The organism is Streptococcus sp. Marseille-Q0941, from assembly GCF_943736975.1.
In the GTDB taxonomy this organism is placed as follows: domain Bacteria; phylum Bacillota; class Bacilli; order Lactobacillales; family Streptococcaceae; genus Streptococcus.
This window is the reverse complement of record NZ_CALSFO010000009.1, coordinates 1-57180: the sequence shown is the minus strand read 5'-3', so window position 1 is coordinate 57180 and position 57180 is coordinate 1. Positions and strand designations below refer to the sequence as shown.

Here is a 57180-nt window from a genome sequence, read left to right as displayed (position 1 = left end):
CACCACCAAAAGCTTCGTAAGGAATTACTTGGTTAACACCTGCCAAGAATGGGCCAGGAACATTTGCTTTTTCAAGATAGCTAGCTGGAACATCTGTGCTGTCTTTAATGTTATCAGTTACTGCTTTCTTAACTTGGTCAGTAGAAACTGTGCCATTCAAGTTCACGTCAATCATGCGTGTCGCTACAACATTTGTCAAATCTGGTTTGCCATCTTTAGCACCGTAGACTTTAACGGTTGCTTGGTAGGTTTGTGTGCCGTTAGCACGAAGTTGGTCGAGAAGAGCTTGACCTTCTTTGCCTCTTGTGTTGCCGTTCAAATCTACTTCGTAGAAATATTGACCTTTTGCCAAACCTTCAAGTGGAAGAATTGCTGCATTTCCTGCTGTTCCGTTGTCTGACCATGGAGCCTTGTCGGCTGCTTTGAGCAAGAGACGAGTTAACATACCGTCACCACCAAAAGCTTCGTAAGGAATTACTTGGTTAACACCTGCCAAGAATGGGCCAGGAACATTTGCTTTTTCAAGATAGCTAGCTGGAACATCTGTGCTGTCTTTAATGTTATCAGTTACTGCTTTTTTGACTTGGTCAGTACTAGTTGCCATTTCTTCCTTAGCAGCTGGACTTTCTCCCTTAGGTACCGGAGTCATTTCAGGAGTTTCTGCTCCTGCTTTAGGCATTTCAGCTACTTCAGTTTTGGTAGTTTCTTCCATTTTCTTAGCAGTTTCAGGCTCAGTAGTTTTTGTTTCTACAGGCATTTCTTCTTTAGTAGGCGCTTCTGTAGTTACTACTTCTTTCTTAGAGTCCATAGGAAGCTCCGTAGCTTTTTCTGGCATCTCACTAGTTTCCTTGACTTCTTTAGGCATGTCTTTCTCATTTTGGACAACTGGTATTGCAGTAGGTTTCACTTGATCTGCACGAACTGAAGCTGGTTGACCAGCTAGGACAAAGAAGCCACTAGCCACAACAACTGAGGCTACACCGACACTGAGACGGCGAATAGACCAGCGAGTATATCTCTGATTTGGATTGAATTTCATAGGATTCTCCTTTGATATGTTTTTGATGATTTAAGTATAATCTCCTAAAATTAAAAAGGATTAAGAAAAAGTTAAAATTTTTCTTAAATCCTTCTTATAAATTACTTATATCGAACATATTCCTCTACAAAAAAAGAAAAAAGAGAAGCTAGTTCTCTTTTTAGTCACTTAATTCAGCCAAGGTATCCAAATATTGGTTATTGATCACCGCCATGATGTAGGTATCGGCTTTTAAAAGGTCATTTGGTCTAAATTGAACATCCAAGGGAGCATTTTCGTAGTCACGAAAGCCAAGGATATTGAGATTGTATCGTCCTCGAAGGTCTAGTTGACTTAGGCTCTTGTCTGCCCACGACCGTGGAATTTTCATCTCGACAATCGAGACATTCTTGTCCAACTGGAAGACATCTACGCTGTTATTAAATAGAATAGTCTGCGCTAACGAGCGACCCATCTCATACTCTGGTGAAATGACTGAGTCTGCGCCTATTTTTTCAAGAACTTTTTTTGCTGTATGACTTTTAACCTTGGCAATAACTGTCGGCACTCCCAGACTTTTGCAATGCATGACTGCAAGCACACTCGATTCTAAATTTTCCCCAGTTGCCACCACAACTGTATCACAGGTATCAATTCCTGCTGAGAGCAAGAGCTCTTCATCGGTAATATCTCCAACAACTCCACGTACCAAGACTGGTTCGAACTGATTGATTCGTTCCTCATGGTCGTCAATGGCGATAATATTTATATCATGCTGAGCGAGAGCGGTAAGTACACTACTCCCAAAAATACCCAAACCTAAAATTCCAATTGTCCGATCTGACATAGTTTATCCTTTCTTATCCTATCGTAATATCTGCTTTCATATAGTGGATCATATCTTTCTTATCTGGTTGGTACTCAGCCAAACTAACTAATAGCGTCAGTGGCCCAATTCGTCCGATAAACATCAGTAGCATGACAATGCTAAGAGCTAATTTGCCCAGCTCTGGTGTCAGATTGGCAGTCACTCCAACCGTGGCAAGCGCTGAAATCGTCTCGAACATGATGTAGATAAAGCGCGGATTCCCCTCGGCTGTTATTCCTATTAAGATCAAGCCCGATAAAAATGTTATCAAAAAGATGATGAAAACACTGAAAGATTTTTGGACTGTTCGAGGTTCGATCGTTCTTCGATCCACATTCGCATGAGGCAACCCTAAAAGCTCACTGCGTGCAAAGACCAATAAGACAAAGAAGGTTGTGATTTTAAGTCCCCCTGCAGTTCCGCCAGGAGCCCCACCAAGAAACATTTGTAAAATATAGATCAGTAGTGTAACAGGTCTAGCTTGAGTATAATCAATAGAAGCAAAGCCTGCCGTTCTCATGCTAACTGTTTGGAAAAAGCTGACGAGCAATTTATCAGGGATGCTGAGATTGCCAATCGTTCCAGGATTGTTCCACTCTATCAAGAGAGTTGAAATTGTTCCAGTAAATAAAATCCCAGCTGTCAAGAAAAGAACCAACTTGGTATGGAAGCGAAGGCGACGTTTTTTCTTGCTCAACCGTGTAGCCAGGTCAAACCAAACCATAAATCCTAGACCACCTGTGATGATCAAAGCAGCAATGACTAGATTGATCAAAGGGTCCGTTTGAAAAGCTACTAAGCTTGTACTTCCAAAATTATCAAAACCAGCATTACAAAAAGCTGAGACAGCTACGAAGATAGAGGTAAAGATTCCTCGACCCCAACCAAATTCAGGAATAAAACGAAAACTTAAGAGGAAAGCTCCTAGTCCTTCAATGAGAAAAGTCGTCAAGAAAATGGAGCGTATGAAAACCTTTAAAGACTGAGTCTCTCCATAACTAAAACTCTCTAGAATTGTTTCACGGCTACGAAGACTTAGCTTTTGCTTACTTTGAATATAAAAGACCCCGATAAAGGTCATGAGACCCAAACCACCAATCTGGATCAAACACATACAGATTAACTGACCCCAGATGTTATATGTTGCAGCTACTGGTTGAGTAAAAAGCCCTGTCACACAGACCATGGATACCGCTGTAAATAGATGGTCAAAATAGGTCGCTTGGGAGCTTGTTGCTTGCACAAATGGCAGACTCAAAAGGAGAGAGCCTACGAAAATAACCAATGCAAAACTTAAAAAAATGCGACGGGCAGATGATAAACGCCCCAAGGTCGTATTTATTTTTTTCGAAAATGATTTGAATAACATAGCTACATTGTACCATAAAACCGTTAAAGCAATCACATATGACTAACAATTTCAAGACAGAGTTCTAAGGCCTTGTCAAAAGCTTCTGCGCCCCAATCGCGGCTATCATAATTTTCTAAATCCGCCAAAGAGTCCGCTGTAAATAGAAGTTGTCCCCAAACGACTCCTCGAAGCTGGGCAACTGCTGCAAGAGCGGAACACTCCATCTCTACAACTGCACAACCTTCTTCCTTACGATAGGCAACTTTTTCAGCTGTTTCTCGATAAAAGCCATCTGTCGACCAAGTCATAACCTCTTCATAAGGAATGCCTAGTTGTTCCAAGACTTGTTCGATAGCAGAAATAGCTTCTACATGAACATCCATATAACGAGAAGGTGGCGCATAATGGTAGCTGGCTCCTTCATCACGCAGCGCTCGAACTGGAACCAGAAAGGCATTTTCTTCTATATCCGTTAATACTCCACAAGTACCTGTGGAAATGATTTTCTCCGCACCATAGCTAATCAACCAATCCATAAACTGGGCTGCTGGGGCAGAACCGACAGGAGCTTGGGCTAGGCACACTTCCTCACCCTTATAGCTCATGACATATACTGGATAGGTCTTGGTGGCAGAAACGAATTCGCCGGCGCACTTGGCTCCTACTTCCCTCGCATAGAGGTCAATCTCTTCTTCCAAAAATGCATAAACGCACTTCTTTGGTAACTGTAAATCCAAGCCTTCGTGATTTGACATAATCACTGCTTGAGGATTATCATCAAACTCTAAAATGGGAATGGCGTGTTTTTGAATCATAGACTATCTCCTCTAAATTTGTACTATTATAACAAAAGCAAAACCAAAGTCAAGGCGGGAGCCTAAGTCAAATGAGAAAAATTTGTTTTAAATAGGAAACAACCATTAAATGTTTTTTCCTAATCATAAAATTGCTATGGCTTAGGAATTAGTTTATAATAGATTGAATTAAAAAAGTGGAGGTTCTTATGAAATTCTATTCATATGACTATGTTCTAAGCCAGATCAGTCAACAGAATTGGGCCATGATTATTGTGTCGGCGTTCTTAGTGATTGTGACTGGAATTTTTGCATTTAAGGCTTTTAAAGATAAGAGAGGAAGTAAGTTCCGTGAATTATCGATTATTTCTATTTTGACTTTAATTGCTTTTGTATTGATTAGCATTACGAATTTCCAAACCAGTCAATCTAGCGATAATCAATTTCGTAGTTCCTTACACTTTATCGAGATTGTATCAAAAGAGTTAGGTGTTGATAAAAAAGATGTTTATGTCAATACTTCAGCTATAACTGATGGAGCTATTATTAAGGTTGGCGACAATTTTTATCGTGCGATTAGCGGAACTGACCAAGATAGCTATTTATTAGAGAAAATGGAACTGTATAAATCAGATGTTGAACTCGTGGAGGTTGAAAAATAATGGACTTTTTTATCACGATTGCAATTAAGTTGGCTTTAGGCCTTGTTTCTTTAGTGTTTGTTATTAATGTGACTGGTAAAGGAAATCTAGCTCCTAGTTCTGCAACAGACCAAGTGCAAAACTTTGTGCTTGGGGGTATTATCGGTGGGGTCATCTACAATAGTTCGATTACCATCATCCAATACATTGTTATCCTCATTATTTGGACTATTCTCATTTTACTCCTCAAATGGCTGAACACCAATGTTTCCTTCATCAAACATCTGATTGACGGAAAACCTACGATTATCATTAAAAACGGAAAATTAGACCCAGAAGTTTGTCGCTCAAAAGGTCTTGCAGCTGCAGATGTAGCTCTTAAATTGCGAGCCCAAGGAATTTTCCAATTGAAGGAAGTCAAGAGAGCTGTGATTGAGCAAAACGGACAGCTTATTGTCGTAAGAATGGGTGACGAGAATCCTAAGTATCCAGTCATTACAGACGGCGTTGTCCAAGTTGAAATCCTAGAAACCATTGGCAAAACCGAAGAGTGGTTAATGGAGGAGTTAAAACAAGAAGGTTTCGAAGAAGTCTCTAATATCTTTATCGCTGAATATGATAAGGGCCAATTGAATGTTGTAACTTATTAAAAAAACAAACTGATGCTTTTCGTATCAGTTTTTTGCTTTTCAACAATAAAGAGTATATACTTAAATTAATATCTGATTTAGTTTAGATAATACAATAAAACAACGGAGGTAACCCCTATGTCAATCGAAGAAAAATTCAACCAAGCTAAAGGTTCTGTTAAAGAAGGTTTTGGTAAACTAACTGGCGATACAAAAACTCAAGCAGAAGGTGCTGCAGAAAAAGTAGCTTCAAAAGCTAAAGAAGTTGCCGAAGATGCTAAAGAAGCTGTCGAAGGTGCAGTATCTGGCGTCAAAAACATCTTTAAAAAAGACGGAGAATAATTTCCTATACAATAAGCACTCTTATTCCACAAGCTTAGAAAAGCATTGGAATAAGGGTGCTTTTTTGTGCGATTTTATGCAATACTTTTACCCAGAAAAAGAGGGGATGCCCCTCTTTTTCATTTCAAGTAAAATATTCTATTCGTTTACTTCGACTTGTGCCTCTACAACAAGATTTGTTTCTTCGTCTTCTTGAGACCGATCAATGTATACTTCTTCATTGACTGCTTGTGGTTCAAGGTTACGGTAGCGAGCCATACCAGTACCTGCTGGGATGATCTTACCGATGATAACATTTTCCTTGAGTCCAAGGAGATGGTCTTTCTTACCACGGATGGCCGCATCTGTAAGGACACGAGTTGTTTCCTGGAAGGAAGCTGCTGACAAGAAACTGTTTGTTTCAAGTGAGGCTTTGGTGATTCCCATAAGAACTGGGCGACCTGTCGCTGGAACTCCACCTGCGATAAGAACATCTTTGTTAGCATCTGTAAAGTCGTTGATATCCATGAGGGTACCCATGAGGAGGTCTGTGTCACCTGGATCCATGACACGAACTTTACGGATCATTTGACGAACCATCACCTCGATGTGTTTGTCACCGATTTCTACCCCTTGGCTACGGTAAACTTTTTGTACTTCACCAAGGAGATATGTTTCAACTGACAAGACATCACGTACAGCAAGGAGACGTTTTGGTTGGATAGAACCTTCTGTCAATGCTGCACCACGAGAGACTTGGTCTCCAACTTGGACACGCATACGAGCTGTAAATGGCACCACGTATTCGCCTTCTCCAGTTTCACCCTTAACGAAGACTTTCTTGGTACGAGTTGAAGCATCTTCTTCGATAGCTGTAACCTCACCCTTGACTTCAGTGATAACCGCTTCCCCTTTCGGATTGCGGGCTTCAAAGATCTCTTGGACACGAGGAAGACCCTGAGTGATATCGGTATTTGATGCAACCCCACCCGTGTGGAAGGTACGCATGGTAAGCTGTGTACCAGGTTCCCCGATAGATTGGGCAGCGATAGTACCAACTGCTTCACCAACTTCAACCGCATCACCAGTCGCCAAGTTAATACCGTAACAGTGACGGCAGACACCATGACGAGTGTTACATGTAAATACGGAACGGATAGTGACTTCTTCCACACCAGCATTGACAATTTCACGCGCCTTGTCTTCTGTAATCAACTCATTTGGACCAATGATCACTGCACCAGTTTCTGGATGTTTAACAGTTTTCTTAGTGTAACGACCATTGAGACGTTCTTCGAGAGACTCGATCATTTCTTTTCCTTCTGCGATAGAACGGATCAAGAGACCACGGTCTGTTCCACAGTCGTCCTCACGGATGATAACGTCTTGAGCCACGTCAACCAAACGACGAGTCAAGTAACCTGAGTCGGCTGTCTTAAGGGCCGTATCGGTCATACCTTTACGAGCACCGTGAGTTGAGAAGAACATTTCAAGTACTGACAAACCTTCGCGGAAGTTTGAAAGGATTGGCAATTCCATGATACGTCCGTTCGGAGCAGCCATCAGACCACGCATACCGGCAAGCTGTGAGAAGTTTGAGATGTTACCACGAGCTCCAGAGTCCATCATCATAACGATAGGGTTCTTAGGATCTTGGTTGGCAACCAAACGTTTCTCGAGTTTTTCACGGGCAGCACGCCATTCAGCTGTAACAGCATTGTAGCGTTCATCGTCCGTAATCATACCACGACGGAATTGTTTGGTGATTTGTTCTACACGTTTGTGTGATTCTTCGATGATTTCAGCCTTGTCTTCAACGACCGGAATATCGGCGATACCCACTGTCAAACCTGCAAGAGTTGAGTGGTGGTAACCGAGGTTCTTCATACGGTCAAGTAGGGCAGATGTTTCTGTCGTACGGAAACGTTTGAAGATTTCAGCGATGATATTTCCAAGGTTCTTCTTCTTGAATGGTGGGTTGAGTTCAAGTTTATCAATAGCTTCCTTGATGTTTCCACCTAGTGGCAAGAAGTACTTAGCAGGAACACCTTCTGTCAAGTTAGCGTTTGTTGGCTCTTGCAAGTAAGGTAGTCCTTCTGGCATGATATCGTTGAAGAGGATTTTACCTACAGTTGTAAGCAAGATTTTGTGTTTTTGATCTTCTGTCCAAGGCTTGTTGAGGCTATCTGTTGCGATACCAACACGTGAGTGGAGGTGAACATAACCATTGCGGTAAGCCATAACAGCTTCGTCACGATCCTTGAAGACCATTCCTTCACCTTCACGACCAGCTTCTTCCATAGTTAAGTAGTAGTTACCCAAAACCATGTCCTGAGATGGAGTAACAACTGGTTTACCATCTTTAGGGTTCAAGATATGCTCAGCAGCCAACATCAAGATACGAGCTTCTGCTTGAGCTTCTTCTGAAAGTGGTACGTGGATGGCCATTTGGTCACCGTCAAAGTCGGCATTGTAGGCTTCACAGACAAGCGGGTGCAAGCGAAGGGCCTTACCATCAATCAAGACCGGCTCAAAGGCTTGGATCCCCAAACGGTGAAGGGTAGGTGCTCGGTTCAAAAGCACTGGGTGTTCTTTAATAACTTCTTCGAGGATATCCCAGATACGCTCATCTCCACGTTCCACCAAGCGTTTAGCCGCTTTAACGTTTTGCACGATATCGCGAGCTACGATTTCACGCATGACGAATGGTTTAAAGAGCTCGATCGCCATTTCACGTGGCACACCACATTGATACATCTTAAGAGTTGGACCAACGGCGATAACAGAACGTCCTGAGAAGTCAACACGTTTACCGAGCAAGTTTTGACGGAAGCGTCCTTGTTTACCTTTGAGCATGTGGCTCAATGATTTAAGGGGACGGCTACCTGGTCCTGTAATCGGACGACCACGACGACCATTGTCAATCAAAGCGTCAACCGCTTCTTGAAGCATACGCTTCTCATTTTGAACGATGATACCTGGTGCATTCAACTCAAGCAAACGAGCCAAACGGTTGTTACGGTTGATCACACGACGGTAAAGGTCGTTCAAGTCAGATGAGGCAAAACGACCACCATCCAACTGCAACATTGGACGAAGATCTGGTGGAATAACTGGAAGGATGTTGAGAATCATCCATTCAGGCTTGTTTCCAGACTTGTGGAAAGCATCCAAAACATCCAAACGACGGATAGCTTTCACACGTTTTTGTCCAGTAGCTGTTTTTAACTCTTCTTTGAGTTCAGCAATTTCTTTTTCAAGATCTACTTGTTTCAAAAGGTCTTGGATAGCTTCGGCACCCATTTTGGCAACGAATGAACCATGACCATATTCACGCAAGCGTTCACGGTATTCACGCTCTGTCATGATAGATTTGTGCTCAAGTGGTGTATCTTTTGGATCAATCACCACATAAGCAGCAAAGTAGATAACTTCCTCGAGGGCACGAGGGCTCATATCAAGGGTCAAGCCCATACGGCTTGGAATTCCCTTGAAATACCAGATATGAGATACAGGAGCTTTCAACTCGATGTGTCCCATACGTTCACGACGAACTTTTGTACGCGTTACTTCAACACCACAACGGTCACAAACAATCCCTCTGTAACGAATGCGTTTGTATTTCCCACAAGCACATTCCCAGTCTTTTGTAGGACCAAAGATGACTTCGTCAAAGAGTCCTTCACGTTCTGGTTTCAACGTACGGTAATTGATTGTTTCAGGTTTTTTGACTTCTCCATAAGACCATGAACGGACTTTGCTTGGAGAAGCTAGTGTGATTTGCATACTTTTAAAACGATTTACATCAACCACTATTTCTTCCCTTTCTATTATAAGTGAACTGCTTATTCTTGTTCAGCAGCTTCTTCTGTTACTTCCGCTTTTGCATTTTCTTCAGCTTCAAAGGCTGCTTTCGCCTCTTGAGCTGCTCTTTCACGGGCTTTTTCAAGGTCATCTACGTGGATGACATCTTCGTCCATTCCTTCATCAAGATCACGAAGTTCCACTTCTTGATCATCTTCGTCAAGGACACGCATGTCAAGACCAAGAGATTGCAATTCTTTCACAAGAACTCGGAAGGATTCTGGAACACCTGGTTTTGGAATTGGTTTTCCTTTAGTAATAGCTTCATAAGCTTTCAAACGTCCGTTGATATCATCAGACTTGTAAGTCAAGATTTCTTGAAGGACATTTGACGCGCCGTAGGCTTCAAGAGCCCAAACTTCCATCTCACCGAAACGTTGTCCACCAAACTGAGCTTTACCTCCGAGTGGTTGTTGAGTAACAGTTGAGTACGGTCCGACTGAACGCGCGTGCAATTTATCATCAACCATGTGGTGGAGCTTGATCATGTACATGACACCAACTGACACACGGTTGTCAAATGGTTCACCAGTACGACCATCGTATAGAATCGTCTTAGCATCGCTATCCATACCTGCTTCTTTGACAGTTTCCCAAAGGTCTTCCGAACTTGCTCCGTCAAAGACTGGTGTTGCGATGTGGATACCAAGAGTACGGGCTGCCATACCAAGGTGAAGTTCCATAACCTGACCGATATTCATACGTGATGGTACCCCAAGTGGGTTCAACATAATATCGACTGGAGTTCCATCTGGAAGGTAAGGCATATCTTCTACAGGAACGATACGAGAGACAACCCCTTTGTTTCCGTGACGTCCGGCCATCTTATCTCCGACCTTGATCTTACGTTTTTGAGCGATGTAGACACGAACTAGCATGTTAACACCTGATTGCAACTCATCTCCATTTGCACGTGTAAAGATCTTAACATCACGAACGACACCGTCGGCACCGTGTGGCACACGAAGAGAAGTGTCACGAACTTCACGAGACTTGTCACCAAAGATAGCGTGCAAGAGACGTTCTTCAGCAGAAAGATCTTTTTCACCCTTAGGTGTTACTTTACCTACAAGGATATCTCCTTCTTTAACCTCAGCACCGATACGGATGATACCCATTTCGTCAAGGTCTTTAAGAGCGTCTTCACCAACGTTTGGAATTTCACGAGTGATTTCTTCAGGTCCAAGCTTTGTATCACGTGTTTCTGATTCGTATTCTTCAAGGTGGACAGATGTGTAAACATCGTCTTTCACCAAGCGTTCGCTCATGATAACGGCATCCTCGAAGTTGTAACCTTCCCATGTCATATAGGCAACGATTGGGTTTTGCCCAAGCGCCATTTCACCTTTTTCCATAGAAGGTCCATCGGCGATAAAGTCGCCTTTTTCGATGACATCGCCAACTCGAACAAGGGTACGTTGGTTATAGGCAGTACCTGAGTTTGAACGACGGAATTTTTGAATGTGGTAAACATCAAGGGAACCATCTTCACGACGAACTTCTACCTTGTCCGCATCCGCATAGGTAACCTTACCACCATGTTGTGCAATAACTGCAGCTCCTGAATCATGGGCTGCTTGGTATTCCATACCAGTACCAACGAAAGGCGCTTTAGGATCGATCAATGGAACAGCCTGACGTTGCATGTTGGCACCCATGAGGGCACGGTTGGAGTCATCGTTTTCCAAGAACGGAATACATGCTGTCGCAACAGCGACTACCTGTTTAGGAGAAACGTCCATGTAGTCTACACTAGATGCTGGATATTCTTGGTTAACCCCTTGGTGACGACCCATGACAACTTTTTCTGCAAAAGTGCCATCTTCGTTCAATTTAGAGTTAGCTTGAGCAACTGTGTATTCATCTTCTTCATCGGCAGTCAACCAAACGATTTCGTTGGTTACTTTACCAGTTGCTCGGTCAACCTTACGGTATGGTGTTTGAATGAAACCATACTTGTTGAGGTGTCCGTATGAAGACAAGTTATTGATCAAACCGATGTTTGGTCCTTCAGGTGTTTCGATTGGACACATACGACCATAGTGAGTGTAGTGCACGTCACGAACTTCATATCCGGCACGGTCACGTGTCAAACCACCAGGCCCTAAGGCTGACAAACGACGTTTGTGAGACAACTCAGAAAGCGGGTTGTGTTGGTCCATGAACTGCGATAATTGTGAAGAGCCAAAGAATTCTTTGATAGCCGCAGTTACTGGACGGATGTTAATGATTTGTTGAGGTGTTAATACTTCGTTATCTTGAACAGACATACGTTCACGAACATTACGTTCCATACGTGAAAGTCCAAGACGTACTTGGTTGGCAAGCAATTCACCAACGGCACGGATACGACGGTTTCCGAGGTGGTCGATATCATCGACGCGACCGATACCTTCAGCCAAGTTAAGGAAGTAGCTCATTTCAGCAAGGATATCTGCTGGAGTGATTGTACGAACCTTATCATCAGGATTTGCATTACCAATGATAGTGACAACACGATCTGGATCAGTTGGTGCTACAACCTTGAATTTCTGAAGCACGACTGGTTCTGTCAATACTGCCGAGTCATTTGGAGTGTAAACAATCTTGTTCAAATCGCCATCCAAGTGACTTTCGATACTCTCGATGACATCACGAGTCATGACAGTACCCTTTTCAACTAAAATTTCACCAGTTTCAGGATCTACCAATGGTTCAGCGATTGTTTGGTTGAGCAAGCGAGTCTTGATATTGAGTTTCTTGTTAATCTTGTAGCGTCCAACGGCTGCCAAGTCATAACGACGTGGGTCGAAGAAACGAGCTACGAGCAAGGTACGTGAACTCTCAGCAGTTTTTGGTTCACCTGGACGAAGACGCTCATAAATTTCTTTCAAAGCTTCGTCTGTACGAGAGTCCATTGGGTTTTTATGGATATCTTTTTCAACAGTGTTGCGAACTAACTCGCTGTCCCCAAAGATATCAAAGATTTCGTCATCGCCTGAGAAACCAAGTGCACGAACCAAGGTCGTAAATGGAATTTTACGAGTACGGTCGATACGAGTATAGGCGATGTCTTTTGAGTCGCTTTCAAGTTCCAACCAAGCTCCACGGTTAGGGATAACAGTCGAACCGTAGCCCACTTTTCCGTTTTTGTCTACCTTGTCATTAAAGTAAACACCTGGTGAACGCACCAACTGTGATACGATAATACGTTCACCACCGTTGATGATGAAAGTTCCCATCTCAGTCATAATTGGGAAATCCCCAAAGAAAACTTCTTGAGTTTTGATTTCACCAGTCTCTTTATTAATCAAGCGGAAAGTTACAAAGATTGGTGCTGAATAACTAGCATCATGGATACGAGCTTCTTCAAGCGTATATTTTGGTTCTTTGATTTCATAGCCAACAAACTCCAACTCCATTGTTTCTGTGAAGTTTGAAATTGGCAATACATCTTCAAACACTTCCTTCAGACCATGGTCTAGGAAATCTTTGAATGAATCCGTTTGAATTTCAATCAAATTTGGTAAGTCAAGAACTTCTTTAATTCTTGAAAAACTACGACGGGTCCGATGTTTCCCGTATTGAACGTCATGTCCTGCCAAGATGATTCTCCTTTGTAAATAAAATTCCAAGCTTAGTATTCTAAGCTAATAATTATCGTTAAATGGTTCTAAAACCCCTATCAACTTATCCCCCTTGACTAATTTTCAGAATCTTTAAATGTCTGTTACAGATGCAAAAAATACCGAAAAAAAGCACAAAAAGAGCAGTTAAATCCGACTTTTTTCAGGAGATTTAACTGCTGTGAGCCTTGTCTGGACAATATTTCAGACAAAACCTACGACAAATGATTACTCATATTATACCTGATTTTCTCCGATTTTTCAAGGGCTTTGCTTGGATTTTTCTTGCTTTAGTATAGAGGTTTGTCAGTTTTCAGAAAAGGTAGTTTTCTATGAAAATGGTTGTCGTTGAATAAATAGGACAGATTCTATTAATTAACCTACCAATCAACAAAAAATTCTCTCTTTAGTTTGTAAGTTTGTAAGTGGCATCTGATATAGCGAAAAAGATAAAACGATTTACTGAAAAAGAGACAATGCAATGCAAATCGATTCAACTTGCTTGACAAAAGCCTTGCTTAGTGGTTTAATATACCCCATAAGGGTATATTTGGAGGTGCCTATGTTTTACTTATTTACAAAAATTGATAGTATTTCTACCAGCGAATTAGAAGCTAAACTCAAGGAACCGATTCAGTTACTGGATGTTCGGACTCCCACGGAATTCCGTAGAGGCCATATCAAAAATGCAAAAAATGTTCCTTTAACGGAAATCGGATCTTACACACCTGCGACAAAAGAAACACTTTATGTCATTTGTCATTCTGGTGTTCGAAGCAAGATGGCTGCTAAAAAGCTCAAAAAAAAAGGCTACGATGTCATCAATGTCCGAGGCGGTATGAGCGCTTGGACAGGTAAGGTCATCTAGAAGTATAAAGGAGAAAGTCAATGAAAATTATCATTGTCGGAGGAGTTGCAGGCGGTATGTCAGCAGCAACCCGCCTCAGACGTCTCATGGAAGACGCTGAAATCACTATTTTTGAAAAAGGTCCCTTTGTTTCCTTTGCGAACTGCGGACTTCCTTACTATGTTTCAGGAGAAATTGCAAACCGTGATAGTTTATTGGTCCAAACTCCTGAAAGTCTCAGGGCAAGATTTAATCTGGATGTGCGACCATTTCACGAGGTCATCCAGATTTCGCCAGAAGAACACAATGTGACTGTGCGGCATGATGGACAAGAGTTTACAGAAAGCTATGACAAGCTGATCCTCTCTCCGGGAGCTAAACCATTTATCCCTACCATTGAAGGCTTGGCAGAAGTTAAGAACACCTACACGCTTCGCAATGTTCCCGATCTCGATGAAATTATGGTAGCCTTGGACAACCATCCAAAAGAAGCTGTCGTTATCGGTGCAGGCTTTATCGGTCTTGAAATGGCTGAAAATCTTGCTAAACGTGGATTACATGTAACCATCGTAGAAAAAGCTCCACATGTCTTGCCGCCATTAGATCAGGAAATGGCTGCCTTTGTCCAAGCAGAATTACTAGCAAACGGCGTCCGTGTTATCACTTCTCAGTCTACGACTCGATTTGAAGACCAAGGAAAAATCATCGTTCTCGAAAACGGTCAAAAAATCACTTCTGACCTCACCATCCTTTCTGTTGGTGTAGAACCTGAAAACGGACTGGCCAAAGCTGCGGGGATTGAACTGGGACTTCGTGGTGGGATCTTGGTCGATGAACATTACGAAACCAGTCAAAAAGATATTTTTGCAGTTGGAGATGCCATCGTCGTCAAGCAAGAAATCACAGGCCAAGACGCTCTCATCTCTCTCGCTTCTCCTGCCAATCGTCAGGGACGCCAAGTGGCCGATGTAATTGCTGGAATGGAGCGCAAAAACAAGGGTAGTATCGGTACTGCTATCGTTCGTGCCTTTGATATGACAGCTGCTTCAACTGGTCTCAGCGAACGTATCCTTAGCATGAATCAACTCCCTTACAAGGCACTTCATGTCAGTGGGAAAGACCACGCTGGTTATTATCCAGGTGCTACTGATATGACCTTGAAGCTCCTCTTTGACCCAACCAGTGGCAAAATCTATGGTGCCCAAGGAGTCGGAGCTAAAGGAGTTGACAAGCGAATTGACATCCTCGCAACAGCTATAAAGGGAAATCTCACCGTCTTTGACCTACCAGAATTGGAGTTCACCTATGCGCCACCATTTGGCTCTGCCAAGGATCCCGTCAATATGCTAGGCTACGTAGCCTTGAACCTTATCGAAGGTCTCAGCGACAATATTCAATGGTACCAGCTCGAAGAGGAACTTGCCTCCGGTAAGAAATTCCTTGATGTGCGGACAAGTGGCGAATTTCAGAGTGGTCGACTCAAAGTCGACACCATCCACATTCCCCTAAACGAACTACGGGAACGCTTGGATGAACTAGATAAGAACCAAGCCTACATCGTTAGCTGCCACAGTGGTTTGCGCAGCTATATCGCAGAGCGTATCCTCAAGCAAGCAGGATTTACCGTCCAAAATCTTGACGGCGCTTATTCACTATACAAAATGGCTAATCCAGAAGGAGTAGAATATGGTAACTAATATCAGCATGGCTGACTTTTATGAAAAATATCAAAATGAAAATCTAGATCTTATCGATGTCCGTGAAGTACATGAATTCCAAGCAGGACATGCACCAGGTGCCAAAAATCTTCCGTTAAGTACCTTGGAGCAAGGCTACAAAGAACTCAAACCTGACCATGAATACCATGTCATCTGCCAAGGTGGAGTTCGTTCTGCCTCTGCCTGTCAATTTCTCAGCGCTCAAGGCCTCACCGTTACCAATGTAGAAGGTGGCATGAACCATTGGCCTGGTGATGTTGAATAAATAACATTCAAAAAGAGCAATTGGTCTAATTTCAAGAAAACCAACTGCTCTTTTAATAATTTGTTCACTATTTAGGAGAAACGTCTATTTTTATTACTTGCGTTTAATCAAGTATTTAACTGCTTTTTCCAATCTTTCCTTTTGTGCTTGAGGATCATCTAAAGGGTCGTTAATACAAGCTGTTAAGTTCTCCGTTATCATCAGTTCAATAATACGATCAACACTGGATCGCACTGCTGTTAATTGAGTAATGATATCGACACAATCACGCTCTTCCTCCATCATTTTTTGGATACCTCGCAATTGACCTTCTGAGCGTTTGAGGCGTGTAATGTACTTTGATTTTATCATATCTCTATCCTTAAACGATTTTTCTACATTATATCTTTAATAAAGACCTTTGTCAAAAGTATCACATATCTTAAAGATAAAGTCTCCTAGTTCCCCACTCTGACTCTCGTAACAATTCCATCTTTATCTATGATGGAGAATTCAGAAGAGGAAATCCATTGAAGCTGCCCTTGCTGTTCCTGTGCTTGCGAGAATAAATTTACCAAAAATTCTTTATTCTCAACTTCAACCACATAGTAGGCAAGACCTGTCATTCCATGCTCACGAGGAACTAAGTTTTTCCCTCCCCATTCATTAACGGCCAAATGATGATGATAATCCCCTGATGCTATCCAACTGGCATGTGGAATCGTGAATTTATCCTCAAGACCTAAAGACTCTTGATAGAAAGAACTTGCTTCTCTGCTATTTTTAACAGATAGATGAACATGGCCCATGCGAGTGCCACTTGCAATGATAAAAGGATCCAGTTCTTTACCTAGTTCATAGATAGCTTGGGCAGACAGCTCTTCTGTGACCCCAATAATTCGCCCGTCCTCACGAATATCCCACTCGGTCACAGGCTTGTCTCTGTAGAGCTCAATGCCATTGCCCTCTAAATCTTCTAGATAGATAGCTTCACTATAGCCATGATCAGCTCCACCTACTAGTGGAATCTTTAGGTCTAACAAGTGTTTAAAAACATTTGCCAAATCTTCTCGACTCGGTAAAAGGAGAGCCATGTGATAAAGTCCGTAAGTCTGTTTGGGATTACTCGTATCATCTGTCTTGATCAGTTTAACAAGAGCTTTGTCTCCAGCACCCAAAACCGCCTCTCCTTCCGACTGACTCACTATCTCCAAGCCGAGCAGCTGATGATAAAAGGCTGTCTGACTTTCTAAGTCCTTCACATTTAAAGTCACCTCGACCAAATGAATGTGACTATTATATTCGTAAACCATAGAAAACCTCTCTTTGTTGTAACTTTTTTTATTACAACTATTATACAAGCTTATCTGACAATGTCAATCTAGATGCTTAGCGATGATAAAAACAAGAAAAATCCTCCCCGATATGGGAAGGATTTTTTAGATTTAATGAGCCAACATTTCTTGGGCAATTGCCTGACCAGATAGGTTATCTGGATAGTAGGTTGGCCAGTTGTCCATCTCTTCAAAGAGGGCTTCTTGGCTAGTACCTCCAAAGAAGATATGGAAATGCTCTGCCTTGACCGGAGCGATATTGTGGTCGCTAAACTGAACATACTTGAATTGTCCAGCGTCCGCATCTGTTGCTTCAAAGAGATAACGGACTCCACGATTTCCTTTCTGATAAGTCAAGATTTTCTTGCCGACATACTTGTAAGTATATTTCTTACTTTGGTCTCCTTGGATGAATTCTATCGTATTATCTGTAATGTTAATCTTGCTTACATCTGTTTGGTAACCTTTTTGATAGTAGGCCTTGTAATCATCCTTGGTCATCTTGCCAGTCAATTTAGCCTTGTAGTCAAATACTTGGTCCAGAGTCCCATTTTCAAGGAAAGGATAGACTGACTGCCAATTGCCAGCATAATCACTTAGGGTACGATCCTTAACATCGGCATCCTCAAAGTAGCCATTATGGACGGTTTTAGTTTCCTCTGCTTTTTCTGGTTCAATTGCTGCTCCTGCCTGATCCGTTGTCTGCTTGAGTGCCTTGAGGTTTTTCTCCATGACAGAGATATAGTTCTCGCCGGCTTTCATGTCCTCTTCTGTCAAACTTTCAAGAGGATTTAATACATCTAGCTTCACACCTGTTTCTTTTGAGAGGGTATTGGCTAGGGCTTGTGAGGCATTTTCTTCAAAGTAAATATAAGAAATCTTGTTCTTCTTGATGTATTCGGTCAATTCTGCCAAACGACTTGCTGATGGTTCAGCATCTGGTGAAAGTCCTGAGATAGAGACTTGAGTAAGTCCGTAGTCTAGAGCTAGATAACGAAAGGCTGCGTGTTGAGTCACAAAACTCTTTTGCTTAGCATTAGAAAGTCCTTCAGTATAGGCCTTATCCAAGACTTGCAGTTTTTCGATATAGGCTGCTGCATTTTGTTCAAAAGTCGCCTTCTTATCTGGATAGTCAGCTGAAAGACTATCACGGATATGTTCTACAAGTTTGATTGCACGCGCAGGAGACAACCATACATGAGGGTCATACTCGTGATGATGACCTTCTTCACCATGGTCATGGTCTTCCTCTTCTTCACTTCCTGGAAGAAGTAACATATCTCCAGTAGCTTTAATCGTTTTTACTTTTTTTGCATCTAGAGATTCTAAAAGCTTAGGAACCCAAGTTTCCATGTTTTCATTTTCATAAACAAAGGCATCAGCATCTTGGATTTTGGCAACTGCCTTAGGCGATGGTTCATAGTCATGTGGCTCTGTTCCAGCCCCGATTAAGAGTTCGACATTGGCTGTATCCCCTGCTACTTGCTTGGTAAATTCGTAGACAGGATAGAAAGTTGTGACGATATTTAATTTTCCGTCTGCTTGTTTTTGATTAGAGCAAGCGACTAAGAACACTGTCACAAGGCTTGCCAAAAGTAGGCTTAGTTTTTTCATGTGCTTCTCCTATTTGATATAACGTTTGAGTATGCTAACTACTAAAAAGACAACTACAAAAATAATGGTGATACTTGCACTCGGTGGCGTCTCTGCATAATAGGAAATATAGAGTCCCGCAACCATACCCAGAAAACCAATGGCGCTAGCAAGAATCATCACAGAACTAAAGTTTTTCCCTAGACGCAAAGCGATACTAGCTGGTAAAACCATAATGGTCGATACCAAAAGTGCACCCGCAGCTGGAATCATGAGGGCAATAGCCACACCCGTTACCATGTTAAACAGAATTGACATAGTACGTACTGGAAGACCATCTACAAAAGCTGTATCCTCATCAAAAGTTAGAATATACATAGGTCTTAAAAAGAGGAAGGTCAGGATTAAAACAACCGCTGCAATGACAAAGAGCCCAATGACCTGTTCTTGACTAATGGTCACGATAGAACCAAAAAGATACTGATCCAGACTCATAGAACTAGAACTCTTGCCCTTACTCATCACAATAAGTGAAACTGCAAGTCCTGTAGACATGAGAATGGCTGTCCCAATCTCCATAAAGCTTTTATAAACTGTACGCAAATATTCAAGAAAGATCGCCGCTATCAAGACAATCACAATGGTTGAGATGGTCGGAGAAATCCCCAAAACCAAACCGAAGGCAACACCCGATAGCGAGACGTGGCTGAGAGTATCACTCATGAGACTTTGACGGCGCAAGATGAGAAAAGTCCCAAGAACTGGCGAAAAGAGACTCATGGCAATAACTGCCAAAAAGGCTCTCTGCATAAAATCATAAGACAGTAGATTAAGCATGCTCCACCTCCTGGTCACTTTCATGGACATTGAAGCAACGCCATGGCGAATCTTGGTCTCGGACAAGGTGAATATTGCGATCTGCGTAGTCTTTTACTTCTTCAGGATCGTGAGTAATCATCAAAACAGCCTTGCCATGATGGTGGGCGCTATGGTGCATGAGCTCATAAAATTCATTCTTGGTCCCTGCATCCATCCCTGTCGTTGGCTCATCCAAGATAAAAATATCTGGATCCGAAGCGAACATACGTGCAATGACTGCTCTTTGCTTTTGCCCACCAGAGAGGGAGCCAATGCGTTTATCTCGATGTTCCCACATGCCAACCGAGTTTAAACTAGCCTTGATATGTTCCTCATCGTGAGCATTTAAACGACGGAACCAGCCCTTTCTCGGGTAACGACCTGATTTGACAAATTCATATACGGTACTTGGAAAACCTGCATTAAAACTTGCAATCTGCTGAGGAAGGTAGGCAATTCTTAATTTTGTCCCACGAGTGTTGGTCTTTGAAATGGTCACTTTACCAAATCTTGGTTGCAAAATACCCAGACTGGCCTTGATAAGAGTCGTCTTAGCGGCTCCATTTTCTCCCGTGAGTGTGACAAACTCCCCACTATCAACACTGTAATTGATATGCTCAAGCACAGGTTCCTTGTCATAATAGAAGGACAAATCCTCTACTGTGATGTATCTCATTACTTGATTTCTCCTACTAAAGCAGTTAAAAACCGCTGGATGACTTCTTGTTCATTTGGAGTAAACTGACTTGCTACTTGTTCATAGGCTAAGAGCGTGTGTTCATGATGATGGTGATGCTCCTCAGCGATTGGCCGAGCCAGGTCTGTCAATTGATAGAAGATCACTCGAGCATCCTTAGGATCCTTAGAAGTTTCCAGCATCCCCTCTTTAATCAAGGACTTAATGGCCTTGGTGACAGCTGCTTGACTGACATTGAGGCGGCGAGCCAACTCCGAATTGGTCAATGATTCCTCTGATAAGAGCATAAGAATATGCTCCTGAGTGTTTGTCAAGGCCACGTTACTGGTACAATGGCCAATCAAAATTTCATGCTGATTTTCAGCTTTCAAGATTACTTCATTTAAAAAATGATCAATTTCCGTTGCTAATTGTCTCATGATTTGCCCCTTCCTTCGAACAGTTTTTCCATTATTACAGAACTTTTAGTTAATTCGTTTACTAGTTAAGTATATCACATCCAAGTACAGAGTCAAGAAAAAAGATGAAAACACCCAATGTGTTTTCATCTTATAAACATCATTTCTCTTGTTTACGGCTAGTCCATAGAGCAGTTATCCCTAGGAACATTCCAAGAACTGTCATGAAAATAGACTGCTCGCTTCCTGTATTTGGTAATAACTTCTCTGCTACGGTTGTCTTGTTGGTAAACCCATCTGCCGCCTTGTAATCAACTTTTACAGTAGTTGGTTGAGTTGGATTTGTAACTTGGTCTTTTTCTGGTTTAGCTGGATTCTGCTCTTTAACTTGCTCTTCAGGCATTGTAAAGTTTTTAGAATTCACAGAAATAGTTCTTGAATTTGGATTAATCTTCTCATACTGGTTCAAATCAGCTGTCTTGAGGTAATCTTCAAAGGCAGCATCCATTGACGGTCCTTCTTCTCGAACACCACCAAGCATGCTATAACCATCTCCACCTGCAGCCAAGAAATCATTGGTTGTTAGGTAGTAAGTTTTTGATAGATCTAACTTTTCGTAGGCACCGTCTGTATGATTTTTAACTTGAACAGCCAAGACACGTTTCCCTGAAGGTAGATTTGTATCATAGTAAACCTTGACACCAGAAACTTGTAAGAAACCTCCGCTTGGCTCTAGCAATGGCTGACCATTTTCATCCATAACAGTTTTGCCGTCCTTATCGACCTGTAAGATAGAACCGAGTGATTTCTCAAACATGTCAAGGACTTGTTGACCTGTTACCTGGATTTGGGTAATGGTATTTCCGAAAGGTAAAACGGCGATAACATTTCCCTTGGTGATTGGTTTGTCTTTGGCAATCGTTTCACGCAATCCGCCACCATTGGTTACAGCGATATCTGTTGGATGGCTAAAACCTGTTTGTCCGTATTGATAGAGAGCATCTGCCACAACGTTTCCTAGGTTTGTTTCACGGACACGGACATTTTCACGATCGCCATTAAGCTCAACTGGACTCTTCGAAACCACTTCTACTGCATTTTCAGCATCATACTTTTCTTTGATTTCTTTGACCATGGCAGCAATCTTTGGATTGGCTGGTAATTTTTTAGCATCAGCAGCCGGAATCTGAGTTGGATTGCCCAAAAGCTGACGTGATTTGTAGGTGATTTTTCCTACATTATGAAGGTAGCTTCCTGTCTGGTTATAGGTAACATTGTCTCCATAAGTCGTTGATTCTACTGTATGAGAGTGACCATCGATTACTGTTACGCGTTTCCCTTTCAAACGAGGATTTTTAGACAAGGCTTCTGCCAAGGTTGAACCACGCCATTCTACAGGTGTTGTTGTATCAACTCCCAAGTGAGCAAGGACAACATAGTGTTTGTAGTCTTTGCCTTCTGCCAGAGCTTTAGCTTGAATTTCTTCGATAACCTTATTGACCTCTGCGATAGGCTCTGTAAAGGTTACCCCTTTCACATTTTTAGGGTGAGTTTTAGTAGCTGTTTCAGGTGTTGTTACACCGATGACAACAAACTCATCACCTTCACGATTCTTGTCCTTGTCAACGATAGTAGCAGCTTCAAAGAGACGAGCTCCGTTGACATAGGTATTGGCACTGAGAAGTGGGAATTTCAAAATTTCTTTGTATTTCTTGGCTTCATCAAGGCCGAAGTCAAACTCATGATTTCCTACAGCCATGGCATCATAATTCATCTCATTGAGAATTCCAGCACGCGCTTCGCCCTTCGTAGAGTTGGAAATCGGTAAACCTTGGAAGGCGTCTCCCGCATCAACAACTAGAGTATTCTGATTTGATTTCGCGCGTTCCTGCTCAATGACAGTCGCTAACTTAGCATCACCAATTACTCCCTTCTCCTCTGCAATTCGTCCGTGCACATCATTGGTGTGTAAGATAACGGTGTCCTTTTCTTCGTTTTTAGTAGATTCAACAGGAGCTGACGGAGCTTCTGCAGGTGCAATCTCTTCTGAAGTTGCCGAAGTTTCCGGTACTGCAGGCCTCTCAACAGGAGCTGGAGTCGCCGACGGAGCTGGAGTTGCTACGACAGCTGAACTTTCTGCAGGAGTTGTTGCTTCTTCAGCGTATACTTGTCCAGCTAAGAAGGCTGGAGCTAACAGGGCTGTCGACAAGACGGGTAATAGGAAACGTTTATTCATTTTGAAATCCTTTTCTTTTCTTTTTTCCTTTATATTATACGATATTTCTGAAAAAAATGAAACTTTTGACTTGTTTTCATCTAAAATATTCGCTATTTAACCAAAAAACCTGAACAAAACAGTTCAAGTTTTTTTAATCAATTTATTGGAAATCTTTGATATTTCCATCATAGGTCGCCCAGTCCTTGCTAAAGAAGCGGTCATTCATCTTATAGTCTGGAGCTGGTTTTGGATCCGTCAAGAAGGGATTCACAACCTTATCAAAAGCCAACCAGCCCAACCAACCTAAGTGGATAGTATCCTTGATAAAGTAAGGTTCTCCTCCGTTTTTTGAAAAGTCAGCAATGTTGGTAAAGCCTTGACTTTCTAACTGGTAACGAATTTTCTCCACTGCATGCTGGTACATCTCTTCGCTGAGCCCTGTGTACTCCATCCACTTCTTGTTGACAGGCTGAATGACAAAGAGCACATTGACCTTTGATTTGGCAAATTGATTGAGGACCAGCTGCAAATCATTGTACTCAGAGGACTTGAGGAAGTTGTAATTTTTTTGATGATCCTTATATCTATTGAGGTGGTCTTTAACCTGAGTCTTATAAAATTGATTCTCCATCCCCATATTGTTATTGGTCGTATTTACCTCTGCATCCTTACGGGCAATTTCTTCTAAAGCGTCATAAGAAAACTGATCAGGAAGATCTTTTAAATAGTTTTCTACATGTTCTTTGTACTTGAGTTTCCCCCGAATGGAAAATTGACCAAAAAGAGAGGACTGCTTTTCATTGAATCGTGCAAAGACGTTGATGATAAGTCGATCAGCATCTGACAAGTCCTCTCCTTTTGAAAGCTTTTGAAGGATGCCTTTCAATGCCACACTCGGGTTCTGCTTCAACAAACGCGTCGCAGCATGCTTAGCCGAAATGTCCCCAGATTGATTTTCCAAAAAAGCGGTCAACTGGTCGCTATTAAAGAATCTCTGAAACGCTGCTGGGTCGTAATCCGTCTCTGTAAACCACTGAGGAGAAATGACAAATATTACCTGATTGTTCTCTATTTCTGGCAAGATTTGTTGTAATCCAAAATATTGGATGAGAGAGGTTGCTCCTGCTTGACCCATAAAGTAAGGGCGATAAGGACGATTGTATTTTTCTGCTAAAACAGCTGGATGGACACTATCAAATCGAATCCATTCACTGGACCCTAGAAAAGGGACAAAACGCATATTGGGGTCTGTTAGAGCTCTCACTTTTTGGCTTCTCTCCTTAAAGCTCTCTGTACTAACAGAAGCCGCAGAGTATTTTTCCTCCATGAGATTATGACTTGGGCTACTTGGATAGAAACAGATAAGAAGAAAAACCAATAATCCCGCTACAAAGATAGGCCCGAAGATCAGCCACAAGCGTTTAAGCATTCTTTAACTCCGTAATACCTTCTACGATTTTATTAGCTGTATTCCAGTCATCACGACCGAACTCTGTCACTGGAACACGAATGTCAAAACGGTTTTCAATCTCAACAATCAATTCAACAGTTCCCATGCTATCCAAGACACCAGCATCAAAAAGATCTTCATCCATCATGTCAGAAACATCTTCCATAAACAACTCATCAATAATTTCAATAACTTCTGATTTGATATCCATTTTTTATATCCTTTTATTTTTTAAACCATAAATCATTCAAAAATCCAGAAAAGATTAAGAATGAAACCATCACGACATGGAAGGTGACAACCATGCCAAGCAACTGAATCCAGCGATTCTCAGGTAAGGAACCCTTTCCAGCTTTTTTCCGTTCTTTATTGAGCGCTTTTTTCTTACGAACCCAAGCGTCATTGATGACCAGCCCAATCCCATGGAAAAGTCCATAGGCGATGTAGTACCAGGTCACACCATGCCAAAATCCCATAATCAGCATATTGAGGATATAGGCGACACTTGAGGTCACATTTCGATTCTTAAACAATTTCTTTCTCGTCATCACCATAACCAAGCGCATAAAGACAAAGTCACGGAACCAGAAGGATAAACTCATGTGCCAGCGATTCCAAAACTCTTTCAAATCTCTTGATAAGAAAGGTTTGTTGAAGTTAATCGGACTACGAATCCCCATCAGATTTGAAATAGCTATAGCAAACATGGAATAACCTGCAAAGTCAAAGAAAAGTTCCAAACCAAATGTGTACATGACTGCCACTACATAATAGTTAAAGACGCCCCCTTCCTGTAAAGCTAGATTCTTTAGAGGAGGTAACAAAATCTCACCTAAAATATGAGCTAGGATAAATTTATACAGAAATCCCCACATGATATACCGAACGGACTCAGCTAACATATCCATCAACTCATCGCGCTCTGGAATCGTCTGATAATTTTCATTAAAACGTTTGAAGCGATCAATTGGACCACTTGAAAATGTCGGCATAAAGAGGAGAAAACGCAAGTATTCCCTCATCTTTAATTCCTTAATGACTCCATCTCTGAGTTCGATAATGACTCCTACCGAACGAAAAGTCAGATAAGAAATTCCGATAAAGCCTAACAAGGACTGTGTTCCATTAATAGCTGGCTGTACCTTCACAAAGATGATAGGAAGCAAAGATAACAGACTAACGAGATAGAAAGTCCATTTCCCGTCTTTAGTTTTTCGATACTGCTTGTAAAAAAGAACCAATACAATTTGCCATATCAGATAAAACCCTAGGGCAGCCAATTGATTGGTCTTGCCACCCGTCAACATGGTGACGATAAAGAAGAGACTAACCAATATTTCATACCAGGCAAAGCGTTTTTTGAAAAAAAGACCGATAAAGATTGGCAAGGTGGCAGTAATCACATACAAAAAGTACTGCAGATTCCCATACGGCTCAATATGAGGGAGCTGTTTCAGGAAATCCATCATCTATTGTTTACCTCGTTAATCAACCCTTTGATGTCGATTTTCCCGTTTGGAGTCAGCGGTAAACTATCACGGTAAAGGAATTTTGAAGGCATCATATAAGACATCATAATATCCTCCAGGTCTTCCTTGATTGCTTTGGTGATATCGATATCACGTTCAAATTGCTCTTTGACGCCATCTTTTAAGATGACATAGGCCAAAAGATTTTGAACCTTGTGATCCTTGTTGTAGCGTGGCACTGCAACAGCAGAATCGATGTACTGAGATTTGTTCAAGTTTTGAGAAACATCTTCTAGCTCAATACGGTAGCCGTTAAACTTGATCTGGAAGTCCATCCGACCACCATAGAGAAGAAGACCTTCATCTGTCATGGTTCCAACATCTCCCGTATGGTAGGCTGGAAGCCCTTCAAATTCGAAGAAGGCTTCTGCTGTTTTTTCAGGATTGTTCATATAACCTTTTGAAACAGCCGGTCCAGACACGATGATCTCTCCTTGCTCTCCATTTGGCAATTTGTTTCCTTCTTCATCAATGATGAAGGTTGGAGAATCTTCTTTGGTATAACCAATTGGCAAGCGTTTCAGAGTCGCTAGCATCTCATCTGTAATAGCGACTGCTGACAAAGCAACCGTTGCTTCCGTTGGACCGTAAGCATTGATGATGCGCGCATTCGGAAAACGTTCGCGTAGTTTTTGAGCCGTTTTAACCGTCAGCTCTTCCCCATCAAAGTAGAAATGGGTAATGCCTGGCATCTTTTCAGCATTGAAATCTTCAGACAACATGGCCATATCTGCAAAAGATGGCGTTGAAGTCCAGATAGCAATCGGAAGAGAGAAGATGGTCGCAAAGAGTTGTTTAAAGTCTTGAGTAATGGCTGATGGAAGAGCAAAAAGCGTTCCTCCAAGAGCCAAGGTCGGTGCCCAGTACATGACAGACAAGTCAAAGGAATAAGGTGGTTGCGCCAACATTTGCGGACGCTCTGGCGTCGCAAATTCCTTGTCTGTAATCATCCAGTTGGTGAAGCTGAGCAAGTTGTCGTGTGAAATTTGCACCCCTTTTGGTTTTCCAGTTGTTCCAGAGGTAAAGATGATGTAGTAGTTATCATCCCCCTTGACCGGATGTTGCAAATCATACGCATTCTGAGCCGCATAAGCTTCATGGACTTGCTCCAAGTTCAAGATCGGAGCAGTTGGGTTTTCAATAGGAAACTCATTGATGGCGATAATTAGGCTCGGCTCAGCCACTTCAACAATAGCAGACACGCGCTCCAAGGCAGAATGGCTGTCAATTGGGATATAGGCATGGCCAGACTTGGTCAGAGCCACAAAGGTTGCCAACATTTCATATTCTTGTCCACCAAAGACCACAACAGGTGACTTTTCAGGAAGACCCATTTGGTCAATGTGGGCTGCTAAGCTATCTGAGTCTGCCTTCAATTGGCCATAGGTATGCTCTTCTCCCAAAATATTATAAACAGGATAAGTAGGTTGGATCTTAGCAAAATGCTCAATCGCTTCAATCATATCTACGATTGGTTTATTTGACATAATAAGGATTCTCCTTCAAGTTAAAATTCATTATAAATAAAGCTTCCTTGACCCTGACCAAGATAGCTAAAGAAATAAAGCAGCCCTAAAAAGATAAGAAAATACAAGGCTGTGCGACCAAGAAAGAGGTACAATTCTTTTCTCTGTTTCATCAAGAAAAACCATTCATTTCTGTAATTTTTCACTAAAATAAAATCAATTTCTTACTCATTTATTTTTCTGCTATTATACCACTTTATAGACTATTTTTTCAATTGTTTGCCGTCTATTTACACTAGATTTCAACTACATTAAATTGTTCCATATGATTCTTTCTAATGATAGTTTGAATGCTTTTCAGTATAGATTATATAAGGAACTACAACAAAGTAGGGTCCATACTACCTATAGAAGATTTCTCCATTATAAATATTATAGAGCCTTATCTTGTGTCTCGCTTTATCGGTCCAGTTCCCTTTATCTAGAGATTTTTATAGTCTGTAATCCTAGAATTCACTATAGATAAATTCTTGGATGTTCGAAAAATCGGTCACAAAACAGTAAATCACAATACTTAAGATAACTGTATAGAAAAATAGGGTCCACAAGATTAAACGATGTGTGTTAGTTAGCTTGATTTGCAAATTTGTAAAGTTCTTTTTCAACTTCCATCCATCCTTTCACTCCAACGTGCATCACGTCAAACAAAAAGTAATCATCATACTCTCTATTTCCATAGTTTAGCACCGTTGCACCATGACTTTTTGCGACATCTTCTATTTTTTTATAAGTTTTCTCCCGCATCTCTCTTGAGACACCTGTGTAGTCATTCCATTTCCCGTTTACTGGAAAAATGATGACCTCAACTTCGATGCCCAATTCTTTGGCAACTGTCAAGAAGAGTTCCATATCTGAATACTCTGGTGACTCCAGATAGCTCAAATCCTTATTAGAATCTTTCAGCGATGCATAGCGATCTTTTAAGTAGGTATTGTAGTAGTTATTATCAACAGCATAGTCATTGTTGTCTGTTTTCTTTTTGACCTCTTCTACAAACTGATTTGTCATTTTCTCCCAATCGTAGTCTGGGGTTTTATCTCCTAGTGAAGGATAATCTGATTTGGCATGTTTTTGATAAAAAGTCTGTTTGAGCTTAAAGGAATACATCGCCTTATCAAGCTCTAATAGTGTTTTATCAAAACTGGTCCCTTTTCCATCTATGAAATAACTTTTGTATTTTTTGTAGATGTCATTTTGTTGCTTGTTCCCCTTGGTAATCTCAATAATGCGATTGATTATTTTTTCTTTCGTTTCCTTACTAATCTTGTCATTATCAAGCATGTGGAAAATATGTTCCTGAGAAGCCTTGTTCAAAAAGGCATCTTGATGAGTCCCATCTTTTTCAAACCACTGAACAGACTCTACTATGGCTACTTTTCGCTTACTCATAGATCCCTCAATCGAGCCCAAGGTCGTAGCCTGAACGATGTTTTGAGAATAACTAGTCCCAATCTGCATGATATTAAAATCGTCGTAGTTAAAAATTTTATTGGGATGATAGTCTTCATTTATCGTTGCAACCAACTCAGATGACCCCAATAAAACCAGGGTATTGGGAGTGATATTGCTTGTTAAAATATCTCTACTTTTATACTTTTCATACGAGGTACTATAACGAATACTGTTATCCTTGACTTTATAATAATCCTCAATCTTCTTGACATATGTCACATTTAAAAGGGCAAGCGTCGCAATTACGAGCACAAGCGATAGTAAAAATGCTTTTAATTTAATCATCTCGTTTTATCCCATCCCTTCGATCTCTTTTCAATCTCTTATCTCTTTAAAATCGTCAGTAAGATTTTATAGGGTTCACCTGAAAAGATAAAGAAACCAATCATAACCAAATTCATGGTCACAAACCAACTCAGTAGTTTATACCAGTTTTTGTTTTTATTTTTCTTATAAAAATTGCTTTTCTTTTGATACACTTCAAATCCAGCCATCAAGACACCATGATAAAAACCATAAACAATGTAGCTAACACTAAGACCATGCCAAAAACCCATGACCAACATATTGACCATATAGGCATAGGTTGCATTGTGTAGTCTATTTTTAAACCATTTTTTCCTGATAACCTGCATCAATACTCTTGAAAATACAAAATCTCTCAACCAGGTCGACAAGGTGATATGCCATCTGGTCCAAAAATCCTTGATATCGACACTCAAAAAAGGTTTGTTAAAGTTCATCGGTGTCTGAATACCTAGAATGTTGCTACTTCCAACGGCCATTAGACTATAGCCTGCAAAGTCGAAGAACAGATACAAGGTATAGAGGTACATATACTTGATTGAGTAAACGACTGTGCCAGTATTGCTTAGAGAGAGCAAGATCTGGTACACATAGGTTGATAAAACAACCTTATAAAGCAGACCTAAAACGATACGATAAACACCGTCCCCTGCCAACTCTAGATACTCTTTTCGAGGCATGACCTCATTTATCTCTTTTAGAAATCTCCTGCTTCGATCAATTGGTCCTGCACTAACCGTAGGGAAAAAAAGTAAAAATTGCAGGTAGTCTTTTATACTAACCTTCTCCTTGATCAAACCATCTGATATTTCTAGCATGATCTGAATAGTCTTGAAGGACATATAAGAAATTCCAATAAAGGCCAACAAATGGAGAGAAGTCAGGGCAAAGACTTTATTGATCACCAAAGGAAGAATGGAAAGAAAAACCAGTGGTTTCAGTCGCTTTGCTTCTATCCTCTGTGCAAGAAATACTAGAAAATATTGGTAGACGATAAAGGCAAGTAAATAGACTATCATCGCTCGACTCTTGCCATAAATAGCTCCTGCAAATAAGAGGGAGAGCGCCAAAATATAGTAGTCCTTACGTTTCTCAAAAAAGTTTACCACAAAACCAATCAGTAAAACTACAAACAAGAGAAGGAAAAACTCATTCCCCTCAAAATAATTCATACCAGATGAACTCCTTTTTACTTTTTCTCATCTCACGGTTTATCTCTTTAGAATTAGCTCCTATCAGATCCCCCAGCGAGTTAATTTTTTCTATTATATCATAATTTAAAATCTATAAAAATACTTCTATTATCTAATTCCCAGAAAAGATACAAATAGTAATTAGTACTAAATCCCAATGATGAGATATCATTAGTCACACAATAACTATAATTCAAGCTCTAAAAGATTGATGAATGAACTAGTGAAGTATTCTGCCCTTTTGACTCAAGTAATCCTCAGAATCAACAAACACACGGCTCCCCCTTTGGGCATTTTTATGCTAAAATAGTAGCTATGGATAAAATTATTAAAACAATATCAGAAAGTGGATCTTTTCGTGCTTTTGTTCTAGATAGCACGGAAACAGTCCGTACTGCTCAAGAAAAACACCAAACCCAAGCTAGTTCAACCGTAGCGCTTGGTCGTACTTTAATCGCCAGCCAAATTCTCGCTGCCAATGAAAAAGGAAATACCAAGCTAACTGTCAAGGTTCTTGGGACTAGCTCATTGGGTGCCATTATTACTGTCGCAGACACTCAAGGAAATGTCAAAGGCTATGTACAAAATCCTGGCGTTGACATCAAAAAAACTGCAACTGGCGAAGTCCTCGTTGGTCCTTTTGTTGGTAATGGTCAATTCCTCGTTATCACAGACTATGGCACTGGAAATCCCTATAATTCTATGACGCCTCTTATATCTGGAGAAATTGGTGAAGACCTAGCTTTCCATCTTACAGAAAGTCAACAAACGCCTTCAGCTGTTGGCCTTAATGTCCTTTTAGACGAAGAAGACAAGGTCAAAGTCGCAGGTGGTTTCCTACTCCAAGTTCTACCAGGAGCTAAGGAAGAAGAAATTGCTCGTTTTGAAAAACGTATCCAAGAAATGCCAGCTATTTCTACACTTCTGGAAAGTGAGGATCACATCGAAGCTCTTCTAAAAGCTATCTACGGAGATGAATCCTACAAGCGTCTGTCCGAAGAAGAAATCCGTTTCCAATGCGACTGTAGCAAAGAACGCTTTATGAATGCTCTTTCTACTCTTCCAGTTTCCGATCTTCAGGAAATGAAGGAGGAAGACCACGGGGCGGAAATCACTTGTCAATTCTGCCAAACGACTTATAACTTTGATGAAAACGACCTGGAGGAACTCATTCGTGACAAATCTTAATACACCTTTTATGATTGGTAATGTTGAGATTCCCAATCGTACCGTTTTAGCGCCCATGGCAGGAGTAACCAATTCAGCCTTTCGTACTATCGCAAAAGAACTTGGCGCAGGCCTCGTTGTTATGGAAATGGTCTCTGACAAGGGTATCCAATACAACAATGAAAAAACCCTTCATATGCTTCATATTGATGAAGGAGAGAATCCAGTTTCTATCCAACTCTTTGGTAGTGACGAAGACAGTCTGGCTCGCGCAGCAGAATTTATCCAAGAAAATACCAAGACTGATATCGTAGATATCAACATGGGTTGCCCTGTCAACAAAATCGTAAAAAACGAAGCCGGTGCCATGTGGCTTAAGGATCCTGATAAAATCTACTCTATTATTAACAAAGTTCAATCAGTCCTTGATATCCCTCTCACTGTCAAAATGCGTACAGGCTGGTCTGACCCCTCCCTAGCAGTTGAGAATGCCCTCGCTGCTGAAGCCGCTGGTGTCTCTGCCCTTGCCATGCATGGCCGTACCCGTGAGCAAATGTATACTGGACACGCTGACCTTGAGACTCTTCATAAGGTAGCACAAGCTCTGACAAAAATTCCATTCATCGCCAACGGCGATATCCGCACAGTCCAAGAAGCAAAACAACGCATCGAGGAAGTCGGTGCTGATGCCGTTATGATTGGGCGCGCAGCTATGGGAAATCCGTATCTCTTTAATCAAATCAATCACTACTTTGAAACAGGAGAAATCCTTCCTGATTTGACCTTTGAAGACAAGATGAAAATCGCCTACGAACATTTGAAACGCTTGATTAACCTCAAAGGAGAAAACATAGCCGTTCGTGAATTCCGTGGACTCGCTCCTCACTACCTTCGAGGAACATCTGGTGCAGCCAAACTCCGTGGAGCCATTTCCCAAGCCAGCACTCTGGCAGAGATTGAAGCTCTATTGCAATTAGATAAGGCTTAATACACAAAAAACCGTAACTCACTTGAAGTTTACGGTTTTTTTATCCTAGGAAATCCTAGATACTATTATTGAATCAAGGCAACACTCGAAACTTTACCATCTGCACCTGTTGTAATTTGAATAACTTTTCCACCACCTACTTCAGCATTGTATTTCCCATCATCAAGGGTATAAGAATAGCTTTGGATAGAGTAGTTTTCTTTCTTACCATCAGCAGACTCTACTGTAAATTGACCACCTGATGAAACAGTGATAGTTTCACCATTAGCCCCCTTCCAATTACCAGCTGCAGCTGAGAAATCTCTATCCACCATGGTTAGAACTCCTTTGTAACGTTTGTTGTGCTCTGCTTGCTTGTCTTGGAGTTTGCGATCAGTTGCTGGATCATAAGCTGATTGATTCTGTTTTGCTTGTGTTCCTTGTTGATTTGATGGGGCTTGAGAAGGAGTTTGCTTAGCAGAAGATTCTTGGTTTTGTTTTGTTTCTGGTGCTGATGTTGCTTGCGATTGGTTGGCAGTAGTCGTTGACTGATCAGAAGAAGACTTAGCTTTTTCTGATGAAGCTGAACTTGAGGACTTCTGAGTCTTGTTATCTTTACTTGAAGAACTTGCCTTAGAGCTAGAAGATGCTTGTGTTGTCTTGCTAGAACTATCGCTTGTGGTATTTTCTTTATTATTGCCACAAGCCCCCAATAGCAGTGTTGAAGCGAGTACAGTTGCGGCCATTAATTTGATAGAAGTTTTACTTTTCATTTTATGCTCCTTTTGTAACATATTTGAAATGTTAAGAAATATTTTTGTAATATTATTGTAATATTTGTTTTTGAATCTGTCAACTATTTATCTAAAATTTTTTAGAATTATTTTTGAGTACAGTTATTTTCTTATTCCTCCTATATCTTTTATTCGTAAAAGATTTTAAAAAACAGGAAAAATTTTCCTACTAAAATGCAATATTTTAAAGTGAAATCGCTTGCATTTTTTTCTTGAAGGGCTATAATAAAATTGAAATAGGATATTGGAGGTGTAGTTATGTTAAGAAACTATTACAAGTATCTCCCTTGGTTGATTTTAGCTGCTTTCGTTTCTTATGGGGGTGCTACTCATTACGCTCAAACAACATTTGATTTGTTTTACTTAACTGCCATTTTCATGATTGTCTATGTAGCTTTATTGTATTTACACGAAACCTATTTAAAATATAAATATAAAGATTTATTCATTCGAATCATGAGTAATTCAAAAAAAGATAAACACCCTTAAAAAATAATAACAAAAAGAGGTCGGGACAAATTCCGACCTCTCTTTTTATTTCAATCGATAAATGGTAATGACTTCCTTTTGAGGAATTCGTTTAAAACCAACTTCCTCTAAACGATCACCGTATTTCATTAAGAAACTATCACTCGTACATGATTTGCCTGGACTTAGAGTCTCAATGAGAGCTAAACCATCATCCACAGTGAATTCATCCTCTAGTAAATAAAGGAAACGAGAATCATAGTCGATAGATTTTTGAATCTTCTTGATGGATTCTTGAATAATGGATAAGTGGTCAAATGCAAAGTCCTTCTCCTCAAGTTCTTTGCCATCCAAGTAACACTTGCCTGTATGAAAATCGACATCCACAAGAACGACTTCTTTTGCATCGTCTCCTGCCTTAGCCAAGTCAAGAGCTCGACTAGGTAGGTAAACCAAGTGGGCAATTGTAACTGTCCAACCTCTGGGATCACGAATAGGTGTAGATACTGTCATTAGTTGCTCAATCTTTTCCAGTGGAAGATCAAGATTGATTTCTTCTTTTACCTCACGCTGACAAGAACGGGCAGCATCTTCCCCCTTATCCATAAAACCGCCAACTAGAGCTAAGCAATTTTGAAAAGGGTGGGCCTTTCGACGAATAAGAAAGAGTTTCATTTTCCCTTCTACAAAGCAATAGGCTACCATATCCACAGTCACGCTTGGTTTTTCATACTGAGGGAGTGCTTGCTTGTGGTACCAGTCTAAAAATTCAGCTTGGCTAGCATGAACTTCAAAGTACTCTTTTTCTGTCATCCCTGTTGGAATTATCTGATTCATCATCTTCTACTTCCTTTCTGCTATTGATGGCAATAAAGAGGGCGTATCTACAAATTATAGATTCATAGTTCTTGTTTTATACAATGTCGAATTTCAATTGACCTGCTTTGACACCAATTTTAAGTGTCTTCCCTTCTTTCAGTTCACCTGTAAGAAGGAGCTCTGCAAGTTTGTCTTCTACTTCCGTTTGTAGAGTTCTGCGCAGTGGGCGTGCTCCCATCTCGGGATCATAACCCTTCTGAGCTAGAAGTTTAAGGGCTGAAGCTTGAAGTTTCAAGTCAATTCCTTTTTCTGCCAGACTAGCAATCAATGGTTTGACCATAACCTTAACCACTTCTTGCATATCTTGACTTGATAGGCTACGGAAGACAACTTTTTCATCAATACGGTTGATGAACTCTGGACGGTAAGCCTTTTTCAACTCTTCAAAAATACGTTTTTCCATATTTTCCTGGTCAAAACGAATATCTCGAGCTCCAAACCCGACTGTCTTGTCATCACGAAGAGCTGTCGCACCTAGGTTTGAAGTCATGATAATGATCGTATTTGAGAAATCAACCTTGCGACCCTTACTGTCAGTCAAGACACCATCATCTAAGACCTGCAAGAGAACATTAAAGATGTCTGGGTGGGCCTTTTCTACCTCGTCAAAGAGCAAGACTGAATATGGTTTGTTACGAACCTTCTCGGTCAATTCGCCACCTTCTTCGTAACCTACATAACCCGGAGGAGCTCCATTAAGACGACTAGCCGCAAATTTCTCCATGTATTCACTCATGTCGAAGCGGATAAGAGCAGACTCGTCATCAAATAGAACTTCTGCTAAAGCCTTGGCTAATTCAGTTTTACCAACACCTGTCGGTCCAAGGAACATAAAGGAACCAATCGGACGTTTGTTATTGCGGATACCCGATTGATTTCTGCGAATGGCACGACTGATACTAGATACCGCTTGTTCTTGCCCGATAACACGTTTATGCAGTTCAGTTTCAAGATTGAGATACTTCTTGGCATCCGTTTGTGTCAATTTTTGAACTGGAATACCTGACAAGCGACTCAAGGTTGTCAAAATATCAGATTCTTTTACTAAGTCTTTATAGACTGGAACTTCCTGCTCTTTTACAATGAGTTGAGCTGCTTGCTTCCATTTTCCATCCATCAAGGCCTTATCAGCTGGTGTTAAACCTGACTCATCTTTTTTAGCATGTTTCGATTTATTTTGGACAGTTGCTGCAGCTTCATCCAAAAGATCAATTGCTGAGTCTGGCAAGTGACGGCTCGTCAAATAACGATGCGCCATTTTGACAGCTGTTTCTACTGCATCATCTGTAATTTGAACATGGTGGTGTTTCTCATAAGTTGCTTTCAAGCCCTGCAAAATAGCCATACTATCAGCCACGCTCGGCTCTTCAATCATCACTTTTGCAAAACGGCGAGAAAGGGCAGCATCTTTTTCGATGTGTTTTTGGTATTCTTCCTGAGTAGTCGCTCCGACAGTTCTCAGAGTTCCACGTGCCAAAGCAGGTTTCAGGATATTGGCCGCATCCAAAGTCGAATCAATACCACTTCCAGACCCCATAATCGTATGGAGCTCATCGATAAAGAGGATAACCTTCCCGTCTTCCTCAATATCTTTGATGATATTGTTCATACGTTCTTCAAAGTCTCCACGGAAACGAGTTCCCGCAACCACATTCATCAAATCAAGCTCTAGGACACGCATCTTAGCCATTTCATCAGGTACATTTCCATTGGCAATACGTTGCGCAAGCCCAAGTGCCAGAGCTGTTTTACCGACACCTGCATCTCCAACTAGAACTGGATTGTTTTTTGTTTTTCGACTCAAGATTTGAATCATACGAGAGATTTCTTGGTCACGTCCGATGACTGGCTCTAATTTGCCTGAACGAGCTTGTTCTGTAAGATCATGAGTGTAATCTTCCAAACCACCACTTGGAGTTTGAGGCATCCCCATCATATTTGCCATAGAATTTTGCTTATCTGCAACTGAGCGATGGCGCTGACGCAGAGCCTTCAAATCTTCTTTTGTCCAACCAGCACGCGCCTCGAGACTTCGACGAAGCCCTGCAATCTTGACTTGGTCTTTCTGGTCTTCATAGGAGAAACCTGCTTTTTCCAGAATGCGAGTTGCTAGGGCGTTGCCATCATGCAAGATAGCGTAAAGAAGGTGCTCAGTACCCAATGCTTTGGCATGAACAACTGAAGCAATATGTTCCGCTTCTAATAGTAAAACATTTAAGCGGTAGGAGAATGGAAGTTCCTGGTAATCTTCCTTATGGTTATAGTTTGCCTCTGTTAATTCTACAGCGACTTCCTCTAAACGATCAATCTCATAAGGGAATTCGTTGAGAGTAGCTCCGGCAACACTGTAGCTATGATTGGCCATGGCAATCAGTAGGTGCCATGACTCTAGGTAGTCTGCACCAAAGCGACTCGCTATCAGAAAAGCGCTATCGATACATTCTCTCAATGCTTTTGAATATTTCATGTCGTTTTATTTTCCTTTTCTATCTACTTCATGCAACAACTGACGAAGCATATTGGCACGAATACGATTAGCTTCCTCACCTAGAATTCGGTCTGTCCCCGTAGCTAATAATAGATTCATCTCTTGGCGGGTCAAGAGTTCTTGTTCGACTAAGAGTCTTAAAACATCTTCAAAGAATACTTGGTTAACCTCATCATCCACAGAATACAACAAATCACGAAGCATATCATGATGGTTCGAGAATTCAATTCGACCAATGCGAATATAGCCCCCGCCACCACGTTTGCTCTCAACTAGATAGCCTCTACTCTCTGTAAAACGAGTCTTAATCACATAGTTAATCTGGCTAGGTACGACTTGAAAGGTATCCGCTAGCTGACTTCGTTGCAATTCTACGATACCAGATTGTTCTAAAATCGCCTTGATATAGGCTTCAATATGGTCCGATGTATTTTTAAATTTCATAGCTTGCTACCTCCTTCTTAAACTTTGACCATCTTTGACTATACTATCATTTAAGACTCTATAAGTCAAATTTTTAGGGCTCAAGACTTGAAAATACTGATTTTTAATACTAGCTATAGAAAACAAGCTTTGCTATTCTTCATTCTCTATTCTACATTGATATTATAATAAAAAAGTTACAGCTAGCTTTCAAATCCTTTGAAAGTATGTTATTTATTATCAAATCTAGAATTATTCCATAAAGTTTATAAAAAATAAAACTTCGGTATTATTGATGGTATACCGAAGTTTTTTGTAGTTTACGTTGTTTTTTCGTTTTTTCAACTATAGTTCCAAGCCCAATTCCGCCAATATTTGTCGTTTATAGGCAATTTTTTGAACTTCCTTGTCCTCTGTCTCGGACCAATCAAGTTTGATTTCTGAAACTGTTTCAAAGGGTGTCACCACCATGCTTACTCCTTGAGCTTGCAGATAGGCAATGACTTGATCGATAAGAGCTATGCGGTCAATCCCTTGTGATAGGGGCAAGACTTGTAAAGCAATGCTTGCTTTCATTAAAACCTCCCTCTAAGTTACAGTTTTTCTTTGTAAAAAAGAAAAACCTCTTTCATATATGAAAAAGGTGTAAAATTAGGCCAAGTATTCGTTCCCTACGCTGGCATTACCCAGATCAGGTGCGGTCGAAGTTTAACACTTCCTCTCAGACTGTACACATACTTCCATATATTATATGGAAATATGATAACGCAAAAAGAATAAGATGCCAAGAAAACTGCTTACAGAAAAAGAGACGGTAACCCGTCTCTTTCAATTAAAGCATCGGTGCAAATAACTGTGTCACTTCTTTAATCATCATTTGATACCAAGTAGGATTTATGGTATCCGAGAAAATTTCTTGTGACACTTCAAAAATACCTTCAAAATCTTGGCGAATATCTGCTATTGACTCTGTTTTGTAAAGTAATACTGCATTTTCATAGTGGTGAACCAAGCTGCGATAATCCAAGTTAATAGTCCCGACAGCCGCAAATCGATCATCAACAATCATTTGCTTACTATGAATAAAACCGGGTGTGTATTCAAAAATACGAACACCAGCAGATAAAAGATCTGGATAAGCTCCCCGTGTTATCAGTTGAATGAGCTTCTTGTCTGGTACAAAGGGTGTGACTATTCTCACATCTACGCCTCGCATAGCCGCATTTTTTATATCCTCTGTCAAATCATAATCGATAATGAGATAAGGCGTTGTAATATAGACAAAATCCTCCGCTTGATTAATCAGATTTTGATAGACATTTTTACCCACCTTCATCTGGTAAATCGGTTTTGGTCCACTGCCATATGGGATACAAAGACCGCTACCAGATCGTGTCTGATTTTCCAAATGATACTGATCAAAGTCACTGATTTCTCCACGGTTGATGTACCAGTTCATGAGAAATAGTCTGGTAAAAGCTTGAGTCGCCGGCCCATCAATCCGAATTCCACTATCTTTCCAGTGTCCAAAACGTTCAATCTGATTGATGTATTCGTCTGCAAGGTTGATGCCACCAGTATAAGAAATCTGCCCATCAATGACTAAGATTTTACGGTGGTCACGGTTGTTGTAGGCCACTGTCATACGAGGAATTACCTTATTAAACTTATGAGCATCGATCCCCTTAGAACGCAAATGAACGGAATAATCTCCATGCAAAGTCACCATACAACCAATATCATCATAAAGCATCTTGACCTCAACTCCTTGAGCTGCCTTTTCTTCTAGAATCTCGAGTATGCTATCCCACATCAACCCCTCTGCAACAATGTAGTATTCTAGAAAAATAAATTTTTTAGCCCTTTTTAGATCCTCCAGCATCTGCTTCCACATTTCTTCTCCATCTGCGAAAAATTGTGAATCTGTATGCTCATAGACTTCCGCATTGCTATCCATATGTAGCAAGGCATTGATAATCCCGTAGGCAGATTTATCTGTTTCCTGTAACTGCAGATGAAGTTGATGCCCATGATTCTCATGAAAGGCAATAGAATTCAACTCCTGGAGTTGTTTATGTTCTTTTTTTGATAGCCTTCTCTCACCGAACATGAGATAAAGCAGTGGACCAAATACCGGCACAAAGGTCACAATCAACCAAGTCACTTTGCTTTCAGGTGTCATCGAACGATTCACAATCGCTATAACAGTTGCGACGCTGATTAAAAATACAAGAGTCACCCAAATAATCGGAGCAATTTGGCTCATGTAAAGAATAATTCCGAAAACAAGAAATAATTCTATCAAGATAATTGCAATACTAAAGCCATACTTGGACATTAATAATCGAAATTTTCTTATTCCCATATCTCCCTCTCAATTTCTAAGTATACTCCCTAATATACCATCTGAAAACGCTTGTTACCTTCTAGTATACTTAGTTTCAGAAAACTTATCAAGCTTTTACTGTATAGGCCGATAGTTCTATCTATAAAATTAATTAAAAGAGCAGGCCTCTTATCTGAGCCTGCTCTCATTTTATAATTTCAAAGCCAACATATTGACCGTCATACCAGCTGCAGTTCCCATCAAGAAGATGGTATCTCCTTCTTTTACATAACCATGATCAAGTGCATAGGCTAAACCAAAAGGTACCGCAACAGAAACCATATTCCCATAGTCAGTAACGAGATTCAGGTACTTGTCTTCATCTACTCCCAATTTTCCCATAACCAAAGGAAGAGCACGACTAGCTTGGTGAGGAATAATAAAGTCTACAGCATCTTTAGAAATACCTGATTTCTCTTGGAATTCTTGGAACATTTCTGGAATGACACGAGCAGAAAGCAAGAGGATTTTTTTACCCTTCATGTCAAACATGAAATTTGTCTTAGTCGCTTCAGAGTATTCTTTTGGTTGATAAGAAGTCAAACCTCCACGAATCTCTGTATCGTGAGCCCCCTCTGACCAAGTTCGTTGGAGACTAGCGATAACTCCTTTGTCCTGATTACTTTTTTGGAAAATAAAGGCTGCTGCCCCATCACTAAAGAGCTCAAAACTTTCTTTTTGCTTTGGATTAAGCCCTAAACTTCCAACCTCACTGGATACAATCAAAACGCGATTATATTCTCCGGCTTCAATCAAATGTGACATGGTTGATAGAGCAGAGATAAAACTTGTACAAGTCGTATTAATATCCATAGCTGGGATAGAGAGCCCTTTTGCCACACGTTCATGAATCAAAGCCGCTGTATAAGGAATAGGCTGAACACCAACCGCACTAGCTGATACAAGGTAATCAATGTCTTTCATACTCAAATTTGCATTTTCAAGTGCAGCTTGGATAGCCGCTTCTGCCAAATCTAGCTGCGTTTCTTCATTTTCAACCACGCGATGACGGGTCTGGTCTTTAAATTGCACTGTATTTTTGGGAAGGCAAACTCCATAGCCTGCGATTTCTACATGTCTTTTTACTTCTGTCATAATTTTTTGTCCTTTTATAAACGTTGGATACGTTTGAGTTTACGACTAGTATCCCAGTGATAATCTGAAAATTGTATTTCAGGTTCTTTAAACTCTTTTTGTTGCGCCAAGAGTCGAAACTGCTCTATAATCGCTGTTTCTACTTGCTCGTCCCTCCGACTCAGGCAAACTTCCACTAACTTCTCAGAATGTTGTTTGACTTGGTAATCTCCGACATTCTCCACAAAGAGAATACAACGTCTGATAAAGTCAGGAAAAATCGTGACTTGACCTCCATCTAGCCCTTCAAAGTAGAAAATATCATCAGATCGACCTTCGACCTTGTCAATTCTTGTGTAATGAGATCCACATGGGCAAGGTTCAGGATTTTCAACTAAGATATCGTTGAGCTGATAGCGATAAACAGGCTGACTGCTTCGTTTAAAGTCTGTAATCACTGGATAAAAACGTCGATCGTCCAGATAGTGTTTTTCTACAAATATGATATCTTCATTGAGATGAAGATTGCCAGCAGGGCAAGTACAAGCTAGAAAACCTTCGGTTGCCTGGTAGACTTGGTCAATAATGGATAGAGAAAAAGCATCAGCAATCCGTTCTCTATCACTATCTTCCAATATTTCTGCCACTGAGACGATTTTTTGTGGATGAATCTTTAGCTCTCCGGCTTTTAGGAGCTTGCTCAATTCAATCAACATAGAAGCAGGTGCCACTACAATAGTCGGTTGATAACTATTGAGACGCTCCATGTGCTCATCTGTATTCTTGAAAATATCAAAGTACTCTAAACGAATAAGTGCTGTATTGATGGTCTGATAGAGTTCATTATCAGCTCTCAGGAAAAAGGCGATGCGGTGTCCAAAAAGTTGACCTTTAGGCAACATCTTGGCTAGGATTGCCGCCGCCCACATACTTCGCTCTTTTTCGGTTGTGATAAAGATTCCCCGATGCCCGGACGTCCCTGAGGACAAACCGACAGCTATTTCTCCTTTAAGCTCTGTGAAATTTCGAGTCTTTTCACTTTCGATAGCCAAAGCTAAGGCCTCGTCTCGATCCACTCCTTGGGTGTTGAGCTCATTAAAATGAGCCATCATAAAAGCTTTGTCCATATGGTCAAATTCGCTAGGTACACCATTTTTAAAATAAGGCGACTCACGTTTAAGAAATGCCATATAGGCAGCTAGTTGCTTTTTCTGATAGTTTTCTAAAGCTTCTCGAGACTTAAAATGATGAAGCCAACGAGTTTGGATAAACGTTTTAAGAAAGGTTATTTTTTTCATACAAAATCCGCTCAATCCTTTCTACAGGGTCATGACTGACAACTACCTCAATACCATCTCTCAAGACTTCTTCCAGTAACTCTGTTCCCTTAATATAGTCAGCCTTGCTATCTTGAACCAAGGAAGGAATCAAATGCATCTGCTTGGTATAAGGTAAGAGGTCTATTCCCCAACAAAGATCCGCCGCGATAAAGAGATGATAGTCTGGAATAAAGAGACAAGCTTGCCCCTTGGCATGCCCATCTATCGAAGCTACAAGGATACTTCCGTCTCCGAAAAGATCCTTGGTAGGCCGATAGTTAAAGTTAGCATTCTGCTGATCTGCCTTAATAACTGTCAACCTTTCCTCAAAAGTAGCCGGCAAAAATTCTTTAAAAATTAAATCTTTTAGTTTTGGTTTCTGGTATACTTCATACACTTCCTGAGTCAGGATAAAGTTTGCATGAGGAAAGAAGCTAGCCCCTCCCAGATGATCTGGATGTAGATGAGATAGCAAGACATAGTTAATGTCTTCTGGCTTCATTCCTTTAGCTTCCAGCAAATGTGAAATCTGATCCTTGTTCGTCATTTGAACTGGCGTTCCTAGACGATAAAAACCATAACGAAGTTTCCTCTTAATATCATAGTGATAGCCAGTATCATAAAGCAGATGCCCCTTTTCCCTATGCTTGATTAAAAAGGCACCCGCTGGAAAAGTCATCTTTCTATTCTGGACACCCTTAAATAGCAAACCGGCATAACTAGTACAATATCCTGCTGGGAAATACTCAATGCTTTCGATAATCTTGGACATATTGCTCAATCCCTTCTGAAATACTTATTTTTGGATGATAACCCAGCTCCTTCTCAGCCTTACTAATATCAAGAGTCTGACTATAACGAAGCAGGTAATAGGTATAGCGTGTCAGGGCTGGCTCCCCTTTAAGATTCAGAGTCTTATAAAGAAATTCTAAACTACTAGCAATTCCCGATAATAGAGCTGCTGGAATTTTTCTATATTTGATTGGATAACCCAAACCTGTCAAACTTTCTTCTAGCAAATCCCTAAAAGCTCTTGGCTCGCCATTAGTAATGTTATAGATATCACCTTTTGCTTCTGGAGCTTCCAAAGCTAAACGAATTGCTAAAGCTACATTTTCCACACAAGTCATGTCCATGAGCTGACGCCCATCTCCAATCAAAGGAATTCCTATTTTTTGACTAAGATTGATTACCCGTGGCAAAATACTGGTATCCCCAATCCCAAAAAGTCCACGAGGTCTCAAGATGATACTAGGAACATCTGGATAATCTTTAAAGAGTTTCTCAGAAGCCAATTTACTACGGATATAGTTATTGAGATTGTTTTCCTCTGGAGCATCACTTTCTTTGATAGCTAATTGATCCTTAGGAGCAGCATAAACACTTGGTGAGGATACGTAGACTAAGCGCTGAATCCCAGCTTGACGACAAGCTTCGAGAACAGTTTTAGTTCCTAAAACATTGGCCTGATAAAAATCTTCCCACGGGCCCCAAACTGTTGACAGAGCTCCCGCATGAACGACCATATCCATCCCCTTACAGGCTTCTGTCACATCCTCAGTTTTGGTCAAATCCCCTTGAAAAAAACTGACCGAAGAATTCTCTAAAGAGTGACCAGTTTTTCTATTTCTTCCAAAAGCTCGCACTTGGTAACCATGCTCAACTAATTCTTCTACTACATATTTACCCAAGAAACCAGTGGCTCCTGTAACTAATACTTTTTTCATCATTCTTTCTCCTTATCTGCTAACAGACGATGAATTTCGTTCTCTAAAATTTCCGTCGGATGATAAGACTGTGCTGCTTGACGCAAAGTCTCTAATTCTGGCCAATTTTCTTTAGCTAACAGTTCCTCAAAGGATTGTCCAATGGCCTTACTATTATCTCTTTTAGCTGTGAAAGCAACACCGGCCTCAACCCCACGAACGGCATAATCAAATTGATCATAATCATGAGGTAGTATCAAAGCTGGCTTACCATAAATAATGCATTGATAAAAAATCCCAGCCCCACCATGATGAATGACATAATTCATCTTAGGTATATACTCCTTATAAGGAAGATAAGAAACAACGGACAAATTCTCCATGAGATTCTCACATTGAAAAGCTTCCCCACCAACGCCGCGAGTCACAAAAAAGTGACAATCCGGATGAGCTTTCGCAAGTTGCTTAGCTTGATAGATCAAATTTTCTTTAGCCCAAGCTAGTTGTGTCCCACAAGTAACCAAAACCTTTTTTCGATTAGGGAAAAACGACAAATCTAATGGATAATCCTCTCCAGCCTCAACAGAAGCTCCAGAGGGCCCCACCCAGAGAAAATGATCTGGAAAGCCCTTTTTAAGTTCTAACTCTTTCATGCCAATAGCAAGAATGGAATACCGAGAATAAATGGTCTCATGACCGAGTTGGTTATATAATTTAAATTTATATCTCTTTAAGCGATTACGGAATGAAAAAGATACAATACGTTTTACTATACGAGTTGCTTTTCTCCCCAAAAATTGTATTGTAGCCTGCCAAAAATTCTTTGGACTCCCCATGCCACCAATAAAACAAGGAGGCCCATCAGTAGTCTCTAAAACAAATTGTGTAGCCATGGTAGTTATCCAGGGAATTCCAAGTTGATTAGCTACAAGGCCACCAGATAGTGTGATAAAGTCCACTATAACAATATCCGGACGATGATTTGTCCATTCTTGGATTAATTGGTCCGAAACTAGGTTTATCAAATCAAGACTAGCAGACAACTGCCGATAGGCTGAAAAAATTCCTAACTGCTCCTTATTGTTGGCAGCTTTTTCAAATTCCTTTACGTGTCCTTCTAAAATGGGAAGAACTTGAAAACCAACCGCCTCTGCAACAGCCTTTTTCTGAGGACCTGTAAATAAACGAATCTCATACTGAGGATTTTGTAATAGTGGTGCAAGTAAATTCATCGTAGGATAGAGATGCCCACTTAAGGGAAGGGCCACTACATCGATTTTGATTTTCTTCATAATCCTAGCATATCAAATTTTCCAAAAAAGAACTATCACAAGGATAGTTCTTCTTAAATATTATTGTTTTTAAATCATAGGAATAGTATTTGATTCCCTAATACATTATTTGAATATTCGGGAGGAATTCGTAATGTAAGAATCTTAAATTTACTATCCCTAAAAAAAATTCAAAAGTAGCTTTGCTTAGAACAATTCCTTATAGAAAGCAATGGTTTCTTCCAAAGTTGGCATGAATGGATTACCTGGTGCACAAGCATCAATCAAGGCATTCATAGAAAGGTATTCAAAGTCAAAGTCTTTTTCTTCGATACCAAGTTCTGTCAATTTCTTAGGAATACCGACAGTTTCAGAAAGTTTTTCAATTTCAGAAATAGCATAAGCAGCACATTCTTCATCTGATTTTCCTTCGATTTGCATACCCAAGGCCTTAGCAACATTACGGAAGGCTACAGGTACACGTTTGGCATTTTCACGCTCAACAACTGGCAAAAGCATGGCACAGCAAACACCATGAGGCAAGTTATAGACTGCACCCAATTGGTGAGCCATTGAGTGAACATAGCCGAGCCCAGCATTGTTAAAGCTCATTCCTCCAAGGAATATAGCATTAACCATACCCTCACGAGCTTCGATGTCGTGTCCGTTTTCTACTGCACGTGGAAGATATTCTTTGATCAGCTCGATAGCTCCGATAGAGAGTTTCTTAGTCACATCATAAGCACCTGGTGTTACCAAAGCTTCAACAGCGTGAGTAAGAGCATCCATACCAGTAGCAGCAGTCAAAGCTTGAGGTTTTGAAACCATCAATTCAGGGTCATTAACAGAGATAAGAGCAAGACTGTTCTTATCAACCATTACCATTTTAACCTTACGTTCTTCATCAGTGATAACGTAGTTGATAGTAATTTCTGCTGATGTACCTGCAGTAGTATTGATAGCTACAACAGGAAGGCCTTTTTGAGCAGACTTATGCAAACCTTCATAATCCTGTGGCTTACCGCCATTAGTAGCGATTACAGAAATACAGCTAGCTGCATCCTGTGGAGAGCCACCACCGACAGAGATGATAAAGTCACAGTTATTCTCTTTCAAAGCAGCAACCCCATCCATGACATTTTTACAAGTAGGGTTAGGTTCAACATCACTAAAAATAACATAAGCAATTCCTTCATCATCTAAAGGTTTTAAAATTTTTGGCAAGATATCACTTGATTCAATATACTTATCTGTCACTAAAAGAGCCTTAGTATAGCCCAACTCCTTAACATAAGGACCAACTTCATTTACCACACCTTTACCAATAAGGTTGACTGCTGGAACGTAAAATGTTGCCATATTTTTTCCTCCTTGCGTTTTTCACGCTTTATATTTAGGTTAATTATATAATATATTCCCTATATTTTCAAATGTTTGTGATTTTTTTAACAAATAAATCGCAAATGAAGGGAGTGGGAAGCCCCACATCCCCCTTATTTTTTACAAAACGCCTTTTTTCAGGATAATATTTCCATAAAGAGCACTTTCTCCAGTTTGAATCACTAAATAAGCTTTCTCTGCCTGATCGTAAAATTCAAAACGTTCAAACTCTTTGATAGATGCACCTGTATGATACTTGCCTAGTAAGGTTTTATATTCATCCCAAATAACTGGAATCGTTGGATCTCCTGGTACAACCTGCATAAGGCCTGCTTGATAGTCACTGTATGTATCGAGAGGTAGTAGTTGCAAAATAGCATCCAAAATCACAGGAACTCCATGACCATCACAACGAACAACGCGTTGTCCGATCCTGTGAGCTGGGAAATTTGCATCAGCTATTACTAGCTCATCTCCATGTCCCATCTCCATTAGATACTTAACTAGCTCTGGGCTAACAATTTTAGGAATATTCTTTAACATTTACTCCCCCTTCTCTACTAATGACTTGAAAAACTGTTGACTAGTTTCGACATTATCCAAATCTTCTACTACATAACTTTTCAGTAATTCTGATTGTCGAATGAGATTTTGTGCTTCCTCTCTTGACTGAACAATTCCCAAAGTTAACAATTGAGACAAAACATTCCCCAGAGCACTAGCTTCAATCGGTCCTGTAATGACTGGCTTACGAGCAAAATTGGCAGTCAACTGGCATAAAAGCTCATTTTGAATACCACCGCCCACCATCTGAATACGGGCAATCTCTTTACCTGTTAACTCTTCTAGTTGCTCAACTGTTTGATGATAAGCCAAGGCCAGACTTTCAAGAACTGTCCTAACAACTTCTCCCTTAGTCTCTGGAACAATTTGACCACTCATTCTACAGTAGTCTTTTACTTTTTCTTCCATGTCCCCAGGAGAAGCAAAGATTGCTGCATTTGGATTAATAAAGCTTCGGTTATCCTTAACCTCACGCGCTAATACAACCATTTCTGCAAAGCCTATTTCCTCCCCTTGAAGCTGCCAATCTCTCTGTAACTCTTGGATAATCCATAAACCTGTTGTATTTTTTAAGAGACGAATTCCTCCATCAAAACAACCTTCATTGGTCAAGCCTGCATTCAAAGCTTCCAAGCTATTCAAGACTGTTTGGTTTTCCATCCCCACAAGAGACCAAGTTCCACAAGAGATAAATACTGTTGGTTGTTCATCGACATAAGGCACTGCTAATACCGCCGCTGCCGTGTCATGCCCAGCTCCAGCTATGACATCGAAAGGTTCGATTTTCAAATTTTGAACAATTCTTGGAGAAAGACTTCTTAATACTGTCCCTCCTTTGCTAACCTTAGAAAACCATTTTTCAGGAAGTCCCAAGCGTGCAAACAAACTGCTAGACCAAGTTTGGGTCTGACTATTTAACAAACCACTCGTACTGGCAATGGTATATTCATTTACCAGTACACCTGATAAGAGATAGTTAATTAAGTCAGGCATAAACAGAACATGATCAGCTACCTCTATGAGTTCCGGTTTTTCTTTGATATCAGCGTACAGTTGTAAAATTGTATTATAAGTCGCTGGTTGAACTCCCGTTTCAGTAAACAAAGTCTGCTTATCTACTAACTTGTAGAATTCATCCTCATAGCGTCCCATCCTGTTGTCACGATAACAATGTGGCTGATAAAGCAGATCCCCATTTTTATCAAGATAAGCGTAATCTACTCCCCATGTATCGACAGAAATAGATTGGATAGGGATTTGATCACGAGAAGCTTTTTTTATCCCTGTCTTGATTTCATTGAATAAGTGAAGAATATTCCAATACAATCCATCGTTGACAGTTACCGCTTCATTTTTAAAACGATGAACTTCTGACAATTGGAGACGTTCTCCATCATAAATCGCTTGCATGACACGACCAGAACTTGCACCTAAATCAACAGCTAGTATTTTTATCAATGTCATTTAAAGCTCCTTCTCTATTCGAATATAATCGATTTATTGATACAACAATGCTTTGATTTCATCAGAATCAATATTTTTTGCATCGTACCATTTAGACCCTGTATCAACATCTTTTACTTCTTTACCTTGAGCTGATTCAACCGCAAGTTTTACAGCTTGATAACCGATTTGAATTGGATCTTGAGTTACAGAACCAGCAAAGACACCATTACGAATTGCATCTTGTTGAAGAGCACCTGAGTCAAATCCAACTGCAATAATCTTGTCTTTACCAAGTTTTGATTCTTTAAAGCTACCATTTGCATTGATAATTGCTTTAGCAGCAAATTCATTTGAACCATAAATAGCGATAGTATCTGCCTTCTCAAGTACTGTAGAAGCTTCTGTTTTACCAGCAGCATCATCTACTTGAGCAGGAACACGAACTTCAATGATAACTTTAGCATCTGATTCAGCTACGTTGTTTTTAAATTTATCATGTCCAACAACAGCTACTTTGACGCCTTTCTTCTCAAGCAACTCAACCATCTTATCGATAAATCCTGATGTACGTTGAGTGATTGAAAGAGAGTTAGCTTCTTGAGAAACTACACCAATACGTACAGGAGTATCACCAATTTTCTTTTCGATTAGAGGGAACATATGTTCTGCTGCATTTCCTCCAGCAGCATGGTTATCTGTAGAAGCAGTCGCTTTAATTGCTCCTTCTGGTGCCCCTGGAACCCCTGAGTCAAATCCAATAATTGGAATATTCTTAGATTGTGCTTGTTTAATAGCATCGAGTTCTGCTTCTGTATCTAAGGCTGCCAGAGCGATTGCTTTCGGATTCTTATTGATAGCATTGTTAAGTTGTTCAAGCTGTTCTGCAATAGCAGTTTCATTTTGTGGTCCTACAAAGGTAATCTTAGCACCAAGTTCATCAGCCGCTTTTTCAGCCCCTTTATTAACAGCTTTCCAGAAGTCATGTTGGAAACCTTTAGCGATTACTTCTACCTTGTAATCACCACTAGCTGATCCACCCTTAGTACCATCTGTTGTCTTAGAAGATGAACAAGCTGTCAAAGCAAATGCAGACACAGCTGCTGCCGCAATAATAGCAAACTTAAATGATTTTCTCATGATAGTTGCTCCTTTTTTATTATTTTTATCTAAGATTTGAAGAGTGATTATTCACCCGATAAAGAGAGGAATGCCATTTTTGTATTCCTCTAGCATTGACTATTTCTTTTTATTCCTACGAATCAAAATATCGGAATAAACTGCGACAATTACAACGAAACCTGTGATGAAGAGTTGATAGTGAGGCTGGAGGTCGATATAAGGGAGTCCGATTTTCAATACAGACATGATGAATACCCCAATGATAGTACCTACGACTGAGCCAACTCCTCCAGCAAGAGAAGTTCCCCCAACTACAACACCTGCAATTGCATCTAATTCCATCCCATTACCTGTACCAGGTAAAATAGTAGAGTAAGTAGCAGCATAGGCAACTGCAGCAAGTCCTGCAAATAAACCACCTATAACATAGGCCATACCTTCCCACTTAACAACGTTAACTCCTGATAAACGAGTCGCCTCTTTATTGGAACCAATCGCAAAGATATAACGTCCCACTTTTGTCTTATTCAAAACTAAAGCTGCAAGGACAGCAAGGACAATCAATACAATCAGACCAGTAGGGAAATTGTCTTGGGTACGGAATAAATCCTTATACCAACCTTCACCTGTCCCACGGAGTGGGAAAGTCACACTCTGAACATTAGAGACAATAGAACTAAGTCCACGAGATATCATCATCGTACCTAGGGTTGCGATAAATGGAGGTAATCCAAATTTAGCAACCATTATTCCATTTAATAGTCCAAAGAGAACTCCTACCACTAGAATGGCCAATAAAGAGAGCCACAGTGGCCAGCCCATTTTTGTATGGAGGACACCACCAATAATAGCTGAACACATCATCACTGTCCCGATTGAAAGGTCGATCCCACCTGTAATAATAACAAATGTAACCCCAATTGCTAAGAAACCAATATAATACGAAGCATCCAAGATACTAACCGCCGTATCAAACGAACGGAAAGACTCACTAGAAATAGCGAAGAATGCGAAAATTACAATAAGCGCAATCAAGGCAATCAGTTTTTGCAAACCAACTGTTTTTTCTAATTTCATCCATAAAGATTGTTTCTCTTCCATAAGTAAACACCTCTGTTTTCACTTCTAACGGTCTGTAGCTAAAGCTAGTATCCGTTCTTGAGTAGCTTGGCTAATATCCAGCTCACCCGTTTTTCTACCTTCACACATAACGACAATTCGATCACTCATCCGCAAAATTTCAGTCAATTCAGATGAAATCATGATAATAGACTTCCCTTGAGCAACCAAGGCATTCATCAAAGTGTAAATTTCACTTTTGGCACCAACGTCAATTCCTCTTGTTGGTTCATCAAAAATTAAAATATCACTATTTTGTTCGAGCCATTTTGCAATGACGACCTTTTGTTGGTTACCACCTGATAAGTTACGAACTAATTGTTTTGACGATGGTGTCTTCGTTCTTAATTGTTTAACGAATTCATCACTGACTTTTACAATTTCACCGTCATTAATAAGTCCACCTTTAATATACTTATCTAAGTTTGTCATTACTGTATTATCAGCGATTGTCATATCTACAATACAACCAAAACGTTTACGGTCTTCTGAAAGATAACCAATTCCTTCTCTAATTGCGTCTTGTGGCGAATTAATAGTCACTTCTTTACCATTTACAAAAATGGTACCGCTTTCTTTTTTATCTGCACCAAACAGTAACCGTGCCACTTCTGTACGGCCAGCTCCCATTAATCCAGAAAAACCTAAGATTTCACCCTTTCGAAGCTGGAAGCTAACATCTTTTACAGATGATCCCGCATTTAAATTCTTCACCTCAAGTACAACTGGAGCATCATCTGCTACAGCTGAAGCCGCTTTAGGATCCTCGTAAATAGTTCGACCAACCATCATTGCAATGATTTCGTCTTTTGTTGTTTCTTTGGTATTTACAGTCCCTACATACTCACCATCACGCATTACCGTTACACGGTCTGTAATACGAGCAATTTCGTCCATGCGGTGAGAGATGTAAATGATACCAACACCTTTAGCACGTAAGTCATCAATAATTACAAAAAGTTCGTTAATTTCAGACTCCGTTAGGGCTGCTGTTGGTTCATCGAAAACAATGACCTTAGCATCCATGGATAAGGCTTTGGCAATTTCAACCATTTGTTGTTTCCCAACCGTTAAATTACCAACTTTTTCAGTAGGATTAATATCCAACTTCAATAGATCAAATAGTTTCTTAGCTTTTTTGATGCTAGCACCATCGTCTATCAACAAATTATGACGGAATTCTTCTCTCCCAATGAAAATATTCTGAGCCACAGTTAAATGATTCATCATATTCAATTCTTGGTGAACGATAACAATCCCATCTTCCATCGCTTCCTTAGGCTTGCTATAGGCAACCTGCTTACCATTGTAGTGAATAGTTCCTTCATTAGCATCATGAATTCCTGTGAGGACTTTCATTAGCGTGGATTTACCAGCACCATTTTCCCCCATCAGAGCATGAACTTCACCAGCACGTAGATCAAAATCTACTCCTTTTAAGGCTTTTACAGGTCCGAAGCTCTTTACGATACCTTTCATTTCAAGTATAACTGGATGACTCATGTTTTTTCACCTACCTGTTCCAGTTTTTCTATTTTCTTTTTTAATTGTTCAACTTCTTCTATCTGATGTAAGAAAACATCCGCTAACTCAAGCAATAAATGACTGTTCATAAAATGATCTTGGGCATGAATAGCTAATAGACTAACTTCTCCACTCTCACCCCTCGTCTCAGCTTGGATAAGAGAGGTTTGTAAATTATGTGCTTCTATATTTATCTGATTCGCTAATTCTAGCACCTCTCTAGCACCTGAAAGATCTCCTCCTTGAGCCAATTGAAGGCTTTCCATAACCTTTTGAGTACTTTTACTACTTTTTAAGATTAGCTGCATCAACTCTTGTGTCGACTGTCTTGTTAGTGTTCCCATCAGCTCAACCCATTAAGTCTTCTGCTTGCTGCAAAACAGCTTCACCTTTCATTAACTCAAAATTTTCATCGCTAATAACAGCAACCGGAACACTAAGAGATGCTTTAGCCTTTTCTTCTAAATATGCCAACTGAGGGCTCAAAAGCAAAACATCAATATTTTTTAAATTATTAATTCCTGCAATACCAACAGAGTAAAATGAATAATTTAATTGATCTCGATGAATAACTTCGTTAATACGTTCAACTAACATACTAGTTGTCAAACCACCTACACAGGCTAGAATAATTGTTTTTGTCATAATTTTCTACTCCTTTTAAATTCTTGGAGATAGAAATCCAATTATTAGATTTCTACCCCCAAAATTTTCATCATTTATGTACAGGTCCTAATAATTGACATGCACGGTAGTCAGCTGATTCTAAATCTTCTGTTCCGAATAATGACCAGTTCTTAGGTCTGAAGATATCTTCTTCTGCAACGTTATGCATATTTACTGGAATGCGTAACATTGAAGCAAGAGTGATAAGGTCAGCACCAATATGTCCATAAGTGATAGCACCGTGGTTTGCACCCCAGTTATTCATTACATCGTATACTGACTTGAATGCGCCTTTACCTGTTAAGCGAGGAGCAAACCAAGTTGTTGGCCAGCCTGGATCTGTACGGTTATCCAATGTATGGTGTACATCTTCAGGTAATTCAAGAGTGTATCCTTCAGCAATTTGAAGTACAGGACCTACCCCTTTCAACAAGTTCAAGCGAACCATTGTTACAGGCATATTTCCTTTAGATAAGAAGCGAGTTGAGTAACCGCCACCACGGAAGTATTCGCGGTTTGCTGCTGGGAAGTCTGTATTTGCAAGCATTGCATCTACTTCACTTTGTTCTAATTCCCAGAATGGTTTAATCACTGGTTCACCGTTTCTTGTAGCTTGACCAGTACCGTCTAATGTACAAGAACCAGAGTTGATTAAGTGTAAGAATCCATTTTCAGCATGGCCTTCAAGTTTATGTCCTGTAACACGTTCAACAGCTTCTGGACTCCAGTAAGTACGAACATCCGCAAAGATTTGTGGAGTGTTTGTTAATAAGTAGTTGAATAGCATTGATACACCGTTTAACGCATCATTTTCAGTTGCGAAGATGTATGGTCTGCGAATTCCGTTCCAGTCGAATTGAGTGTTTAGGAATGTTTCCATGAAGTCTCCGTTAGGGAAGTGGTCTGTCCATTGACGTTGACCTTGGAATCCACCAACAAGAGCGTAGTGACCAACTGCTTCTTCTTCAAAGCCTAGTTCAGCAAGTCTTGGGTTACCAATCATTAAGTCACGTCCAATTAAGAACATCTTAATAACGAATTCCCATTGTTTATCTTTTTCTTCACGGCTTAAAACAAGGTCTTCACGGTTGTGATCGAATCCTTCTTTAACGTTTTCTTTCACCCATTTAAGCGCACGTTCGAATTCTTCGTGATCGTAAATACCACGATCGATACGGCGAGTGAATTCAGTCATATCTACTGATTCATTACGCATTCCTAAGTATTCTTGGAAGAAGTTAGGATCTACGATAGAACCACCGATACCCATTGATACACTACCCATTGATAAGTAAGCTGTATCTCTCATTAATCCTGTAGCAAGAGCTGCTCTTGCATATCGTAAGATTTTTTCTTTAACGTCTTCAGGAATTTCTGTATCTGTTGCTTCTTGTACGTCTTTACCGTAAATTCCGAATGCTGGAATTCCTTTTTGAGCGTGAGAAGCAAGAACTGCTGCTAAGTAAACAGCCCCTGGTCTTTCAGTTCCGTTGAATCCCCAAATAGCATGTGGAATATCAGGAGACATATCCATTGTTTCACTACCATAGCACCAGCATGGTGTTACAGTGATTGTTGCACACACGTTTGATTTTTTGAATAATTCGTGAGATGCTGCTGCTTCTGGTACACGACCAATTGTTGATGGTGAGATTACACATTCAACTGGTTGGCCATCAGGATATTTCAATGTACTAGAAAGCAAGTCCGCAACACTTTTTGCCATATTCATTGTTTGGACTTCAAGCGATTCGCGGACCCCTTGACGACGACCATCAATAGTTGGACGAATTCCGATACGTGGATGTTGAATCATGATATTTCCCTCTTATTCTTCTACTTCTTCTTTAACACTGCCGTCTCCATTATATTTACGATAACCAGGATGACGACCAGTAACCTTATAGTTTTCTCTCATGGAGAACAGACGTTCCAAAGTAGGACGTGAAATTTCTTGTTCTTCAATACCTTTAGTTGACAAAAGCATACGTCCATGGAAAGTTGTTTTAGCGACTAACTCTAGAGTCTCCATACGATAGTAAGCTGTAATAACATCACTTCCGACAGTTAAAGCCCCATGGTTCTCAAGTAACATCACATCATGATCAGGAAGATATGGAGTAATGGCATCAGGAACTTCCATAGTAGATGGAACCCCGAAAGGTGTAATCGGAATAGCTCCTACAACAATTGCACTCTCAATCAGAGAATACGTATCAAGAGGGATATGCGCTAAAGCAAAACCAGTTGCAATAGGTGGATGAGCATGGACAACAGCTCTCACATCTTCACGTTCCTCGTAACAGCGGATATGCATTTTAATTTCACTTGAAGGACGATAGTCTCCCTCAGCTTCTAAAATCTCACCCTTGAGGTTCAGTTTCACCAATTTTTCTGGTGTAATAAAACTTTTACTGATACCAGTAGGCGTTGCTATAATAGTATCAGCATCTAAACGAACAGATACATTTCCATCATTAGCAGCTACCCAACCAAGTTGCCACATTTTATGACAAACGTCACAAATCTGTTCACGAATAATTTTTTCATCTTGAGTCATAAACTCACTCCTTTCTTTATCTGTATCATAACACTTTAAGAAAGCGCATACAATAGATGAATATACTATTGGAAATTTGTAAATGTAAATGGTATAATATATTCAAAAATGTTCAATAATGTTCAAAATATTATCATAAAGGAGAAATAATATGGTTTCCTTAGAACGTATGGAACGAATTTTAGAAATTCTAAAACGAAGAAAGATAATTTCAACAATAGAATTAGAAGCACTCATGTATTGCTCAACTTCAACTCTAAGAAGGGATCTTATAGAATTAGAAAAAGAGGGGAAAATACATAGAGGTCATGGAGAAGTACGGTTACTGACTGCTAATAACATGGAATATATATACTCTGCTCGAGTCCGAGAAGAAGAAAAGGGTAAGCAACACATTGCCGAAATTGCTTCCACTTTTCTCACTAACAACCAATCTATATTTATTGATAGCTCATCAACAGCAGCTATGATCGTTCCTTATCTTGAAAAACTTAAAAATCTCTGCATTATTACAAACGGAATCGAAATTGCAAGAAAACTAAATGAATTTGATAATGTAACTCTCTTTCTATCTGGAGGACATATAAATTATGGAACAAATTCAGCCTTAGGCGATTTTGCAAGTGAATTTATCAATAACTTTCATGCTGATTTGGCACTCATCAGTTGTAGAGGCCTAGACAAATATGGTGCTTACGAAGCTAACCACAATCAAGCACGCATAAAACAGCAAATGATCAAAAACTCAGAGAAGAGCCTCTTACTCGCAGACCATTCAAAATTTAATACTAGTCACTACTTCAAACTGGCGTATTACAACGACATAGACTGTATTATCACAGATACGGCACCAATTGATTCTTTCCAAAAAGAAGTAGAGAAAATATGTGAAATTTTATGGTAAGCTTTGCATTATAGACTTAAAATAAAAATAATTCTTATTAAATGAAAATTATTCACACATCCTTTTTTGATTAGTTCAAACACAGACCTCCAATCGGAGGCTTATTTTATTTCATAAAAATCAAAAAAATAGATTTAAAGAAAATAAAAAAGACATAAAATCTAATTGTTCAATACAAGTCTTTCAAATGATAGTTTCGTCGTTTTTCATTATAGATCTTATGTGACTTTTTTCTACAACAAAATAGGCTTCATAATATCTATAGAGGATTTACCCACTACAGAAATTATAGAGCTAGAATTATTTTATTGAAAGGTTATAAAGAATATTTATAATAAACAAAAAAAGAACAACTAGTGTTCTTACTCTTGTAATATCAATCGGGAAGACAGGATTCGAACCTGCGACACCTTGGTCCCAAACCAAGTACTCTACCAAGCTGAGCTACTTCCCGAATTAAATTGTTAATGCACCCTAGAGGAGTCGAACCTCTAACCGCCTG

At 40.2% G+C, this 57180-nt stretch carries 50 protein-coding genes, 1 tRNA gene and 1 pseudogene; 10 read left to right on the top strand and 42 right to left on the bottom strand.

The genetic code is table 11. From position 1 onward, the window contains the following. From NGI26_RS09130 to NGI26_RS09115, 4 genes are all read right to left on the bottom strand, one after another. On the bottom strand, positions 1–1039 hold a 1039-nt coding region (locus NGI26_RS09130), incomplete at its 3' end, for a PavB family fibronectin-binding SSURE repeat adhesin (protein WP_251938897.1). Positions 1040–1199: 160 nt separating this feature from the next. Further along, positions 1200–1865: a potassium channel family protein gene (locus tag NGI26_RS09125; RefSeq protein WP_251938895.1), complete on the bottom strand. Its 666-nt coding sequence runs from the start codon at positions 1863–1865 to the stop codon at positions 1200–1202. Positions 1866–1878: 13 nt separating this feature from the next. After that, a complete protein-coding gene (locus tag NGI26_RS09120; protein ID WP_251938893.1) occupies positions 1879–3255 on the bottom strand; it encodes a TrkH family potassium uptake protein in 1377 nt (458 codons plus the stop codon). A gap of 32 nt (positions 3256–3287) precedes the next feature. Beyond that, entirely contained in the window at positions 3288–4052 is a 765-nt protein-coding gene (locus NGI26_RS09115) for a nucleoside phosphorylase (RefSeq protein WP_251938891.1), read from the bottom strand. Between the two features lie 188 nt (positions 4053–4240). Here NGI26_RS09115 and NGI26_RS09110 point away from each other — a divergent pair, with 188 nt between their 5' ends. From NGI26_RS09110 to NGI26_RS09100, 3 genes are all read left to right on the top strand, one after another. Further along, a complete protein-coding gene (locus tag NGI26_RS09110; RefSeq protein ID WP_251938889.1) occupies positions 4241–4693 on the top strand; it encodes a DUF3290 family protein in 453 nt (150 codons plus the stop codon). Beyond that, positions 4693–5322, top strand: coding sequence for a DUF421 domain-containing protein (locus tag NGI26_RS09105; RefSeq protein ID WP_502961309.1), 630 nt, complete (start codon positions 4693–4695; stop codon positions 5320–5322). The genes NGI26_RS09110 and NGI26_RS09105 overlap by 1 nt, the downstream gene beginning before the upstream one ends. A gap of 117 nt (positions 5323–5439) precedes the next feature. Then, positions 5440–5643: a CsbD family protein gene (locus NGI26_RS09100; RefSeq protein WP_000020982.1), complete on the top strand. Its 204-nt coding sequence runs from the start codon at positions 5440–5442 to the stop codon at positions 5641–5643. A 138-nt stretch (positions 5644–5781) separates the two neighbouring features. Here the strand turns inward: NGI26_RS09100 and rpoC are convergent, their stop codons facing one another. After that, positions 5782–9435: a DNA-directed RNA polymerase subunit beta' gene (rpoC, locus tag NGI26_RS09095; RefSeq protein WP_251938887.1), complete on the bottom strand. Its 3654-nt coding sequence runs from the start codon at positions 9433–9435 to the stop codon at positions 5782–5784. Positions 9436–9467: 32 nt separating this feature from the next. Then, complete coding sequence (gene rpoB, locus NGI26_RS09090) at positions 9468–13070, bottom strand: DNA-directed RNA polymerase subunit beta (protein WP_251938885.1); 3603 nt, start codon at positions 13068–13070, stop codon at positions 9468–9470. A gap of 583 nt (positions 13071–13653) precedes the next feature. Between rpoB and NGI26_RS09085 the strand changes: the two genes are divergently transcribed. Genes NGI26_RS09085 through NGI26_RS09075 form a run of 3 tightly spaced genes read left to right on the top strand, consistent with a single transcriptional unit; the run spans position 13654 to position 15921 of the window. Then, positions 13654–13959, top strand: a complete 306-nt coding sequence (locus tag NGI26_RS09085; RefSeq protein WP_251938883.1) for a rhodanese-like domain-containing protein — start codon at positions 13654–13656, stop codon at positions 13957–13959. A gap of 20 nt (positions 13960–13979) precedes the next feature. Continuing rightward, positions 13980–15635, top strand: coding sequence for an FAD-dependent oxidoreductase (locus NGI26_RS09080; protein WP_251938881.1), 1656 nt, complete (start codon positions 13980–13982; stop codon positions 15633–15635). Continuing rightward, positions 15625–15921, top strand: coding sequence for a rhodanese-like domain-containing protein (locus tag NGI26_RS09075; protein ID WP_251938879.1), 297 nt, complete (start codon positions 15625–15627; stop codon positions 15919–15921). The genes NGI26_RS09080 and NGI26_RS09075 overlap by 11 nt, the downstream gene beginning before the upstream one ends. Before the next feature lie 93 nt (positions 15922–16014). Here NGI26_RS09075 and NGI26_RS09070 read toward each other — a convergent pair whose 3' ends face one another. The 14 genes from NGI26_RS09070 to dltB (NGI26_RS09005) form a co-directional block, all read right to left on the bottom strand. Next, entirely contained in the window at positions 16015–16272 is a 258-nt protein-coding gene (locus NGI26_RS09070) for a metal-sensitive transcriptional regulator (RefSeq protein ID WP_251938877.1), read from the bottom strand. A gap of 86 nt (positions 16273–16358) precedes the next feature. Continuing rightward, positions 16359–17213, bottom strand: a complete 855-nt coding sequence (locus tag NGI26_RS09065; RefSeq protein ID WP_251938875.1) for a VOC family protein — start codon at positions 17211–17213, stop codon at positions 16359–16361. Between the two features lie 132 nt (positions 17214–17345). Next, positions 17346–18848 (bottom strand): zinc ABC transporter substrate-binding protein AdcA, encoded by a 1503-nt coding sequence (locus NGI26_RS09060; RefSeq protein WP_251938874.1) that lies wholly within the window; start codon positions 18846–18848, stop codon positions 17346–17348. Between the two features lie 9 nt (positions 18849–18857). Beyond that, positions 18858–19664, bottom strand: coding sequence for a metal ABC transporter permease (locus tag NGI26_RS09055; RefSeq protein WP_251938872.1), 807 nt, complete (start codon positions 19662–19664; stop codon positions 18858–18860). Next, positions 19657–20361: a metal ABC transporter ATP-binding protein gene (locus NGI26_RS09050; protein ID WP_214262902.1), complete on the bottom strand. Its 705-nt coding sequence runs from the start codon at positions 20359–20361 to the stop codon at positions 19657–19659. The genes NGI26_RS09055 and NGI26_RS09050 overlap by 8 nt, the downstream gene beginning before the upstream one ends. Next, a complete protein-coding gene (gene adcR / locus NGI26_RS09045) occupies positions 20361–20801 on the bottom strand; it encodes a zinc-dependent transcriptional regulator AdcR (RefSeq protein ID WP_251938870.1) in 441 nt (146 codons plus the stop codon). Before adcR ends, NGI26_RS09050 begins: the two co-directional genes overlap by 1 nt. Before the next feature lie 139 nt (positions 20802–20940). Beyond that, the gene (gene nt5e / locus NGI26_RS09040) at positions 20941–23016 is read right to left on the bottom strand and encodes a cell surface ecto-5'-nucleotidase Nt5e (RefSeq protein ID WP_251938868.1); all 2076 of its coding nucleotides are present in this window, start codon (positions 23014–23016) and stop codon (positions 20941–20943) included. A 142-nt stretch (positions 23017–23158) separates the two neighbouring features. Next, positions 23159–24427, bottom strand: a complete 1269-nt coding sequence (dltD, locus tag NGI26_RS09035; RefSeq protein ID WP_251938867.1) for a D-alanyl-lipoteichoic acid biosynthesis protein DltD — start codon at positions 24425–24427, stop codon at positions 23159–23161. Then, a complete protein-coding gene (gene dltC / locus NGI26_RS09030; RefSeq protein WP_000351972.1) occupies positions 24420–24659 on the bottom strand; it encodes a D-alanine--poly(phosphoribitol) ligase subunit DltC in 240 nt (79 codons plus the stop codon). The genes dltD (NGI26_RS09035) and dltC overlap by 8 nt, the downstream gene beginning before the upstream one ends. Positions 24660–24672: 13 nt before the next feature. Further along, positions 24673–25917, bottom strand: coding sequence for a D-alanyl-lipoteichoic acid biosynthesis protein DltB (dltB, locus tag NGI26_RS09025; RefSeq protein WP_251938865.1), 1245 nt, complete (start codon positions 25915–25917; stop codon positions 24673–24675). Continuing rightward, positions 25914–27464, bottom strand: a complete 1551-nt coding sequence (gene dltA, locus NGI26_RS09020; protein ID WP_251938863.1) for a D-alanine--poly(phosphoribitol) ligase subunit DltA — start codon at positions 27462–27464, stop codon at positions 25914–25916. The genes dltB (NGI26_RS09025) and dltA overlap by 4 nt, the downstream gene beginning before the upstream one ends. Before the next feature lie 20 nt (positions 27465–27484). Continuing rightward, a complete protein-coding gene (locus tag NGI26_RS09015) occupies positions 27485–27616 on the bottom strand; it encodes a teichoic acid D-Ala incorporation-associated protein DltX (RefSeq protein WP_000813667.1) in 132 nt (43 codons plus the stop codon). A 451-nt stretch (positions 27617–28067) separates the two neighbouring features. Further along, positions 28068–29240, bottom strand: coding sequence for a D-alanyl-lipoteichoic acid biosynthesis protein DltD (dltD, locus tag NGI26_RS09010; RefSeq protein WP_251938861.1), 1173 nt, complete (start codon positions 29238–29240; stop codon positions 28068–28070). Between the two features lie 38 nt (positions 29241–29278). Continuing rightward, on the bottom strand, positions 29279–30433 hold the full coding sequence (gene dltB / locus NGI26_RS09005) for a D-alanyl-lipoteichoic acid biosynthesis protein DltB (RefSeq protein WP_251938860.1): 1155 nt from the start codon (positions 30431–30433) through the stop codon (positions 29279–29281). A gap of 336 nt (positions 30434–30769) precedes the next feature. Here dltB (NGI26_RS09005) and hslO point away from each other — a divergent pair, with 336 nt between their 5' ends. After that, on the top strand, positions 30770–31642 hold the full coding sequence (hslO, locus tag NGI26_RS09000; RefSeq protein ID WP_251938858.1) for an Hsp33 family molecular chaperone HslO: 873 nt from the start codon (positions 30770–30772) through the stop codon (positions 31640–31642). Continuing rightward, entirely contained in the window at positions 31629–32609 is a 981-nt protein-coding gene (gene dusB / locus NGI26_RS08995) for a tRNA dihydrouridine synthase DusB (protein ID WP_185756315.1), read from the top strand. Before hslO ends, dusB begins: the two co-directional genes overlap by 14 nt. 65 nt (positions 32610–32674) lie before the next feature. Here the strand turns inward: dusB and NGI26_RS08990 are convergent, their stop codons facing one another. After that, on the bottom strand, positions 32675–33361 hold the full coding sequence (locus tag NGI26_RS08990) for a hypothetical protein (protein ID WP_251938856.1): 687 nt from the start codon (positions 33359–33361) through the stop codon (positions 32675–32677). Positions 33362–33640: 279 nt separating this feature from the next. On the opposite strand from NGI26_RS08990, the gene NGI26_RS08985 reads away from it, so the two are divergent. Next, positions 33641–33871 (top strand): hypothetical protein, encoded by a 231-nt coding sequence (locus tag NGI26_RS08985; protein WP_251938854.1) that lies wholly within the window; start codon positions 33641–33643, stop codon positions 33869–33871. A gap of 45 nt (positions 33872–33916) precedes the next feature. On the opposite strand, the gene NGI26_RS08980 is transcribed toward NGI26_RS08985, so the two are convergent. The 20 genes and pseudogenes from NGI26_RS08980 to NGI26_RS08885 form a co-directional block, all read right to left on the bottom strand. Continuing rightward, positions 33917–34690 carry an NUDIX domain-containing protein gene (locus tag NGI26_RS08980; protein WP_251938852.1) on the bottom strand — a complete coding sequence of 258 codons (774 nt, stop codon included), beginning with the start codon at positions 34688–34690 and terminating at the stop codon, positions 33917–33919. 73 nt (positions 34691–34763) lie between these two features. After that, on the bottom strand, positions 34764–37196 hold the full coding sequence (locus NGI26_RS08975) for an ATP-dependent Clp protease ATP-binding subunit (protein ID WP_251938849.1): 2433 nt from the start codon (positions 37194–37196) through the stop codon (positions 34764–34766). A gap of 6 nt (positions 37197–37202) precedes the next feature. After that, positions 37203–37661 (bottom strand): CtsR family transcriptional regulator, encoded by a 459-nt coding sequence (locus NGI26_RS08970; RefSeq protein WP_251938847.1) that lies wholly within the window; start codon positions 37659–37661, stop codon positions 37203–37205. Between the two features lie 366 nt (positions 37662–38027). Beyond that, positions 38028–38216: pseudogene (locus tag NGI26_RS08965) on the bottom strand (thiamine-binding protein); the annotation flags it as partial. Between the two features lie 256 nt (positions 38217–38472). Continuing rightward, a complete protein-coding gene (gene cls / locus NGI26_RS08960; protein ID WP_251938845.1) occupies positions 38473–40005 on the bottom strand; it encodes a cardiolipin synthase in 1533 nt (510 codons plus the stop codon). Positions 40006–40176: 171 nt separating this feature from the next. After that, positions 40177–41121 (bottom strand): 3-oxoacyl-[acyl-carrier-protein] synthase III C-terminal domain-containing protein, encoded by a 945-nt coding sequence (locus tag NGI26_RS08955; protein WP_251938843.1) that lies wholly within the window; start codon positions 41119–41121, stop codon positions 40177–40179. A gap of 14 nt (positions 41122–41135) precedes the next feature. Further along, positions 41136–42398, bottom strand: coding sequence for a F390 synthetase-related protein (locus tag NGI26_RS08950; protein ID WP_251938841.1), 1263 nt, complete (start codon positions 42396–42398; stop codon positions 41136–41138). Next, positions 42376–43191, bottom strand: coding sequence for an MBL fold metallo-hydrolase (locus tag NGI26_RS08945; protein WP_251938839.1), 816 nt, complete (start codon positions 43189–43191; stop codon positions 42376–42378). Before NGI26_RS08945 ends, NGI26_RS08950 begins: the two co-directional genes overlap by 23 nt. Further along, positions 43166–44146: an NAD-dependent epimerase/dehydratase family protein gene (locus NGI26_RS08940; protein WP_251938837.1), complete on the bottom strand. Its 981-nt coding sequence runs from the start codon at positions 44144–44146 to the stop codon at positions 43166–43168. Before NGI26_RS08940 ends, NGI26_RS08945 begins: the two co-directional genes overlap by 26 nt. Further along, positions 44146–45417 (bottom strand): glycosyltransferase, encoded by a 1272-nt coding sequence (locus NGI26_RS08935; protein WP_251938835.1) that lies wholly within the window; start codon positions 45415–45417, stop codon positions 44146–44148. The genes NGI26_RS08940 and NGI26_RS08935 overlap by 1 nt, the downstream gene beginning before the upstream one ends. 186 nt (positions 45418–45603) lie before the next feature. Continuing rightward, entirely contained in the window at positions 45604–46755 is a 1152-nt protein-coding gene (locus NGI26_RS08930; RefSeq protein ID WP_251938833.1) for an iron-containing alcohol dehydrogenase, read from the bottom strand. A gap of 141 nt (positions 46756–46896) precedes the next feature. Beyond that, positions 46897–47319: an RbsD/FucU family protein gene (locus NGI26_RS08925; protein WP_251938831.1), complete on the bottom strand. Its 423-nt coding sequence runs from the start codon at positions 47317–47319 to the stop codon at positions 46897–46899. Further along, positions 47320–48804: a rhamnulokinase gene (locus NGI26_RS08920; protein WP_251938830.1), complete on the bottom strand. Its 1485-nt coding sequence runs from the start codon at positions 48802–48804 to the stop codon at positions 47320–47322. It lies immediately after the preceding gene. 33 nt (positions 48805–48837) lie between these two features. Continuing rightward, positions 48838–49923: an ABC transporter substrate-binding protein gene (locus NGI26_RS08915; protein WP_251938828.1), complete on the bottom strand. Its 1086-nt coding sequence runs from the start codon at positions 49921–49923 to the stop codon at positions 48838–48840. 99 nt (positions 49924–50022) lie between these two features. Continuing rightward, complete coding sequence (locus NGI26_RS08910) at positions 50023–51006, bottom strand: ABC transporter permease (RefSeq protein WP_075231112.1); 984 nt, start codon at positions 51004–51006, stop codon at positions 50023–50025. 24 nt (positions 51007–51030) lie between these two features. Then, on the bottom strand, positions 51031–52527 hold the full coding sequence (locus NGI26_RS08905) for a sugar ABC transporter ATP-binding protein (protein WP_251938826.1): 1497 nt from the start codon (positions 52525–52527) through the stop codon (positions 51031–51033). After that, entirely contained in the window at positions 52524–52856 is a 333-nt protein-coding gene (locus NGI26_RS08900; protein WP_251938824.1) for a PTS lactose/cellobiose transporter subunit IIA, read from the bottom strand. Before NGI26_RS08900 ends, NGI26_RS08905 begins: the two co-directional genes overlap by 4 nt. 40 nt (positions 52857–52896) lie before the next feature. Beyond that, positions 52897–53193 (bottom strand): PTS sugar transporter subunit IIB, encoded by a 297-nt coding sequence (locus tag NGI26_RS08895; RefSeq protein WP_075231109.1) that lies wholly within the window; start codon positions 53191–53193, stop codon positions 52897–52899. 70 nt (positions 53194–53263) lie between these two features. After that, entirely contained in the window at positions 53264–55030 is a 1767-nt protein-coding gene (locus NGI26_RS08890; protein WP_251938822.1) for an L-fucose isomerase, read from the bottom strand. A 12-nt stretch (positions 55031–55042) separates the two neighbouring features. Continuing rightward, the gene (locus NGI26_RS08885) at positions 55043–55774 is read right to left on the bottom strand and encodes a class II aldolase/adducin family protein (protein WP_251938820.1); all 732 of its coding nucleotides are present in this window, start codon (positions 55772–55774) and stop codon (positions 55043–55045) included. A 151-nt stretch (positions 55775–55925) separates the two neighbouring features. Between NGI26_RS08885 and NGI26_RS08880 the strand changes: the two genes are divergently transcribed. Continuing rightward, a complete protein-coding gene (locus tag NGI26_RS08880; protein WP_251938819.1) occupies positions 55926–56678 on the top strand; it encodes a DeoR/GlpR family DNA-binding transcription regulator in 753 nt (250 codons plus the stop codon). Positions 56679–57058: 380 nt separating this feature from the next. On the opposite strand, the gene NGI26_RS08875 is transcribed toward NGI26_RS08880, so the two are convergent. Continuing rightward, positions 57059–57132: transfer RNA gene (locus NGI26_RS08875), tRNA-Pro, on the bottom strand. Between the last annotated feature and the right edge of the window lie 48 nt (positions 57133–57180).

What these genes read in the sequence shown, in the direction of transcription:
- NGI26_RS08955 (WP_251938843.1), bottom strand. Translation starts at nt 41,121, where the DNA reads ATGACAGAAGTAAAAAGACATGTAGAAATCGCAGGCTATGGAGTTTGC.
- NGI26_RS09115 (WP_251938891.1), bottom strand. Translation starts at nt 4,052, where the DNA reads ATGATTCAAAAACACGCCATTCCCATTTTAGAGTTTGATGATAATCCT.
- hslO (WP_251938858.1), top strand. Translation starts at nt 30,770, where the DNA reads ATGGATAAAATTATTAAAACAATATCAGAAAGTGGATCTTTTCGTGCT.
- dltA (WP_251938863.1), bottom strand. Translation starts at nt 27,464, where the DNA reads ATGTCAAATAAACCAATCGTAGATATGATTGAAGCGATTGAGCATTTT.
- NGI26_RS08880 (WP_251938819.1), top strand. Translation starts at nt 55,926, where the DNA reads ATGGTTTCCTTAGAACGTATGGAACGAATTTTAGAAATTCTAAAACGA.
- NGI26_RS09080 (WP_251938881.1), top strand. Translation starts at nt 13,980, where the DNA reads ATGAAAATTATCATTGTCGGAGGAGTTGCAGGCGGTATGTCAGCAGCA.
- NGI26_RS08885 (WP_251938820.1), bottom strand. Translation starts at nt 55,774, where the DNA reads ATGACTCAAGATGAAAAAATTATTCGTGAACAGATTTGTGACGTTTGT.
- NGI26_RS08895 (WP_075231109.1), bottom strand. Translation starts at nt 53,193, where the DNA reads ATGACAAAAACAATTATTCTAGCCTGTGTAGGTGGTTTGACAACTAGT.
- NGI26_RS09105 (WP_502961309.1), top strand. Translation starts at nt 4,693, where the DNA reads ATGGACTTTTTTATCACGATTGCAATTAAGTTGGCTTTAGGCCTTGTT.
- NGI26_RS08935 (WP_251938835.1), bottom strand. Translation starts at nt 45,417, where the DNA reads ATGAAGAAAATCAAAATCGATGTAGTGGCCCTTCCCTTAAGTGGGCAT.
- NGI26_RS08905 (WP_251938826.1), bottom strand. Translation starts at nt 52,527, where the DNA reads ATGAGTCATCCAGTTATACTTGAAATGAAAGGTATCGTAAAGAGCTTC.
- NGI26_RS08930 (WP_251938833.1), bottom strand. Translation starts at nt 46,755, where the DNA reads ATGGCAACATTTTACGTTCCAGCAGTCAACCTTATTGGTAAAGGTGTG.
- NGI26_RS08900 (WP_251938824.1), bottom strand. Translation starts at nt 52,856, where the DNA reads ATGCAGCTAATCTTAAAAAGTAGTAAAAGTACTCAAAAGGTTATGGAA.
- NGI26_RS08950 (WP_251938841.1), bottom strand. Translation starts at nt 42,398, where the DNA reads ATGAAAAAAATAACCTTTCTTAAAACGTTTATCCAAACTCGTTGGCTT.
- NGI26_RS08925 (WP_251938831.1), bottom strand. Translation starts at nt 47,319, where the DNA reads ATGTTAAAGAATATTCCTAAAATTGTTAGCCCAGAGCTAGTTAAGTAT.
- NGI26_RS09085 (WP_251938883.1), top strand. Translation starts at nt 13,654, where the DNA reads ATGTTTTACTTATTTACAAAAATTGATAGTATTTCTACCAGCGAATTA.
- dltD (WP_251938861.1), bottom strand. Translation starts at nt 29,240, where the DNA reads ATGATTAAATTAAAAGCATTTTTACTATCGCTTGTGCTCGTAATTGCG.
- NGI26_RS09110 (WP_251938889.1), top strand. Translation starts at nt 4,241, where the DNA reads ATGAAATTCTATTCATATGACTATGTTCTAAGCCAGATCAGTCAACAG.
- NGI26_RS09125 (WP_251938895.1), bottom strand. Translation starts at nt 1,865, where the DNA reads ATGTCAGATCGGACAATTGGAATTTTAGGTTTGGGTATTTTTGGGAGT.
- NGI26_RS08975 (WP_251938849.1), bottom strand. Translation starts at nt 37,196, where the DNA reads ATGAAATATTCAAAAGCATTGAGAGAATGTATCGATAGCGCTTTTCTG.
- dltC (WP_000351972.1), bottom strand. Translation starts at nt 24,659, where the DNA reads ATGGATATCAAATCAGAAGTTATTGAAATTATTGATGAGTTGTTTATG.
- NGI26_RS09070 (WP_251938877.1), bottom strand. Translation starts at nt 16,272, where the DNA reads ATGATAAAATCAAAGTACATTACACGCCTCAAACGCTCAGAAGGTCAA.
- nt5e (WP_251938868.1), bottom strand. Translation starts at nt 23,016, where the DNA reads ATGAATAAACGTTTCCTATTACCCGTCTTGTCGACAGCCCTGTTAGCT.
- NGI26_RS09055 (WP_251938872.1), bottom strand. Translation starts at nt 19,664, where the DNA reads ATGCTTAATCTACTGTCTTATGATTTTATGCAGAGAGCCTTTTTGGCA.
- NGI26_RS08890 (WP_251938822.1), bottom strand. Translation starts at nt 55,030, where the DNA reads ATGATTCAACATCCACGTATCGGAATTCGTCCAACTATTGATGGTCGT.
- NGI26_RS08970 (WP_251938847.1), bottom strand. Translation starts at nt 37,661, where the DNA reads ATGAAATTTAAAAATACATCGGACCATATTGAAGCCTATATCAAGGCG.
- adcR (WP_251938870.1), bottom strand. Translation starts at nt 20,801, where the DNA reads ATGAGACAATTAGCAACGGAAATTGATCATTTTTTAAATGAAGTAATC.
- NGI26_RS08940 (WP_251938837.1), bottom strand. Translation starts at nt 44,146, where the DNA reads ATGAAAAAAGTATTAGTTACAGGAGCCACTGGTTTCTTGGGTAAATAT.
- NGI26_RS09100 (WP_000020982.1), top strand. Translation starts at nt 5,440, where the DNA reads ATGTCAATCGAAGAAAAATTCAACCAAGCTAAAGGTTCTGTTAAAGAA.
- NGI26_RS08920 (WP_251938830.1), bottom strand. Translation starts at nt 48,804, where the DNA reads ATGACATTGATAAAAATACTAGCTGTTGATTTAGGTGCAAGTTCTGGT.
- NGI26_RS09075 (WP_251938879.1), top strand. Translation starts at nt 15,625, where the DNA reads ATGGTAACTAATATCAGCATGGCTGACTTTTATGAAAAATATCAAAAT.
- NGI26_RS09050 (WP_214262902.1), bottom strand. Translation starts at nt 20,361, where the DNA reads ATGAGATACATCACAGTAGAGGATTTGTCCTTCTATTATGACAAGGAA.
- cls (WP_251938845.1), bottom strand. Translation starts at nt 40,005, where the DNA reads ATGGGAATAAGAAAATTTCGATTATTAATGTCCAAGTATGGCTTTAGT.
- NGI26_RS09060 (WP_251938874.1), bottom strand. Translation starts at nt 18,848, where the DNA reads ATGAAAAAACTAAGCCTACTTTTGGCAAGCCTTGTGACAGTGTTCTTA.
- NGI26_RS08980 (WP_251938852.1), bottom strand. Translation starts at nt 34,690, where the DNA reads ATGATGAATCAGATAATTCCAACAGGGATGACAGAAAAAGAGTACTTT.
- NGI26_RS08945 (WP_251938839.1), bottom strand. Translation starts at nt 43,191, where the DNA reads ATGTCCAAGATTATCGAAAGCATTGAGTATTTCCCAGCAGGATATTGT.
- NGI26_RS08915 (WP_251938828.1), bottom strand. Translation starts at nt 49,923, where the DNA reads ATGAGAAAATCATTTAAGTTTGCTATTATTGCGGCAGCAGCTGTGTCT.
- NGI26_RS08910 (WP_075231112.1), bottom strand. Translation starts at nt 51,006, where the DNA reads ATGGAAGAGAAACAATCTTTATGGATGAAATTAGAAAAAACAGTTGGT.
- dltD (WP_251938867.1), bottom strand. Translation starts at nt 24,427, where the DNA reads ATGCTTAAACGCTTGTGGCTGATCTTCGGGCCTATCTTTGTAGCGGGA.
- NGI26_RS08985 (WP_251938854.1), top strand. Translation starts at nt 33,641, where the DNA reads ATGTTAAGAAACTATTACAAGTATCTCCCTTGGTTGATTTTAGCTGCT.
- NGI26_RS08990 (WP_251938856.1), bottom strand. Translation starts at nt 33,361, where the DNA reads ATGAAAAGTAAAACTTCTATCAAATTAATGGCCGCAACTGTACTCGCT.
- NGI26_RS09015 (WP_000813667.1), bottom strand. Translation starts at nt 27,616, where the DNA reads ATGAAACAGAGAAAAGAATTGTACCTCTTTCTTGGTCGCACAGCCTTG.
- dltB (WP_251938860.1), bottom strand. Translation starts at nt 30,433, where the DNA reads ATGAATTATTTTGAGGGGAATGAGTTTTTCCTTCTCTTGTTTGTAGTT.
- dltB (WP_251938865.1), bottom strand. Translation starts at nt 25,917, where the DNA reads ATGATGGATTTCCTGAAACAGCTCCCTCATATTGAGCCGTATGGGAAT.
- NGI26_RS09120 (WP_251938893.1), bottom strand. Translation starts at nt 3,255, where the DNA reads ATGTTATTCAAATCATTTTCGAAAAAAATAAATACGACCTTGGGGCGT.
- NGI26_RS09065 (WP_251938875.1), bottom strand. Translation starts at nt 17,213, where the DNA reads ATGGTTTACGAATATAATAGTCACATTCATTTGGTCGAGGTGACTTTA.